The organism is Pseudomonas plecoglossicida NBRC 103162 = DSM 15088 (assembly GCF_000730665.1).
Lineage (GTDB): Bacteria > Pseudomonadota > Gammaproteobacteria > Pseudomonadales > Pseudomonadaceae > Aquipseudomonas > Aquipseudomonas plecoglossicida.
In genome coordinates, this window is sequence record NZ_BBIV01000046.1 from 1 (window position 1) to 48,973 (window position 48,973).

Here is a 48,973-nt window from a genome sequence, read left to right on the forward strand (position 1 = left end):
GCTCGCGATGCGCCGCGCGGGCGGCGCTCGATCTCAACCGCCCCGCAAAACCAAGGCGAACACCCAAAAGGCCCACAAATGCTGGTCGTCGAAAACCTCCACAAGTCGTTCACCACCGCCCAGGGCACCCTGCACGTGCTGCGCGGCATCGACCTGTCCCTCCCTCGCGGCAGCAGCCTGGCGCTGATGGGCGAGTCCGGCAGCGGCAAGAGCACCTTGCTGCATCTGCTGGCCGGCCTCGACCGCGCCGACAGCGGCCGCATCCTCATCGACGGCCACCCCCTGGACCACCACGACGAATCCGCCCTGGCCCGCTGGCGCCGCGAGGGCATCGGCCTGGTGTTCCAGCAGTACAACCTCATCAGCAGTCTGGACGTGGCCGCCAACCTGGCCTTCCAGGCACGCCTGGCAAACCGCCACGACCCCGCCTGGATCGCACACCTGGCCGCAAGGCTGGGGCTGACGCCGTTGCTTCAGCGCTACCCGGAGCAGTTGTCCGGCGGCCAGCAGCAACGCCTGGCAATCGGTCGCGCCTTGGCCAGCCGGCCCGCGCTGCTGCTGGCCGACGAACCCACCGGCAGCCTCGATGAACACAACGGCGACGAGGTACTGGCCCTGCTCCTGCAACTGGTGGACGAAGCCGTCAGCAGCTTGCTGATGGTTACCCACAGCCAACGCCTCGCCGCACGCCTTGCCCAGCGCTGCGTATTGCACCAGGGCCAGGTGCAAGCCGCATGAACACCCTTGTGCTGGCCTTGCAGGCACTCTGCAGCCATTGGTGGCGGCACCGTCTGCAGGGCATCAGCATCTTCACTGGCATCTGCCTTGCCACTGCCTTGTGGGCGGGCGTGCAGGCACTCAACAGCCAGGCACGCAGCGACTACGCCCAGGCCAGCGCGGTACTGGCCGGGCCGGCCTACCCGCAGTTGGTGGCGCGCAGCGGGCAACGGTTCGACCAGGCGCTGTATGTGCAATTGCGCAGGCAAGGCTGGCAAGTCACGCCGGTGCTGGAGGGGCGTTTGCAGCTGGCAGGCGAGCCTGCGCAGACAGTGAGGATGGTGGGCATCGAGCCGCTCAGCCTGTTGCCGGGCATGGCCGTGGCAGGCGCCGACCCGCAAGGGTTCGACCTGCAGGCATTCGTCGTTGCCCCCGGGCAGACCTGGATCGGGCCGGACACGTTGCGCCAACTGGGCCGCAAGGTCGGGGAGCAGGTCCGCACGGTGGAGGGCCAGTTGCTGCCACCCTTGACCCTGAGCGCTCACCTCGCACCGGGTGTGGTGGTGGTCGATATCGGCCAGGCCCAGGCCTTGCTCAAGGCCCCGGGGCAGTTGTCGCGGTTGATCAGCGGCAACGACCAGCCCTTGCCGGTGGCGCTTGCTGCCACGCTCAAGGTGCAGCCGGCCGGCGACGACACCGACCTGCAGCGCCTGACCGAAAGCTTCCACCTCAACCTCACCGCCCTGGGCCTGCTGGCCTTCGTGGTCGGCCTGTTTATCGCCCACGCGGCCATTGGCCTGGCGCTGGAGCAACGGCGCGGCCTGATGCGTACCTTGCGCGCCTGTGGCGTCAGCCTGTGCACGCTGCTCGCGGCCCTGGCCCTGGAGCTGGGCCTGTTCGCGCTGCTGGGTGGCCTGGTGGGCATGCTTGCCGGCTACCTGCTCGCGGCAGCCTTGCTGCCGGACTTCGCCTCCAGTCTGCGGGGCCTGTACGGCGCCGAGGTGGCGGGGCAGCTGCATCTGCCCTGGCAATGGTGGCTGACAGGCCTGGCGGTCAGCCTGCTGGGGGCGTTGCTCGCCGGGTTCGACAGCCTGCTGCGCGCGGCGCGCCTGCCGCTGCTGGGGCTGGCCCAGCCACAAGCCTGGCGCCTGGCCCAGGTGCCCTGGTTGCGGCGCCAGGCGCTGGCGGCCGCGACCTTGATCCTGGTGGCTCTGGCCTGCGGTTACCTGGGCAATGGCCTGCCCAGCGCGTTCGGCCTGCTCGCCGCGTTGCTGTTGGCCGCGGCGTTGTTGCTGCCTGGGCTGCTGGCCTTGCTGCTGGGCGGGCTGGCGCGATATGCACGACCACCGCTGGCGCAGTGGTTCGTCGCCGACAGCCGGCAACAGTTGCCGGCCCTGAGCCTTGCCTTGATGGCGCTGCTGCTGGCGTTGGCCGCCAGTGTCGGGGTCGGCGGGATGACCGAAGGCTTTCGCCGCACCTTCATCGGCTGGCTGGATCAGCGTCTGGCGGCCGACCTGTACGTCTCGCCTCGCGACAGCGTCCAGGCACAACAGCTCTACGACCACTTGCTGCACGCGCCTGCCGTCAGCGCCGTGCTGCCGAGCTGGCGGGTGGAGTGGCGCCTGCAGCACTGGCCGGTGCAGGTGCAAGGGGTGGTGGATCATCCGTTCTACCGCAGCCACTGGCCATTGCTGGCACAAACGGCGGATGCATGGGCGCAGCTGGCGGCTGGCCAGGGCGTCATGCTCAGTGAACAGCTGGCCCGGCGCCTGGGCCAGGCACTGGGCGACAGCGTGTCACTGCCTGGCGAATCGCCGCAGGCGATGACGGTGGTCGGCATCCATGCCGACTACGGCAACCCCAAAGGCCATATGCTGGTCAACGCCGACTGGCTGCGCGCCCATGCACCGGCTGCCAGCCTGACCGGCCTCAGCGCGCTGGTGCAGCCAGGCCAGGTGGACGCGCTGAAGCAGCAGTTGCAGCAGCGCTTCGACCTGAATGACGACCAGCTGGTCGAGCAGTCGCGCCTGAAACAATGGTCGACGGCGGTGTTCAACCGCACCTTCGCCGTGACCGCGGCCCTGAACAGCCTGACCCTCGGTGTGGCCGGCGTGGCCTTGTTCATCAGCCAGCTGACCCTCGGCCAGCGCCGGCTCGGCCAACTGGCGCCGCTGTGGGCGCTGGGTGTACCGCGCCGCCGGCTGGGCTGGCTGTGCTTGGGGCAGGCGCTGATGCTCTGCGGCTTCACCGTGCTCCTGGCGATCCCTCTGGGCCTGCTGCTGGCCTGGTGCCTGGTGGCGGTGGTGAACGTCCAGGCGTTTGGCTGGCGCTTGCCCTGGCAGGTGTTTCCGGCGCAGTTGCTGCAACTGGCGGCGCTGGGTGTGCTGACCAGCCTGCTGGCCAGCGCCTGGCCGCTGTGCAAGCTGGCGCGCAGTCAGCCGGGCGTATTGCTGCGGCGGTTCGCCGATGAAGGCTGAAGCCTGGCTGCTGCTGGCCGGCCTGTTGCTGGCCGGCTGCGATGCGCCTGCGCCGCCGGCCAAGGGCTTCGCCGGCCTTGGCAACGAGGCGGGGGCGTTCAGGCAGGTCACGCCCGGCATGGCGCTGGCGTTCCCTCGCGATCACGGCGCCCATGACGGCTATCGCATCGAGTGGTGGTACATCACCGCCAACTTGCAAGATGCCCGGGGCCGCGCCTGGGGCGCTCAGTGGACGCTGTTCCGCTCGGCGCTGCGCCCAGGCCCGGAGACCCACGACTGGAACAGCCCGAACCTGTGGATGGGCCATGCCGCGCTGACCGGGCCGGGTGGCCACCAGGTGAGCGAAACCCTGGCACGCGGTGGCGTGGGGCAGGCGGGGGTGGTCGCCGCACCGTTCCAGGCCTGGATCGATGACTGGTCGCTGCAAGGCGATGGCGATATCCAGCGCTTGCGCATGCGTGCCGGTGGCCAGGGTTTTCGCTACGACCTGCAGCTGACCACCGACAAAGCGCCAGTGCTGCATGGCCTGCAGGGTTACAGCGAAAAGTCCGGCAAGGGCCAGGCGTCGTACTACTACAGCCAGCCGTTCTACCAGGTGACCGGCGAGGTCGAGCGCGCCGGGCAATGCATCGCCGTGAAGGGCCAGGCCTGGCTGGACCGGGAGTGGAGCAGCCAGCCCCTGGCGGCCGGGCAGCGGGGCTGGGACTGGTTCTCGCTGCACCTTGAAGGCGGCGCCAAGCTGATGCTGTTCCAGGTCCGCGAGGAGCAGGGCGCGCCTTACCGGGCGGGCACCTGGGTCGACGCCCAGGGGCGGACGCGGGCGTTGCAGGGCGAGGAAATCGTGCTGACCCCGCTGGCGTGGTCGCGGCAGGACAATGGCAAGACGCTGCCAACCCGCTGGCGGGTGCAGGTGCCAGCGGTGCAGGTGGATGTGCAGGTCGAGGCACTGGAACCGAAGGCGTGGATGAGCACGCGCTTCGCCTATTGGGAAGGGCCGGTGCGGGTGACCGGCAATGGCACTGGAAGGGGCTATCTGGAAATGACCGGATATTGAGGGGAGGGCTTGGTGCGCAGGGTTTGAGGTTCGCGGTGCGGCGCAGATCGAGCGCCGCCCGCGCGGCGCATCGCGAGCTGCGCTCGCTCCTACGTTTGTTGCAACGTGCCGCGGTCTGTCAGACCATGGTTGTCCGCCTTTGACACCCACCAAAAAATCGGGGTGGGGCCGGCGCCAACGCAAAAATCCCGTGATGCAACCAAGGCAGGCAACCATGGCCTATCAGACATAGGTACGTTGCAACAAACGTAGGAGCGAGCGCAGCTCGCGATGTGCCGCGCGGGTGGCGTTCGATCTCACCCCCCCATAAAAACCAAGCCATGCGCCCCCGACGCCCTACCTCAATCTCCGCCCTGCATCCGCCGCGCCACCAGGTAGATCCCCAACCCCACCAACGCCGCAGCCGCACCGATGTACCCCGTACTGGTCCATCCCAGCCCGGCACTGATGGCCATCCCACCCAACCAGGGCCCCAGCGCATTGGCCAGGTTGAACGCGGCATGGTTGGACGCCGCCGCGAGGCTCGGTGCCTCGTGGGCGATGTCCATCAAGCGGATCTGCAACGGCGCGGCCAGGGCGATCATGGTGCCCACCAGGCCGATGCCCAGCAGCAGGCTCCACAGCGCCTGGGCGGCGAAGGTGAAGAACAGCAGCACCGCCATCGACCACACCAGCACCAGGCCCACCGCACGGAACTGCAGGCGGTCGAACAGCTTGCCCCCGGCAATGTTGCCGATGATGCCGCCAAGCCCGAACGCTGCCAGGCCAAAGGGGATCCACTGCGGCGCCACCTGGGTCACCTGCAGCATGGTCGGCGCCAGGTAGCTGAACACGCAGAACATGCCGGCAAAGCCGATCGCGGCGATGCCCAGCGCCATCCACACCTGCGACAGGCGGAAGGCCTGCAGCTCCTTGCGTGGGTCGCTGCGTGCCTCATCCCGGGGTTGCGGTACATAGCGCCCGACCAGCGCAAGGGTGCACAAGGCGATCGCACCGACCAGCACGAAGGCCGAACGCCAGCCGAAGAACTGGCCGAGGAAGGTTGCGATCGGGTTGCCCAGCAGCATCGCCAGGGTCAGGCCCATCATCACCCGCGCTACCGCGCCTGCCCGCTGGTTGCTCGGCACCATGCTCGACGCCACCACCGCCGCGATGCCGAAGTACGCACCATGGGGCAGGCCGCTGATGAAGCGAAAGGCGACAAGGCCGGCGAAGGACGGGGCGAAAGCGGTGGCAAGGTTGCCGATGGCGTACAGTGCCATCAGCAGCAACAGCAGGTGTTTGCGCAGTAGCCTGGCGCCGAGTATCGCCAGCGCCGGCGCGCCTACCACCACGCCCAGGGCGTAGGCACTGATGGCATGCCCCACTTGCGGTTCGCTCAATTGCAGGTTGCTGGCGATATCGGGCATCAGCCCCATGATCGCGAACTCGCCGGTGCCAATGGCAAAGCTGCCCAAGGCCATGGCCGCTTCCATCTTGCCCACTGCGCCTTTGCTGATGGCGAGCGGGGGTAATTCCTGAACAGACATCGGGATCCTTACTGAAACTGGCTGAAACGTTCAACGCGCGATGATAGACGACATCCTCGCGCGCTGTAACATTTTGCATCAGTTGTCCGGTGTCTTGGGGCGCAAGCCTTGGGCCTTGGGGGGCGGCGCTCGATTTCATGACCACCACAATCATCAAGGCGGGCGGCGCTCGATCTTGACTGCACCACAATTATCCGGCTGGTCCCATTCACTCCGCCATTTGCAACTCAGGCAGCCTCACCCTAAACGCCTTGGTCAGCCCCAGCAGGCAAAGGAACCCGCCCGCCATCCAGCACAAGCCGATGGTGAACGACATGCTCGACAGGCTGGTCCACAACCACAGTGTGCTCAGGAACCCCAGGCCGGGGATCGCCCCGTACAGCAGATAGTTGCGCACCCCGCGACGCTTCTCGTTGCCCAGGTAATGTTTCACCACCGCCAGGTTGACCACGGAAAACGCGAACAGCGCGCCAAAGCTGATCATGTTGGCGACGGTGTCCAGGGTGATGAGCAAGGCAATCAGCGACAAGGTGCTGACCAGCATGATTGCCGTGGCCGGCACGCGCTTGTTCGTCACCAGGCGGCCGAACACCCGCGGCAAGGCCCCATCGCGCCCCATGGCGAACAGCACCCGCGACACGCTGGCCTGGGACACCATCGCCGAGGCAAAACAGCCGGCCACGTAGGTGGCGGTGAAGGCGGTCACCATCAGCTCGCCGCCGACCCGCCGCATCACGTCCACCGAGGCCGAATCCGGGTCGGCGAAGGTCGACCAGTCGGGGAACACCATCTGCGCGAAGTACGACACCAGCATGAACAGCAGGCCACCGATCACCGACACCGCCATGATCGCCTGGGGAATACGCCGGGTCGGGTTGCTGGTTTCCTCGGCCATGGTCGACACCGCGTCGAAGCCCACGAACGACAGGGACAGCATGGCGGCACCGGTCATGATCAACGGCACGCTGAAGCCTTCGTGATGGAACGGCGCCAGCAACGACACCGGCGCCGCCTGGTCGGTCAGGTTGCGCACCGACAACGCCACGAACACGACGATGAACACCAACTGGGCGACCACCAGGATCCAGTTGACCCGGGTGATCGACTCGATACCGATCAGGTTGAGGAAGGTCACCAGCGCGATCGACCCCAGCACCCACACCCAGGCGTGCACCTCGGGGAAGTATTCGGACATGTAGATGCCGATCAGCAGGTAGCTGAGCAGTGGCAGGAAGATGTAGTCGAGCAGCAAGGTCCAGCCGGCGATGAAGCCCAGGTGGCTGCCGAAGGCCTTGCGGGTGTAGGTGTACACGGAGCCGGAGTAGGGGTGGGCCTGGACCATGCGGCCATAGCTGTAGGCGGTCAGCAGCATGGCGGCGAGGGTCAGCAGGTAGGCGGTGGGCAGGTGGCCCTTGGTCATCTGGGTGGCCAGCCCGTAGGTGGTGAACACGGCCAGGGGCACCATGTACGCAAGACCGAACAGCACCAGCGCGGTCATGCCCATGGATTTTCTGAAGCGGCCGGAAGCCGGGGATTGCGACGCAGGGTGATGGGCAGGGTCTGTATTTGTTGTTGTAAGCATTGCTAACTCCTGGAGTGGAATGCAGGACGCCGCAGTAGGCGAGGGGGCTCGCTACTGGTCTTGGGAGTTGAGTCAGGGACAGGTCAGGGTGGGGCTGGTCGAATGCTCCCACACTCCGGGAACCCTCGAAATCACCCTTTGGGGGGAGTCAGCAGAGGCGCAACGGCAAAGGCATGGAGCGGTTTTACCCGCTCCCGCCGAACATCACTCGAAGCGCGAAGCACCCGGCTTGGCGGCGTCGGCCGGCGCCGTGTGCGTGCGCCGGCGCATCAAGGCGTAATAGGCCAGCGCCGGGAACACCAGGCCCACCGCCCACGCCAGGTCGATGCCGTGCAGGCTGCTGGCCACCGGCCCGACGTACATCGACGTGCTCATGAAGGGGATCTCCAGCACGATCGTCGCCAGGAACACCCCCACGGCAACGCCGTTGACCCGCCCGTAGATACCGCTTGGGTCGAAGATGTCGGCGATCCGGTATTGGCCTTTGCGCAAGGCGTAGTAGTCCACCAGGTTGATCGCTGTCCAGGGGATCAGGAAGTAGCTCATGAAGAAGATGAAGTTGAGGAAGAACTGCAGGAAGTCATCCTGCGCCAGGGTGCACAGGCCGGTGGCCGCCGCGCAGATGACCAGCATGAAGCCGGCCCGCACCCGGGGCGTGACCTTGAGCGCCGCATAAGGCTCGATGACCGTCACCGTGGACATGAACGCGCCATACAGGTTGAACACATTGATGGCGATCTGGCCGTAGAGCACGAAGGCGAACGTCAGCAGCGTGCTGCCACCGAGAAAGCCCACCAGGTTCAGGCCGACATTGTCCGAGAAGCCCGGCAGGCCCTTGGCCAGCAGCGCCCCGAGCACCATCATCCAGCTGCCGCCGATCACCGTGCCCAGGTAGCTGTACCAGAACACCTGGCGGGTGGATGTGCGGGTCGGCAGGTAGCGCGAGTAGTCGGCCACGTAAGGTGCATAGGACAGCTGCCAGGTCACCGCGATGCCGAGCACGACGATGGACGCCAGCGACGGCACCTTCTGGAAGCGGTGGATCAACGCATAGCCGAACAACGCCACCAGGAAGCACGCCAGCCCCAGCAGCACGATGTTGGTGCCGTTGCCGAACGGGCTGGCGCTGGCGACCGCCTGGGCGGCCAGCAGGGTATTGCTGACGAAAAGCCCAGGTAGATGAGCATCACGAACAGCAGCGGCACGATGGCGCCGAACACGCCGAACTGCGCACGGCTCTGGATCATCTGCGGGATGCCCAGGCGCGGGCCTTGCGCCGAATGCGAGGCCATGAAGATCGCGCCGATCATCGAGCCCAGCAATATCGACAGCACGCTCCAGAACAGGTTGAGCCCCAGGCTCACGGGCAGTACGCCGGCCGCGACGGTGGTGATGTTGGCATTGGCCCCGAACCAGACGAAGAACAGTGAGCGCGGCAGGCCGTGACGTTCGTGCTCGGGGATGTAGTCGATGCTTCTGTTTTCAACTTTCATGCGGGCGCTCTCCGATCAGCGTTCGGCGACGAGGCGGTGTTCGAGGCGCGCGATGGCCTCGACGAACGCGTCGGGCTGAAAGGCGAGGTGGTCGGGCGTGGCGCTCGTCAGCGAGGTCGAAGGCTGGTCGTGCAAGCGCTTGAGCAACTGCTCGGTGCTGATGATGTCGAGCCCGTAGACCCAGTTGGCAAGAATCAACAGCGCACTGTAGTGGGCGGCCAGGGTGGTCGCCGTGCAGGCATCGGCCACCAGGGTGAGCCGGAAGTCGTGCTGGTAGGCGTCGAACAGGCTGGTCATGACGCAGACGTCGGTCAGCACCCCCATGACGATCAGGTGCTTGATGCCGCGGCGGTGCAGCATCTTTGTCGATCACCACGTCGCCAGCCTGCGGGGCCAGCGCATCGACAATCTCGACAGCACGGGTGCCGGCGCAGTAGGTGGCGGGCTGGCCATGGGCGTCTACGGGCTCGCCGTGCAGCAGGTCGCGGCCGCCTGCATCGCCGGCAAGCCGGCTCCTACAGGGGAATGTGATACACATGGCATGCGGTATACCATAAGACGCCAATACGCAACGTAACGTGCGTAACACCCGAGACGATGTACTATCCCGCCAGCGAACCCACCGACTCGACTTCAAGGAGACCGCAATGATCAAGACCGGCGATCGACTGCCCGACGTAACCCTCTATCAATACAGCGACGGCCAAGGCGGTTGCCCGCTGGGCCCGCAGGCGTGGACGACATCCTCTGCGTCGCGGTGAACGATGCCTTCGTCATGCACGCCTGGGGCAAGACCTTTGCCGTAGGTCCAAGCGCTGAGAACGATGATGAGGTGCAGGAACCAATTCACGGTGATTTCAGTGACGTCCTGAATTGATTCCTGTACTTCTGGTTCAGTGTGAGAAACCCACTTTATCTTTACGCACCGTTGTCAATCTTCGTTCGAAATAAGCCCCCAAATGTCGGGGCGTTCGCAATGGACTCGCTCAAACCATTCATCCAGTTTTTTATGACAGATCTGACGGGTGCCATGGAACTCAATTGGTGGTCCGATCTTGTCATAGAAAATACCGAGTTTCTCAAGGCGTTCAATTAATCGAGGCTCCATTTCGGCATACCACTGCTGGATATTATTCTGGCGCGCCAATGCCACCAGCACCCTGACCAGCGCGATCAACAGGGCATCTGAAGTGGGATACGAAGAGGCCAATTGCTTGCTCGCCGCCTCTTCCTCGTAATCAAGGATAGTTTTGCGACAACGTTTAGGGATGCAGAATCGGGATATCTCTGCTGTATTCCATAGGGGGGCCAGTTCTGGCAGGCTGATTTTATTGTTTGTACAAAGTACTTGCACGGGGAAGCTGCACCCTGATGATGAAGGGTCATACAGGATTAACCTTACGGTGCCGAAGAATAGCCCCGTCCCTTTATGTAAAAGCAATCCGTGCACCGAATGAACGTCATAGATGTCTTTTTCAATCTTGTCCGGATTGAAGCGGTTTTCGTGAGTGAGCCAGTCATGGTCCTCACAATAGACCATGTAGCGCAGTGCGAAACATTCATGCTTTAGAGCGGCGGTGTCTGCGATGACGGTTTCAAATCGGTTGAATATTTCAGAGGTGCCAGTCCGTTGGGTGTAGCTGCTCTGTGCGTCAGCGGCAGATGACTTCGGGCTTTCCATAATGAACTCCAGGGAGCATCTATCGTAAAAAGCATGTTTCATTTGCTGTTTGAGTGGGATGCCAGTTGAGAGAAGTGACGCTCCGCCAAGGCAATCTTGATGCGTTGGATAATGCCTTTGTTGCCACGGCGGAGCCGTCTACGCACCCATTGGCAATTGTAAGCATCGAAGTGCTCGTACCAGGGCGCTGCATAAATGGTGCCCCTGCCAAGAAGCAGCTTGGTTACCTGTGCCGCCGCAACGCCTGCACAGAGCTCGCAGGACAAGCCTGTGGAGGGAACGCGTTCGTTGACAATGTCGAAGCATTGCTTGTCCATCAGGTAGGATCGGTGCAGTCCGGCTGGCGCCAACCCCAACAGGAATCGGACCATCTGGGATGTCTTCGTATGGCCCTCCATCTGAAAATATTCTTCAAAGCTCATGCCGTCAGGTTTAAACACTAAAAAGGCGGTTCCCATGCCGGCAGGCGCTGCTGTGATGGCCGGAATTTTCAACTGATGGCATTTTTCAAAAATTTTCCGACGCATGTCGACAACAAAAAAATCCAGGCCATCAATATAGATATCAACGTCTTTGAGGAAGTCGTCTATCGAGTGGGGCTGTACGCCATGTTCGAAAATATTTAGATGTATGTCAGGGTTGATATCGCGCGCCATGGCGGCGAGTGTCTCGGTCTTTGCCTTGCCTAATGACGATAGCTTGGCCCCGGCTTGCCGATTGAAGTTTGGCAGCTCAAAATGATCGAAGTCGGCAATATTGAAGGCGCCGATGCCCAGTCGCGTAAGGGTCATGAGATGTGAACCACCCACTCCTCCCATGCCAGCAATAGCGATACGTGAGTTTCGAAAAATTGTTTGCTCTTCTTTGGTGACCCACCCAAGATTTCGCGCAAAAGCTGCATCATAAGAAAAGGCGGAGGTGCTCATCGTATTTCTCCTGGCGTGGATGGCGCATTCCACTGCAATTCGGTGTTTGCATTTCAGCATGGGTCACAATGCTTGCGTTTGAAACTGGCAAAATTACTAGGCGCTGTACGAGAGATAGTTTGCAAACAGCATCTAGGCGTGCGGAGACGTGGTGCTTCAGGCAGTTCATTGGTTGTGCGCTCTGGCGCTGTGTGGAAGCCCACGCCTGAGTCTCGTTTTTCCGCGTCCATACAGAACCGTCGCTACCCGTGAAACGCGCACGCCTAGTCCGCTTTAACGATGAGTGTGTGCCGGCCAGCGCCGATCATGGGATGCAAGCCGGCAAGGGCCCGGCTACGACGTTGGCGGTCTCTCCTTGACCTTTCGCGCTGGGCAGTTCGCTGGTGTGTTCGCTGCGCCGTTCCTTGATGGACCGTAATGTGCCGGTGTAGCTGAACAGCGATTTTCACGATCTTCTGGTCGAGCAGGGGCGCTGCTGGACGGGGCCTGGTGGGCGCCGACCCTTGCCGTGCCCGGCGAGGAAAAGCCCCACGGTACCTTCGCCGAGCCGGCGTGGCGCAGGGCGGGGAGGTTGGTCATCGGCCTGATCTTGCATCGCCGGCAAGCCGGCTCCCAAAGGTACCCCGCAGGCCTTGAAATCAGCGCAGTTCCCTGTAGGAGCCGGCTTGCCGGCGATGAGGCCAGTACATGCAGCATTACAATTGAACGTTACCCCAGAGAAGGGCTCACACCTCCAAAGGCCACGACCTGTGAGCGAACGCCTCCATGAAAGCGCTGAAGATCGCCACCTTCAACCTCAACGGTATCCGCAGCCGCGTGCCGGCGCTGCTGGCCTGGCTGGACCGCGAGCAACCCGATATCGCCTGCCTCCAGGAACTCAAGGCACCCGACACGCAGTTCCCCCGCGAGGAACTGGAAGCGGCGGGCTATGGTTGCATCTATCAGGGCCAGCCGTCGTGGAACGGCGTGGCGATCCTGGCCCGTGGCAGCGAACCCCTGGAGATCCGCCGTGGCCTGCCTGGCATGGAAGACGACAGCCAGAGCCGCTACCTGGAAGCCGCGGCCCACGGCGTGGTGGTGGCCTGCCTGTACCTGCCCAACGGCAACCCGCAGCCCGGGCCGAAGTTCGACTACAAGCTGCGCTGGTTCGAATGCCTGATCGACCACGCGCGTAGTCTTCATGGCAATGGCCACCCGACGGTGCTGGCGGGGGATTTCAATGTGGTACCCACCGACCTGGACATCTACGATCCCCGTTCGTGGCAGAAGGATGCACTGCTGCAACCTGAATCACGCGACTGCTACCAGCGGCTGTTGGCGCAGGGCTGGACCGATGCCATTCGCCACCTGCACCCGGACGAGCGGGTCTACACCTTCTGGGACTACTTCCGTAACCACTGGGCGCGCAATGCCGGTTTGCGCATCGACCACCTGCTGCTGAACCCGGAGCTTGCGCCCTACCTGAAGCGGGCGGGCGTCGATGCCTGGGTGCGCAACGAGCCCAAGGCCAGCGACCACGCGCCGGTGTGGATCGAGCTGAGCACGCGGCGCTCCTGAAGCAGTCACAGCACCTTGTCGAGGGTGATGGGAAAATCCCTGACGCGCATTCCGGTCGCGTGGTAGATCGCATTTGCGACGGCGGCCGTCACGCCGACCACGCCGATTTCACCCACGCCCTTGGAGCCCAGTTCGTTGACGATATCGTCGTGCTCTTCGACGAAGATCACGTCGATAGCCACGACATCGGCATTCACCGGAATGTGATACTCGGCCAGGTTGTGGTTGAGGATCCGCCCGAGCTGATGATCGGTCTGGGTCTCTTCGTACAGGGCCATGCCCAGGCCCCAGACGACACCGCCGAGTATCTGGCTGCGTGCGGTCTTGGGGTTGACCACGCTGCCTGCCGCCACCGCACTGACCACCCGCGTGACCTTGATCGCGCCGAGGTCTTCATCGACCTCGACTTCCACGAACACGGCCGAGTGGGTGGCGGTGGCGAACGGCTTGCGCTTGGCGCCGGGCTCGGCGTCGATCTGCGCCTGCAGGCATTTATCCGGGGTGGCCGAGAGGATATCCGACACGGCGATACGGTGCTCCCTGGCTTGCAGGTAGCCACCTTGGAAGGTGATTTCCTCGGCGGGTATCGAGGCGATGGCGGGGTGCGAGCGGCGTGCGCTTTGCAGCAGCTTGCCGCGCAGGATCAGGCAAGCCTGGCGCACCGCCGAGCCCACCGAGGAGGCGGTCACCAGCTCGTCGATGGCCAACTGATTGTCGCGCTCGGGCGTGTCCTGGGGCAGGCGGTGGAAGTCAGCGAAGGGAATCCGCCGTTTCCCGATCCGCCCCTGCACATGGACAACAGCCGCCAGCGCCGCCAGCGCCACGCACATGTCCGACGGGTGTGTGGCGACACAGGAGTTCCTGCCCAAGGAAGGCCAGGCCCGCGGCGTGCAGATCGACCTGCAGCCGGACATGCTCAGCCTGCACCTGGGAACAACGGGTAATGGAAGGTGACCCTAAGTTCGAAGCCTCGCAGTCGATCCCCGATGTGCCCTACCACCTGTTCGCGATCTCCATCGGCCTGCAGGGCATTTTCGTCGACCGCGAAGAAGACATCGCCCACGCCTGGGAACGCGCGCTGGCGGCCGATCGGCCGGTCCTGATCGAATTCAAGACCGACCCCGACGTACTGCCCCTGCCGCCGCACATCAAGCTCGAACAGGCGAGGAAATTCGCCGGCACCCTGCTCAAAGGCGACCCCGACCAGGCCGGGGTGATCGTGCAGACGGCCAAGCAGGTGCTTAGCTCCGTATTGCCCAAGAAGAGCTGATCGGCAATGGGGAAGCCGGAGCCGATCATGGCTACCCGATGGAGGTCAACCTGGTCGGCGATGCCGCCGAAAACCTGCGCGCGCTGCTGCCCTTGCTCGAACACAAGACCCGGCGCAGCTGGCGCGACAAGGTCGAAGGGTGGCGCGATAGGGGTCTGGACTTGGCACCTTCGAGGAAAGTTTCAACGGGCTGTGCGTCGATCGGCCGACTGGAACCTTGCGATCCAGCCGGGGTTCACAAGGGAATCCACTGCATGATCAGGACGCCCCCATGTTCGCTACCGAGATGACCAAGCTGCCAGTGCAGACCCTGCACTTTGCCGATGACGGCGCGACGCCGAACAGCCGCTTTCCGGTCTTGCTCTACCGGCTCCAGCCAGACCCCGGCGGCGACAGTGCCGAGGCCTTCGAGGCGGGCGGGGATCTTCGACTATCACCATTACCATCCCAACGCCCACGAGGTGCTGGGTGTCGCCCGTGGGCAGGCGCGGGTCACCCTGGGTGGTGCGGCAGGGCAGACGCTGACGGTGAAAGTGGGCGATGTGCTGGTGCTGCCCGCCGGCACGGGCCATCGCTGCGTCGAGGCCAGCAGCGACTTCCTGGTGGTGGGTGCCTATCCGCGAGGGCAGGAAGACTACGACATCCAGAGGCCCGAAAGGGCGGCGCACAAGCGCGCACTGGCGCGCATCTCGGCAACGACCGGCCCGGAACAGGACCCGGTGAGCGGCGTGCATGGGGCCTTGATGAGCGAATGGCAATGAAGCCTTGCCGCGGCGGCGGCAGGTCGGCTTGAACGCATACGCCGATGCCGCCACGGCGCTTTTGGCCGCACGGTTCCAGTTCGCCTTCACCATCAGCTTTCATATCGTGCTGGCCGCTTTCAGCATCGGCTTGGCGCAATGGCTGATGGCGCTCGAAGCGCTATGGCTGTGGCGACGCGATCACCGGGCCATGGCGATCTACCGCTACTGGCTCAAGGTGTTTGCACTGACGGTGGCGGTGGGCACGGCGTCTGGTCTGGTCATGGAGTATCAGTTCGGCCTGAACTGGTCACGGCTGTCGATCAGCGCGGGCGAAGTGATCGGGCCACTGATGTTCTACGAGGTGCTGGTAGCGTTCTTCCTGGAGGCCGGTTTTCTTGGCGTCATGTTGTTCGGGCTGAACAAGGTCGGGCCGAGGCTACACACGTGTTTGCAGGCAAGGTCCGCGCCCGCCGGTGACTCAAGTCGCCCGCGGCTCTCCCTTGAGCCAAGCGGCGGGTTCAAAGCGGTTGATGGTCGGCGTCGGAAGGGGCCTTAACGCCGGTGGTGGCGATGGCGACGCTGTCAATGGTTGCCGTGTGGGCGGATGGATCAAACTTCCAGGACCTGGTGCGTTCTCCAGAGAACATTCCCTGGAGAGCACCTCATGAACAACCAGCCAGACCAACGCCCGCAGCAGGGCCCGCATTCTGCCGATCAGGCAAGCACCGATCAGGACTTGGGTTTCGATCCGGACTCCCCGGACCTGGAAGACCCGCAAGTGGATCCCCAAGGGCCGGCAAAACCGCCCAGGGACGATGAAAAGAAAGATTGAGGAAGCCGGCCATGCGTAATGTCCTTCTGATCTGCCTGGTATCGAGCCTGGCCTTGTCGGCCGGTTGCTTCGATCGCGACAACAACCACCCCGGCAAGGACAGCGACCCGAGCAAACCGTCGCTGCAGATGCAGCAGCCGGACACGCCGCCCACTCGACCGCCTACCGAGCCGAAGCCGCAAAACCCCTGAACGGCCACCCGGGCCAGCGGCTCAGCAGGGCGTTTCGGACGCAGGCTGTGCCCGCCACCATCCTCGCGGTGCCCAGTAACGCTGGCCAGCAGCATGTGCGTCAGGCGGTAAGGTTCGAATGGGGCGCGCCGCGAGTGTTGAAACGGATCGCGCGTCGGTGCGACCAGCGGTTGCAGGGATCACCCTGGCGGGTCGAGCAGGCCTGCCCGTTGCAGCAAGGCGATGTTGGTCGGCTTGACCGCCACCTGATCCAGTTCATGAGCCCCGAACCAGCGGCATTCGACGATTTCGTCCGAGGCATGCGGTTCCAGCGCTGCAGGTACGGCCATCTGGTACAGGTAGTGTTCTTCAGTGTCGAAGACGTAGTGCTTGAGGAACTGCGCGTCGACCAGGGGGAGGGTGGTTTCTTCCTTCAGTTCCCGCCGCGCGGCTTCAGGGTGGTGTTCCCCAGGGTCGATCTTGCCACCGGGCAAGGACCAGATCGGTGCCTGCTTGCGGACCATCAGGATCTTGCCGCTCCGCAGGCAGATCACCGTGGCATGGCGTTCTCTTGGCTCGTTCATGATCGTTCTCCCATATGCACTGATGGCCTGCACGGCGAGGCGAAGTTCACTCGTGCGGGCGAACGGTGCCCTCCTGTTTTTGCCATCCGCTCGATTGCATAGCTGCAACGCTGGTCTATGGTGGGATGACCAGCACTAATACTAAAGTCGTAGGAGGGCGGCATGCGCATACGGGGTGATGTCTTCTGGGCTTGGGCAGATCCAACGCTTCACCATCGGACTCATGATGAGTCGCTGGACAACGGCATGATCCTGGACGTGCAGGTGCGACTGTCGCGCACGGGCCATACCCAGATGTTCATCGGCGTTTATGCGGGCGGTGGCATGGCGCTTCATGAAGAAGCCTTCGATTCGCGGCCTGGGGAATCGCTGACGCGGGCGTTGGCCTGGGGTGTCGGCCGAGCCCGGTGGCTGGCCAATGGGGTCGGCGGGAGCGGAGTCGTCAGCGGCGCGGCGCGGGCTTGAGCGCTGCGGCTTTGTCGCGCATCGCCAGGGCGATCCTTCGCCCTGGACTGCGCCGCATCAACGGTTGTCGTCGGTCATCCCGCTGTCTTCGTCCTGGATGGCTTGCGATGCATCGTCCCTGTCGCGTTGCTCCGTGTCGGATTTCGGGCCCGAACCATGGCCCCCTTTGGCACCCTGCTGGGCGCCGCCACCGGAACGCTGCGGGTTGTCTTGCCAGTCGTTGCCAGCACCTTGGCCTCCCTGCTGGGTAGAAGTCTTATCCTGCATGTCGGACTGACCTCCCTGGTTCTGTCCACCTTTCTGGCCTGCGTCCCAGTTGCGCTGTGGATCGTTGGAGACGTTCCCACCCGACGACTGGCCTCCCTGCTGGCCGGTTTGCGATGCTTTTTCCCGATCATTGGGGACATTGCCCGGGTTGGTTTGAGGGGCGCCGCCTTGCTGCCCGGTCTTGCCTTGGTCATTAGCCATGATCTTGCACCTCGTGTGTTCACACAGGGAAGGCTGTGTTTACTTCCGATACCCGGCCAGGTAAGAGTGCTCCAACGACTTTTGCCCTGGCAGACGAAGGGCGCGAATGATCTTGCTGCTCAATGTGTTGTGTCGTAAAAGCCTTGGCGACGGACCGGGGAGCGTTGCTTAGTCAACTGCCTGAACCACCGCCGCTTGAACCTGCTCCACTGCCAGAGCCGGTGCCCAGGCCATCTGCGGGTGTACCGGAGCCGGTCGCGCCACCTTGGCCAGTCATGTGCCCGTTGTCGTGAGGCTGGGTGCCCGGGGCGCGTTGACCGTTCAGGTCGGTGGCCGCCAGCACCAGCGGAGCGCCCACGCCCAGGCACAAGGCGAGCAGCAACGAATGCGTCTTCATCGATTTCATGGTGGATCTCCTGTCATGTTCGCCAGGTCTCGGCTGGACCCTGTTCAACCGTCGAACTGTTCCTCCGGCGGCACCTGGCCTTCCGGCCAGTCTGGCGCCTCCTGTTCAGGCTCGGGTTTGGGTATCGGTTCGCCAGGGTTGTGGGGGATCTCATCGACATAGGGGTCTGGATGATTGGGGTCGATCATGGCTTGCGTCCTCTGAAGGTGATTACCTGGGGTTAGGTCCTGCCGCGTCATCGGCTGTTCAATCGAATGTCGCCAGCGGTGCAGCGCTGGAGGCGTATTGACGGTGCCGCTTTTAACTGCCCGATGTTCATTGGCGTCGGCAGGAATGAACTCCCGCGAAAAGTCCTGCGTCCCTCGAATGAGGGCCGCATGTTCCCGGCATTCGTCTACCCATCAGCTTCGAGGGCGTCATCCATGGACAAGACCGATCAAAGTTCAACCGCCCCACCCGGCGAGGCCCAGGACCACCTGCATGCCATCAGCGACGAAGAACAACCCGGTGCCGACCACCCTGACGGTGCTGGGCCTGGCCTGGCTGGGGCTCAACCAGAATCGCCCGTTCAACCCGGGCCCCGCGTCCTACGGCCCGGGTCTGGGCGAGAAGCTGGGAGAGGCGGTAGATACCGGGAAGGGCGCCTTCGCTCAAGCAGGTGACGCGGTCCACGATGCCAGCCAGAAAGTGCGCATGAAAGCCCATGACATGCGCGCCCTGGCCAGTGAACTCGGCCAGGGCGCTCGGGATTCCATGGACCACTCTACCGACGCGCTGCGCACCGTGTAGGTGACCAGGCCACCTCGCTCAAGGGCCAGTTCAATCACCTGCTCGAAGAGCAACCGCTGGTATTGGCGGCGCTGGGCATTGCCTTGGGCGCCGCATTGGGGGCGGCGCTGCCGAGCACCCGCAAGGAAGACCAACTGATGGGCGCCACCAGCGATCGCCTGACCGATGCGCTCAAGGCCAAGGGCGAGGAGGTGAAGGACTCGCTGCAGCAATCGCTGGACCGCACGGAAGTTGAGCAAGCGACGCAGGCTCGGAGTAAAGAGGATGACGCCGACCTGTCGTCGGGGCTTGGCTTCACGCCTTGAGTCGACGCGGTACCCGCCTCCGCGGCCATGGGACGGGTACCGTTCAGGCGTCTGACAGTGCCAGCGGCAATTCCAGTTCCATGTGCCAGGTCGACGCCATCCCCGACTGCGCAGGAATGCTCCGACCGCTGCCATGCAGGACCTGGAGCACATGTTGCAACTCGGCGAACGCCCAGCTGGCTGCCGAGTCGGTCTCGGTCGATTCGTACCAGGGGCTCAGCTCCAGGGAAAGGCACAGCCAGCCGCGGGGCAGGATGCGGGTCATCACGCGAAGGTCCAGTTGCGCAGGTAGCGGCCCTTGGCGAACCTGCTCGAACAGACAGTCCAGCAGTTTTCGGTAATGGTGGGCATCGATCCATGCACGCGCCAACGCGCGCAGGCCGGCGCCCAGGTCGAGCGTACAGTCCAGCAGTGCCAACTGGTGACGGTGGGGCGCCAGGATCTCCTCGGTGAGCGTGCCCAGTTGGTGGGCCTGGGCCTGGGTCTGCAGTTCGTGGCGTTCGACCGAGGCGAGGGCGTTTATCCGGTCCAGACTGCGGCCCATGCGGTCTATCTCGACCACCAGCGCGTCAAGCGCAGGCAGGGTGCTGTCAGCCGTGGCCGGGCGCGCCATGTGAATAGCCTCCTGCATGCGTTCCAGACCAATGCGCAATTCGTTGTTGATGGCGACCAGGCTCGAACTCTTGAGCGTGCTCTGCAACCGCGCCTGTGCGCCTTCATGGCGCAGGCTCACCAGCATCCGGTCGCGTTCGGTCAGGTCGCGCATGCCGCCGAGCATCGCCACCTGGTTGCCGCTTTCATCACGAAAGGGGGTGCACCAGGCGAACATCGACGTCGGTACGCCGGCATGTTCGATGACGGTTTCCATCACGAAGGGCTCTTCGCGCAGGATCGCTTCGCGCAGGCGGTTCTGGGCGCGCTCGCGCATCCCCGCGGGCAGCCAGCGTGCTTCGCTCAGCGTATGGCCCTGAATCTGTTCGAAGGTGGCGCCGGCATGGGCCAGGTAGCGCTGGTTGCACATCAGCAAGCGGCCTTGCAGGTCGCGGACGAACATGGGGTAGGGGGCAGAATCCAGCAGCCCGCGCAACAGCCCGTACTCACGCATCAGCGCCGGGTCCAGGGCCTCTGCCGTGGTACGTCCCGGCTCCTGGCCGGCGAACAGGCCGTGGCCGCGGGCGACCTCCAGCAGCTGGAAATGGCTGTCGACCCCCAGCTTCTGGTAGAGCCGGACCTTGTAGGTGCTGACCGTCTTGTAGCTGAGGCTCAACTGCTCGGCGATTTCCTTGCTGCTCAGCCCCTGGCTGAGCAACTGCAGGACACTCAGTTCCCGCGCCGACAACTGGGCGAGCTCGTCTTTCCCCGCCGGTGCTACCGCAGGCGTCGCCGGGTGGGTCGCAGTGCTTGGAAAGTAGCTTCGCCCATGACTGACCGCATGCAGGGCATTGCGCAGTTCCTCGATGGCTTCGGCCTTGCTGACGTAGGCATCGGCGCCTGCCTGCAATGACCGGGCGGCGTAGATCCCTGGCTCCTGGGCGCTGAACACCAGCAGCCGGACCCCTGCGTGGCTTGCGCGCAGCCTGCGCAGCAGATCCAGCCCACCCAGACGCGGCACCAGCAGCTCGACGATGACCACTTGCGGGCGCAGCAGCCGGCACTGCAACAAGGCGTCCTGGCCGTTGTCCACCTCGGCGAGCAGTTGATGGCCCAAGCGTTCGAGCAGTGCCCGCAGGCCGTCGCGAACGATGGGCTGGTTGTCCACGACCAGCACGCTGCTCATGCAGGTTCCCTCGCATCCATTCCCCGCAGCGAAGCATAGACCAGCCGAAAAGTCGGGAAACATTCCTACAACCGCATTGAAACAGTTCCGACATCGGCCACGAAGCCGCGCGCGCAAGCTGCTGGTATCACTTTTCCAGCATCCGCGAGGTTGCCATGAGCCATCATCACTCCACCCGGCGCAGTTCGCCACGATTCGAACGGACCCGTCTGGCGCAGGCATTGGGTCTGCTGTTCGCCGGCCTTTTCAGCTTGCAGCCCATCGAAGGCTGGGCCGCAGACGCAGGCACCGTTCCCCTGGCGTTTCCCGGCCTGCTGTTGGGCGCGCCGGCGCCGTTGGTGGTCAACACTGCTGACGGCATCGGCATTCTGACGACCGGGGCGCATGACGAGGCCAGCGTATTGCTTGCTGCAGCCCGCGCCACCGGCGTGCTGGCCCAGGCGGGCGGGGTCATCGGCTTCGATCAGGCTAGCGTCGCATCCAGTGCCACGACTTTCGCCAACGGCAATGGCCAGAGTGGCCTGGTGGCACGGGACTTGGGCAGGCTCAGCGGGACGGATGTCACCGTCAGCCTGGTACCCAAGGCTACCAACGGCACTGCCGTGACCGCCAGCAACCTGACCGGCGTGCGTGCCGCCGAAGGCGGCCAGGTGACGTTGCACGACGCCACGGTAACGATGGGCGGCGGCGTCAACGGTCAGACCAACCAGGGCCTGGTGGCCATTGGCAATGGCAGTAACATCGAATTTTCGGGTGGCAGCATCACGACTCAATCCAAGGGCTCGGTGGCGGCGCTTGCTCAGGACGGCGGCAGCCTGCAGCTTGGCCAGGGCACACAGATCAGTGTGACTGGCGCAGGCAGCGCAACCACGGCCAGCCACGCGCTGAAGGCCACAGGCGCCGGTAGCCGGATCGTTGCCAGCGACATCGTGGTGAACAGCAGCGCGGTCTCGGCCAGTGGCGCGCGTGCCGAGGAGGGTGGGCACATTCAGTTGCAGCGGGTCGATTTCACCAGCACCGGTGCCGCCACTGCGACCACCAGTACGTCGGTGCTGCATGCGCTGAACGGCGCGAGCATCCTGGCCGACGCCGTGCAGGCCAAGGCCACCGGCAACTACGTGGGTGGCGTGCGTGCGGATGGCAGCGGCAGCCTGGTACGCCTGAGCGACAGCAGCCTGGACATTGCCGGTGCCGGCAGCGCTGCGGCAAACAATGCCGCTGCTCGCGCCAGCAATGGCGCGGGCCTGGTCATCGAAGGCAGCCGCGTGTCCAGCCAAGGCACCTATGACCATGGCATATCGGTGGAAGGCAGCGGAACACGGGCTGATGTCAGTGGCAGCCAGATAGACGTAGGCGGTGCCCGCGCCCACGGCGTGCAGGTCAACAGCGGTGCCGACGCAGTGGTCAGCCGCAGCCGCATCAGCCTGGCCCCGGCCGGTACCGCGACAGGCCCGTGGGGGTTCGGCGTGGTGGTGGAGGGCAACGGTTCGCACCTGCGGCTCGAAGACAGCGAGGTGCTTACCTCCCAGAAAACCAGTTATGGCGTGCGCGCCCTGGCTGGCGCGCAGGTCGAACTGGAAAGCGGGCTGATCGATACCCGTGGCGATTATTCGGCAGGCCTGAGTGCAGGCAGTGCCACGGTCGTCGCGCGCAACCTCACGGTGCGCACGTCGGGCAACGACAACGCGATGGGCGTGGTCGCCGATGCCGGATCCACTGTCTCGCTGTACGGCGGTACGGTCACCACCAGCGGCAACGGCTCGCCCGTGGCCGGCAACCTCACGTTCCCTCACGCCCTGGTTTCACGCAACGAAGGCGCTCAGCTCAACGCCTTCGGCACCTCGCTGCGCACCACCGGCCAACAGGCCTACGGCGCTGCGGTGGACGACGGCGGCAGCATGCTGTTGGAAAACCTCTCGGTCAGCACCGAGGGCCAATACTCGACCGGGCTCTACGCTGGCATCGGCTCGTTGAAACCGGGTGCAGTCAGCCTGACCGGGCGCAACCTCAGCGTCAGCACCTTGGGCGACGCGGCGACGGCTGCCCTGGTCAGCCGTAACGGCCAGGCCGCTGAAGCGACGCTCGATCTGAGCGATTCGAGCCTGTCGACCTCCGGCCGGCTTTCCCATGGCCTGCAGGCGGAGGGTGGGGCACGGTTGAACGCCAGCAACACCAGCGTCGTCACCCAGGGCGAAAGTTCCCTCGGCGCGTTGGCCAACAACCGCTCCAGCGTCCAACTCGACCATGCCAGCCTCGATGCCAGCGGCGACCTGGGCCATGCCGCCGTCACCAAGAACGGTGGTCAGCTGCAAGCCAGCAGCAGTACCCTCAGTGCCTCCGGCCAGCAGGCCGCGGCGCTGTATGCCCAAGGCACCGAAGCGCTCGAAAGCGTGGCGAACATCGATGCCAGCGTGCTGCGCAACCAGTCCGGCGCCACGCTCGGCGTCGCAGGTGTGGCCACGATCAACCTCAACGACAGCACCGTCGGTGGCAGTGGCCAATGGTTGAACGTCGACCAGGCGCTGGCCAGCGACGGGTCCAGCGTGCCGGACATGGGCACCGGGCAGTGGCAGGGGGTCGGCAAGACCCTGGAAAGCCCCGGCAGGGCCAACCTCGATGTCGCAGGTTCGATCCTGTACGGCTCGGCACGCACCGCGTCGGGCAGCAGCTCGCAGGTTACCCTGCGCGACAGCAGCCTGTGGAACATGACCGGCGACTCGAACCTCAGCCAGCTAAGCAACCTGGCCAGTGTCATCGACTTCAGCGCGCCCCTGGCCGGCGGTTTCAAGACCCTCACTGTCAATAGCTACCACGGCAGCAATGGCACGATCGGGCTGAACACCTACCTGTACACCGACGGTTCCGCGTCGGACAAGGTGGTGATCGATGGCGGCAGCGCTTCTGGCAGCAGCAATCTGCTGATCACCAACGCCGGCGGCCCCGGCGCGATCACCCAGGGCAACGGTATCCTGGTGGTGGATGCGGTCAATGGCGCGGTCACCGACCGGACGGCCTTCCGCCTGTTGCAGCGGGTGGTGGCCGGCCCCTACGAGTACAGCCTGTACCGTGGCAGCCGGGATGACAGCAACGGTGAGGCCTGGTACCTGCGCTCGACCGTCGAGGCGGTACCTGACAAGCCGCAGGTGCCCGACACGCCGAAATCGCCCGACACCCCGCAGGTGCCTGATACGCCGAAATCGCCCGACACCCCGCAGATACCGGACACCCCGCAGGTTCCCGATGTGCCTCAAGGCCCGCGAGCACCCCAGGTGCCGCACTACCGTCCGGAAACCTCGCTGTACCGTGCCTTGCCGTCGATGTTGATCAATTACAGCCACGCCATGGTCGATACCTTGCATGAACGGGTCGGCGAGGAGCGCCGCCTGGACAGCGAGCCCTTGCCCTCGGCCGTCGAGGACACCTATGGCCCGAGCCTGGGCTGGGGCCGCCTGATCTATCGCAAGGGCCAGGATGACCTGGGTGAGGGTGCGCGCACGGACTACCGCATCCACGCATTCCAGGTGGGCAGCGACCTGTACCGCAATGAAGACACGGACGGCAGCACCGACCAGGCGGGGCTGTCGCTGAACGTCGGCAGGATCAGTGCCAACGTCGAGCACAATGACGGCAGCCAGGCGGGTGATGACCTGCTGCGCGCCTACGGCATCGGCGGCTACTGGACCCATTTCGGGCCAGAAGGCTGGTACCTCGACGGTGTGCTGCAGTTCAACCGCTTCGACATCAAGGCCAATTCCAACGAGCTGGCCGGGCTGAAGACTCGCGGGCGTGGTGTCACCGCGTCCCTGGAAGGCGGTTATCCGTTCCAGGTCAACCGCGACCGCGACCTGCATATCGAACCGCAAGTCCAGGTGGTGCTCAGCAAGCTCGATGTCGATGACAGCCGCGACCCGGGCGCCGAGGTACGCTTCGAGGATGTCGACTCGCTCATCGGTCGCCTGGGCGTACGGATCGACAAGGCCTGGTTGCGCCAGGATGACAAGGGCAAGATCCAGCGCACCAGCGCCTGGGTACGGCCGAGCGTCTGGCATGAGTTCAAGGGCAAGTCCAAGACCGAGTTCTCGTCTGCCAACGGCTACATCCCCTTCGGCACCGACATGAGCGGCAACTGGGGCGAACTCAACCTGGGGCTCGACTACCAGGTCGACGAGCGCACCACCATCACCGGTTCGCTGGGCGTGCAGAAGGCTTTCGGCAAGGACAGCAGAAGCCATGAAGGCATGATCGGCATCAAGGTGAAGTTCTGAAAGGCCGGCGGCAAGCCGGGCGTGGTCAGGGGGAAAGCGATTGCGCGCCAAATGATCTATACCCAAATACGGCAATCGCTCCTGACCCGTAGCAGCACGTTGCCAGGCGCACGTTCAGCACCCTTTGACGCCAGGAGTTCGCGATGGCTGAGGCAAGCAGGAAGATGAGCCTGACCGGGCTCACGACGCTGGTTACGGTGAACATGATGGGTAGCGGGATCATCCTGTTGCCCACCAGCATGGCGCAGTTGGGGGCCGTTTCGCTGTTGTCCTGGATGTTCACCGCCATCGGTTCCATGGCCATCGCCTACTGCCTGGCGCAATGCGGGGTGTTCTGCAGCCGCTCCGGTGGCTTGTCGGCCTACACCGAGGAGGCCCACGCGAAGTCTGGCTTCTTCCTGTGTTCCTACCTCTACTTCCTGTCCCTGGCCATCGCCAACGTGGCCGTCGCCATTTCCGCGGTGGGCTACATGACTGCGTTCGTGCCCTGGCTGGGCAGCGGCGCGATACCGCTGTGCATCGGCACCATCACCTTGATCTGGCTGACCACGCTGGCCAACTTCGGCGGGCCGAAGATCACTGGCAAGATCGGTGCGTTCACGGTATGGGGGGTGATCATTCCTGTTGCCGGGCTGAGCCTCTTCGGTTGGTACTGGTTCAAGCCCGAGATCCTCATGGCAGCCTGGAACCCCAACCAGTTGCCGATCTCCGAGGCGATCAGCAAGGCCATCCCGCTGACCCTGTGGGCGTTCCTCGGCATGGAGTCGGCAGCCCAGGCCACCGACGCGGTGGAAAACCCCCGGCGCAACGTGCCGCTGGCCTGCCTGTTCGGCACGCTTGGGGCTGCGGTTGTGTACGTGCTGTCCACCACGGTCATCCAGGGCATCATTCCCAATGCCGACCTTGCCAAGTCCTCGGCGCCTTTCGCATTGGTCTACGCGACGATCTTCAACCCGACCGTGGGCAGCATCGTCATGGCCCTGGCGGTGGTGGCCTGCGTTGGCTCACTGCTGGGCTGGCAGTTCACCCTGGCGCAAACCGCCAAGATGACCGCAGACCAGGACCTGTTCCTGAAACTATTCGGCAAGGTCAATTCGATGAACGCACCGGTGATCGGCATGACCGTGTGCGCCTTGCTGCAAACCGTGATGGCCTTGTCGACCATTTCACCCGATGCCGCGGCCCAGTTCGCCAGGCTGGTCAGCCTGGCGGCGGTGACCAACCTCATTCCCTATATCACGGCATTGACCGGCTTGCTGGTGATCATGCACAAGGCGGGCGTCAGCCCGGGGGTCTACACCCGCAACATGGTGGTGCTGCTGATTGCCGTCGGGTACTCGTTGTACGCGCTGCATGCCTGCGGGCTGGAGGCGGTGATGGGCGGTACCCTGGTATTGGCAATTGGCTACCTGTGCTATGGGTTCCTCGGTCAACGCTTCACGGAAGCTTCGGTACCGCGGAAATGACCTCGACGTTGGCGGCGTGAACCTCGGTCAATGCTTGTTTTTGTGATGCTTGTGCTTGCCGTGGTCGTGGTCGTGAGAATCACCGGCCATGCTATTGCCAATCGCACCGCCTGCCGCGCCGCCCAGGCCGGCGCCTACTGCGCCGCCGGTCGAGCCACCGACACTGTGGCCTATGACTTGACCACCTGCGGCGCCCAAGCCGCCCCCGATGGCTGCCTCGGTCTTCTTCCCATCCTTGGCACCCATCGCGCCGCCGGCAGCACCACCGAGGCCAGCGCCGATAGTGGCACCGGTGGAGCCACCCACGGCGTTGCCGACCACACTGCCCAAGGTACCACCAAGGCCGCCACCCACGGCAGTGTTGGTATTCTCTCCGGCGACCGCAACGCCGACGGCGGCCTGGGCGATCAAAAGGTTGAATGCAATAACGGATACTATTTTGCGCATAATCTAGTCCTCGAACTGTGTACAGAAAAATTTTGATCCAGTTTACAAGAGAGAACAACACTGAAGCCCAAGTTCAAGGGGCCCAGGTCAAAAGGGGGAGCCGAAGCTGTACCGGTCGTCGGCCAAGCGCTGCCAGGTCCAGGCACGAAAGCCCATTCGGCTCGGTGGTCTAAGATTGATGAGCCTCATGCCAGAGTCAAAGCAGGCAAACGTCAATTCAGACCTGAGAGGTAACTGCGTGGTGGATGCTTTGGGGAACTGGAGCAAGATCGCGACAGACACCACCATCGCGCGGGTCACGCAGGCCGGTGCGATCCCCACCGATACCTTCGCGATCGTCGCCGAACTGATGCAGACCTGGAACCGCCCAGAAGGCTCGCGCTTCGCTGAAATCCTCGCGGATCACGTCTGCCCCGAATACAAGTGCCTGATGGATAGCTATGGCAAAGCGCAAGCTGTGGCCAAGGATGGCCCTGAAACGCATCTCGACAAGTACCGGTAATCTGTCCCCAGGACTCACTGAACGGGTTGACTGCGCCGTACTTGTGGGGGCCGGCTTGCCGGCGATAGGGCCCTGACAGGTCAACAGGTCTGTGCCCACCCCAGCCTCATCGCCGGCAAGCCGGCTCCCACGCCGACCGCACAGGGCCCGAAATAGCCATGAAAAAGCCCCGGCATTTCTGCCGGGGCTTTTTTACAGCTTGCTGGCAATTACGCCTGGACCACCGGGATCCTGGCGTTGGCAGCCACTTCACGGTACTCGGCGATCTGATCGAAGCTCAGGTAGCGGTAGACGTCGGCAGCCATGCTGTCGATGTCCTTGGCGTACTGCATGTACTCCTCGACCGTCGGCAGCTTGCCGATGATCGAAGCGACCGAGGCCAGTTCGGCCGATGCCAGGTACACGTTGGTAGCATCGCCCAAGCGGTTCGGGAAGTTGCGGGTCGAGGTGGAGACCACGGTCGAACCGGTCTGCACACGTGCCTGGTTACCCATGCACAGCGAACAGCCTGGCATTTCCATGCGCGCACCGGCCTTGTCGAAGATGCCGTAGTAGCCTTCCTCGGTCAGCTGGTGGGCGTCCATCTTGGTCGGCGGGGCCAGCCACAGACGGGTCGGAATGCCGCCCTCGACCTTGTCCAGCAGCTTGCCGGCGGCGCGGAAGTGACCGATGTTGGTCATGCACGAACCGATGAACACTTCGTCGATGCTCTGGCCCTGGACGGTCGACAGCAAACGGGCGTCATCCGGGTCGTTCGGCGCGCAGAGCACAGGCTCCTTGATCTCGGCCAGGTCGATCTCGATGATTTCGGCGTATTCGGCATCGGCGTCGGCCGACAGCAGCTCAGGCTTGGCCAGCCAGGCCTCCATGGCCTGGGCGCGGCGCTCCAGGGTACGCGCATCGCCGTAGCCTTCGCCGATCATCCAGCGCAGCAGGGTGATGTTCGAACGCAGGTACTCGGCGATGGCCTTCTCTGGCAGCTTGATGGTGCAACCGGCAGCGGAACGTTCGGCCGAAGCGTCGGACAGTTCGAACGCTTGCTCGACGCTCAGGTCATCCAGGCCTTCGATCTCCAGGATGCGGCCGGAGAAGGCGTTCTTCTTGCCTTTCTTCTCGACGGTCAGCAAGCCTTGCTGGATGGCGTAGTACGGGATGGCATGGACCAGGTCACGCAGGGTGATGCCAGGCTGCAGCTTGCCCTTGAAACGCACCAGCACCGACTCAGGCATGTCCAGCGGCATGACGCCGGTGGCGGCAGCGAAGGCCACCAGGCCGGAACCGGCCGGGAACGAAATGCCGATCGGGAAGCGGGTGTGCGAGTCGCCACCGGTGCCGACGGTGTCCGGCAGCAGCATGCGGTTCAGCCAGCTGTGGATGATGCCGTCGCCAACGTTCAAGGAGACACCACCGCGGGTGCGCATGAAGTCCGGCAGGGTGTGATGGGTTTTCACATCCACAGGCTTCGGATAGGCCGCAGTGTGGCAGAACGACTGCATCACCAGGTCGGCGGCGAAGCCCAGGCACGCCAGGTCTTTGAGCTCGTCGCGGGTCATCGGGCCAGTGGTGTCCTGGGAGCCGACGGTGGTCATCTTCGGTTCGCAGTAGGTGCCCGGACGGATACCGGCCACGCCACACGCCTTGCCGACCATTTTCTGCGCCAGGGTAAAGCCCTTGGTGGCTTGTACCGGTGCTTCAGGCTGCTGGAACAGGTCCGAAGGCGCCAGGCCCAGTTCGGCTCGCGCCTTGGCGGTCAGGCCACGGCCGATGATCAGCGCAATACGGCCACCGGCGCGCACTTCGTCCAGCAGCACCGGCGTCTTCAGCTCGAAGCGGGTGATGACGTCTTCGCTGCCGTGTTTGCAGACTTTGCCGGCATGCGGGTAGACGTCGATCACATCACCCATGTGCAGGTTCGAGACGTCGAACTCGATGGGCAGGGCACCTGCGTCTTCCATGGTGTTGTAGAAAATCGGCGCGATCTTGTTGCCGAAGCAGAAGCCACCGGCGCGCTTGTTCGGCACGTTCGGGATGTCGTCGCCGAAGAACCACAGCACCGAGTTGGTGGCGGATTTGCGCGAGGAACCGGTACCGACCACGTCACCGACGTAGGCGACCGGGAAGCCCTTGGCCTTGACCGCTTCGATCTGGGCCAGCGGGCCGACCGAACCTGGCTGCCGGGGCTCGATGCCGTCGCGGGCCATTTTCAGCATGGCCAGGGCGTGCAGCGGGATGTCAGGGCGCGACCAGGCGTCCGGGGCAGGGGACAGGTCGTCGGTGTTGGTTTCGCCAGGCACCTTGAATACGGTCAGGGTGTACTTGTCGGCGATGGCCGGGCGCGAGGTGAACCACTCGCCGGCAGCCCACGAGTCCAGCACGGCCTTGGCGTGGACGTTGCCCGCCTTGGCTTTTTCGGCCACATCGTGGAAGGCGTCGAACATCAGCAGGGTGTGCTTGAGCTGTTGCGCCGCGACGGCGCCCAGTTCGGCGTCATCCAGCAGCGCGACCAGCGTCTCGATGTTGTAGCCACCTTGCATGGTGCCCAGCAGCTCGGCAGCGTGCTTGCGGTCGATCAGCGGCGACTGGGTCTCGCCCTTGGCCACGGCGGACAGGAAGGCGGCCTTGACGTAGGCAGCTTCGTCCACGCCTGGCGGAACGCGGTTGGTGATCAGGTCTACGAGGAAGGCTTCTTCGCCGGCCGGCGGGTTTTTCAGCAGCTCGACCAGGCCTGCGGTTTGTTCGGCGCTCAGCGCGAGGGGCGGCAGGCCTTCCTCGGCGCGCTCTTGGACGTGACGTTCATAGGCTTGGAGCACGGCAATCTCCTGCGGGTAGTGCGCGGTCTTGGGCACGCGAGGTGAGGTAGCGGAGGTCCGTTACCTGGATAAAACAGGCGCAAGGTCTCGGCTTCCGAGGGTGACCACCCGTGGCTACACCGAACACACCTTGCTCCTGAAAACCTTGTTGAATGATCGATTGTCGACACATTCACGCAATGAGGCGAAATCTATAAGGAAATATTGCTAAGCGCAATAGGATTGTTGACACATTCCAAGGCATCGCCCCCGCCGGCAAGGCGCAGCTTTCCATTGGCAAAAGGGCGTCGGCCGACCGCAGACGGGTGCCGAAACAGGCGCTGGGTCCAAGGCTCTGTGGATGAGGTACTTCAGGGTAAGAGGAAATGTCTGACTGTTCGAATGGGCAGGTATTCGATCAATTGCGCGTTCCGGCCAGCCTGGATTGCAATCTCACAGGGGAGCGGCGCGGGATCTTAGAGGGTTTCTGGAAGACGGAAGGCTCGCAGAGGGCTATCAAACTAGAGGCGGTTCAGTGTAGTGGGGGCCGCGTGCTCAGATATACATCACCGTCAACTTTCCCGACTGGCCTGGATAATACAGGCGAACCCTGACAATGTACTTTCTCCCTTTGAAGAGCTTGTAGCTGATCGCAGCATTTCGATCCTCGCCACTATCATCGTCTCCAGCCAGGTATCTGGGGTCGCCTCCGATGTCTTCGAACAGGACAAGCAGCGAGTCGGAAGCGCCCTTGGTCTCGATACGGTAACGCCTGGATTCGGCAGGTACGATCATGTAATCGATCTGCTTGCCGGCGGCCAGGGCAACGGTCAATGGCTCGGCGCATTCGAGTTGTTTCAACGCGGCCGACAATGGCGGATACCAGTTGCGCGCCCATTCCTTGTCTGCGTTGGAGAGTACGCCAGGCGGAAACAGACCATGGACATCGTAGTGTTGCGGTTCGTCGATCAGGCCGGGTTGAAACTCGTATTCCATGATCGAGTCAGGGTCCCAGGCAGAGCCATTGACCTGCTGCGGCGTCAACTTTTCCAATATGTTGTGATACGTCGTAGCACGGTCCCAATGATTGGGTGGACCTGCCAACGCTTCATACACGGCCTGTTCATGCCATGTGATTCCGGCAAAGGGATTCTGATGCTCATGCTCCATGCCAATGACATGCCCGATCTCGTGAAGCGCAGTACTGCGCCCGTAAGGTGTGGTGAGGTCCCACCCATAAACTGTTGTCGGCTCGGTCAGGGGCACATGCAGGACATCGCGTCCGACTGCAGAGGCAGAGGCCCCGTCGGCAGTCGAGTAACCAATGCGGACTTCGGCTTCGCTCAGTTGCTTGACCTCCTTGAACTCAAGACCTATGCCGATGGCTTTCCATTTCTTGAACGCATCGCGAATAGCATCCGCTTGGGCTTTAGGAACCGCATATCGGGACCCTTTGCCAAAGAAACAATAGTGAAGCACCGTGCCGTTCGCCCATTTGCTGGACGTCCTCAGAATGGCAGAGGCCCGGCGCGGATCCACCGTCACGGAGGGGGAGAGTTGCCGTACCGGTCGAGGCAAGTTGTGGCAGAGTGGTTTGCACGTGCTCTGCAGGTTCTTCGGGCCGGATGAGGTGGTTTTTTTTGCGCGGGCCATGCAAGTTTCCTTGCCGAGAGTGACGACACTTTTGAGTAGATCTATAGACGGCCTGAAAGTGAAGTGTTCGACATTATTGCTATAGCCGTCATGACTGAATGGTTGGATCCACTGGCATTGAGCACTATCCTTCTTCCGCCACGCCGCGCTCTGTGGCGGTTGGCGCCTACTTTACCCTCAGGAGATTCACCGACATGAACGTCTCAGCGAATTCCTGCAGACCCGTATCGTCGACAAGCCAGGCGTCCACGTGCCCAAGCTGACCACCGACCAGACGCAAGCGTTCGGCCCCTACAGCGATCACTATGCGGTCATCACTGACTTCAATGGCGCCATGGATACCGCCGTGAAGCCCTTGGGCAACCTGCTGCAAAAAGGCGCGATCCGCTCGCTGAACGATGTCACCGCCCGCCGGGACGACATCAAGGCGGTGCAGACCGGCCTGAACGACATGGGCAGCCAGCTGCAGGAGCAGAAGGCCAAGGCCGACACCGCGCACGCCCAGCTCAAGCAGCCGGAAGACCTCAAGGTCGTCTACGACAAGGCCTTCGAACGCACTGTCAGCGTGCCGGCCGATACCTTCCTGGAAGTGCTGCCGCAGATCAACGGCACCCTCGACAGCAGCCTGAAGATCGCCGACTACGTGGACGCCAACAAGGCCAAGATCGAAATCAACGGACCGATCGTCAAAGTGTCGGATCCCAAGGTTCAGGCTGAGCTCAATGCTATGCTGGCGGACCTGAACACCCAGGCCAAGACTGTCCAGCAGGCGCAGACGCGACTGCAAACAGTCATGCTCGGGCGCTAACGCCGCACCAGCAGAAGCGGGTGGTCCGGTATCTCGGTCAGCCCGCTTCCCCGCAAACGCTGGTTTCCCAGTCTCAATCGCATGTTGAAGAATGACTCGTCCGCTGTTTATTTCGTTCGACGGGCCCAAGGGCACCGGCAAGACCACGCTTTTGGAAGCCGTTACGGCAGCGCTGAGGGCGGACAACAAGAAGGTGATCCGGCTTTGCGAGAAGAAAAGCGATCCCTTCAGGGGTGAAACCATGGCCCTGGTCAATCAACTCGTCAGGCATCCCAGCCCGGATCTGGAGCTGGAGGTTTGCCAGCGATTTGCCGATAGCCGCACCTGGATTTCCCAGCACGTGCTGACCAGGCAGCCAGCCGACAGCATCATCCTGATCGACCGCTGGTACCCCTCCGATGCCGCATTTCGCCGCATGCTCCCGTTTGCCGAGATCCTGCAGTTGAACATCGATCGAAACGTGCAAGTGCCGGACCTGCATGTCGGGGTTGTCACCGACCCGGCTATTTCGTGGGCGAGGGCGGCGGCACGACCGCGTGGGCTGAGCAGTACGGTAATGTTCAAGCTGGAAGAACAAGTCGCCAGTACCCAGGCGTTCGAGCGAGCGGCCGCTGATCATGGTTGGGTACTATGCAGAAATGAAGGATCGATTGAACAAGCTACGATGCAGATTGTTTCCGCGATCTACAGCGTCCTTCGCTGAACGCGCCATCCTTCAGTGCTCATGGGCGTGAGCGTGAACGGTGAGGGCACCCGGGACCTTGGTTCGCCAGCCATCAGAGCGTCTGCTCGTACGCACGTGCCAGCAGCGAGTCGGTCTGGTCGAAATCGAACACCGAGACGTCCACCGGGCACAGGGGTGGAACGATGTGCAGCGGCAGTTGCGCATCCTCGATGCGATGAATTGGCAGCGCCTGGCCGAGCTGTCGACTGAGTGTCGGTCGCGCTGCAGCGCTATCTGTTCAACATCCGCACTAGGCGCTGGTGCTCCCGGTGGATAACAGTGCAATCGGATCTGTCCGGCTGCCGGGGGCGAAAGCCCATCGTTTTCCATCCGGGCTCACGCACCGCACGCAGTGACCGAGCTCATCGCCATCAGATGGCTGAAGACAATGCCAGCCATGGGCCGGGCAACGGGCCGACCATTAGGTTCGAGTAAAGTATGTCGTTTTGATATCATGGCGAGGTCAAGGAAAACCAACGCCTAGGAAAGCAATGCAACGCAAACGTCGTTCTCAGTTGTCAAACCTAGTCCTGTTGGCTGGGATTCTCACCGCCAGCGGGTGCACCGGCTTGTTTTCGGGGGGCGCATCCATACCCGTGGGGCCCAGCGATCACAAGCTGATCGAGGATGCCCAGTACCAGGTATTTGCTCCCAATATCTTTCATCAGGATCAACCCGATCGACCGCCGATAGTCCTCGGTTATGCCTTTGATGGCACCCTCAACGATCAACAGCGCATTCCTGAGGGAGAACGCCAGACTATCGTTTCCTACATTGCCGAGAGAGTGCCGGGGATGCACTACTATCCCGGTGTGGGTATGCAGGGCAAGCGCATTGATGCTTTCGACGCGGCGCTGGGGCGCTCGATGGTCAGCACTGCCGAACGTGCAAGCAAGACGTTGTTTGCGCAGATCGATCAGGTGCTGCAAGTAGAGCCGAACAGCGAGATCAGGGTGTTCGTGACAGGGTTCAGTCGTGGGGCGGCAAGCGCCCGTCACTTCATGAACATCGTGGACGAGCAATGGCGTGAAAGGCAGCGCAAGCAAGGCGCAAGCCATGCCTCGTTGCGATTCTACGCCTTGCTGTATGACAGCGTATCCACGGGCCCCTACAGCGGCGTGCGACTGGGCTTGCCTGGCACCGTCAACTACTCGCTGCATTTTGTAGCCCGTGACGAGGCACGGCCGCTTTTCCCGGTCGACATCGACATGCCGACGGCGCGCGAGGCAATGGCGGACGCTTTTGTGCCCCGGATCAACACGCTGTACCTGCCAGGTGCCCATTCGGATGTGGGAGCGTCCTATGCCGTAGGTCTGGGTGACAATTACCGCATGTTGACCGATGAGACCTTGTTCGCCTTGGGTCTGATCAAGGAAAACTGTTTCGAGAACACCAGAGACTCCACCCTCGACGGCAAGCACGACTCCCGTGGAGTGCTCGACAAGCTGCTGGGTGCGCCGGTGGCTGGCAGGGTGGCCCGAATCGACCGGCCGAGCCGTGCCGCGATACCCGCACCGCTTGACGATGCGGAATATGCCGATATCCAGGAGAGTCTCGAACGGCTGGCTGCTGCCAATGCGAACCGTCTGACCATGCGCTTGACTGTTGATTCAACGACACTCGGCTTCACCGCTCGCCGCAAGGGCGAGTCATTGTCATTGCTGGGCGTATCGAATTTGCTCGACCCATCGGTGACTCAACTGGTGTCCGATGATGCGGGTCACGTCAAGTTCGAGTATGGCTATCGCATGCTGAAGACGCCGACGGCCAATGTACTGCCGTTGTCGCGCAAGGTTGTGGAGCGTATTCAAGTGAGCGGGTCTGCGGTGGATGTGACGTTGTCCCACATTCCGCAAGGCTTGAGGTTCAACATCTTCGTCGACGGCATTTGGGTAGATCACGTCGATCACAAGGTGCTTGGCAGTACTCCGGTAAATCCATTGGTACGCTGTGAAACGCCGGACGAACGCGTGGGCAAGATGTGACGATCTGATCGTCAATGTCAGCGCATCACGGCAAGACGCAAAGGGTGCGTCTTTACGTGATGCACCAAGCTGTCGGGGGGGGGACGAACCCGCCCTGGTCGGACACAAACCGCTCCACTGGATCGATATCGATACACTGCGTGCAAGCCTAGCAATCATGGGCTTTCACGCCGTCGTAGCCCCTGAACGGGCCGGGTTCGTGGAGTGACTACGTTCCAGTCAAAACAGCGTCAAATTGATAACCCCCCCCGATTTCAGCGGTGTTGCCTGCCTGGCACATTGCTTGCTCCGTCCCTTGGGTCTCGCTGGGTTGGCAAGTCTCCCTGTCCAGTTCAGGCGGGTGAACTTGCGAAGTTATAAAAACAATTAAACCTCCAAGGGAATACACGATGACTGACTCCACTAGGGGTCGCCGTCCACCGGATGGCGAAGAGCCCGAACTCAAGCGCAGTCTTTCCAACCGCCACATCCAATTGATCGCCATCGGTGGTGCCATCGGCACTGGCCTGTTCATGGGTTCAGGCAAGACCATCAGTCTGGCCGGGCCGTCCATCATCTTCGTCTACATGATCATCGGCTTCATGCTGTTCTTCGTCATGCGGGCGATGGGCGAGCTGTTGCTGTCGAATCTGAAGTACAAGTCCTTCATCGATTTCTCGGCCGACCTGTTGGGGCCCTGGGCAGGGTTCTTCACTGGCTGGACCTACTGGTTCTGCTGGATCGTAACCGGTATTGCCGATGTGATTGCCATCTCCGCCTATTCGCAGTTCTGGTTCCCTGACATACCGTTGTGGTTGCCGGCACTGGCCTGTGTCGCGCTGTTGTTGTCGCTCAACCTGCTCACGGTGAAACTGTTCGGCGAACTGGAGTTCTGGTTCGCCATGATCAAGATCGTCGCCATCTGTGCCTTGATCTGTACCGGCATGTACATGGTGGCCGCGGCGTATCAGTCGCCGGTCGGCCATGCCGCGTCGCTGGCCAACCTGTGGAACGACCAAGGGATGTTCCCCCATGGCGCCATGGGCTTCTTCGCCGGCTTCCAGATTGCGGTGTTCGCATTCGTCGGCATCGAGCTGGTGGGCACCACCGCGGCTGAAACCAAGAACCCGGAACGCAACCTGCCGCGGGCCATCAACTCCATTCCCGTGCGCATCATCGTCTTCTACGTACTGGCGCTGATCGCCATCATGGTCGTGACACCCTGGCGTGATGTGGTGGCCAACAAGAGCCCCTTCGTCGAACTGTTCATGCTGGCCGGCCTGCCAGCGGCAGCGGGGGTCATCAACTTCGTGGTGCTGACCTCGGCCGCGTCTTCGGCCAACAGCGGCGTTTTCTCGACCAGCCGGATGCTCTACGGCCTGGCGATGGAGGGTGATGCACCTGGCAAGTTCGGCACGCTGTCCAGCCGCGCCGTCCCCTCCAATGGCCTGATCTTCTCCTGTGTTTGCCTGGCAGCGGGCGCGCTGGTCATCTACCTGATGCCGAACATGCTCGACGCCTTCACCTTGATCACCACGGTGTCGGCCATCCTGTTCATGTTCGTCTGGTCGATGATCCTGCTGTCGTACCTGACCTACCGCAAGCAGCGCGCGCAACTGCACCGCGCTTCGACCTACAAGATGCCAGGCGGCACGCTGATGTGCTGGGTCTGCCTGGCGTTCTTCGCCTTCATTCTTGGCTTGCTGGCGCTGGAAGCCGATACGCGCCTGGCGCTGTACCTGGTGCCGGTGTGGTTTGCCGTGCTAGGCCTGTCCTACCGCTCCATCCGCCAGAAGAAACAGGGGAACGTGCAGTTGTCGCTCGAAGCGGATTGATCGCCACATTCACGTCTTGCACAGGGGGACGGCGCAATGTGCGCCGGCCCCCTGTGGTCGTTTGCGAAGCAGGGAGCCTTGATGAGAATCCACGTAAACTTCATCGACCGCGTCGGTATCACCCAGGAAATCCTGGCACTGCTGGGGTCGCGCAACCTCAACCTGGACGCGGTTGAAATGATTCCGCCGAACGTCTACATCGATGCCCCGACGCTGTCGCCGATCGTGCTCGACGAGCTCCACGATGCACTGTTGCGGGTGGTCGGCGTGCAGGCGGTCGAGCTGGTCGACTTCCTGCCCGGGCATCGCCGGCGCCTGCAGTTGGAGGCGCTGCTGGCGGCCATGGGCGACCCGGTGCTGGCGGTGGACCCTGGTGGCCATGTGCTGCTGGCCAACCCCACCCTGGTCAGCCTGCTCGGCCGTGAGCCTGCCGGTGAACCGCTGTCGCGCCTGTTCGCCGAGGTGGATCTGGCGCAGACCTTGATCGACAAAGGCTTTCGCCTGCCCATGTGCGAGGTCAGCCTGCAGGGCCAGACATTGTTGCTGGAAGCCACGCCCATCAGCGGCGGGGCGGATGCCCTGGTGGGTGGCCTGCTGACCCTCTACCCGCCAAGCCGCATGGGCGAGCGCCTTGCGTCGTTGCTGCATGACCATACCGACGGACTGCAGGCGCTGCTGGGGGATTCGACGGCACTCAAGGAGCTCAAGGTGCGCCTGCAGAAAGTGGCAAGCCTTGAGGCACCGCTGCTGATCCAGGGCGAGACCGGTACCGGCAAGGAACTGGTGGCCCGTGCCTGCCATGCGCTCAGTGCCAGGCGCGATGCGTCGTTCCTGGCGCTCAATTGCGCAGCGTTGCCAGAGAGCCTGGCCGAGAGCGAACTGTTTGGCTATGCCGCCGGCGCCTTCACCGGTGCCCAGCGCGGTGGCAAGCCGGGCCTGCTGGAGCTGGCCGATGGCGGTACGGTGTTTCTCGATGAAGTGGGCGAGATGTCACCTTACCTGCAGGCCAAGCTGTTGCGCTTTCTCAATGACGGCAGTTTTCGCCGGGTCGGTGGCGGCGGCGAGGTGCGGGTGAATGTGCGGGTGGTGTGCGCCACCCACCGCAACCTGGAAGACATGGTGGTCGACGCCAGCTTCCGCGAGGACCTCTACTACCGCCTCAACGTGCTCAACGTGAAGGTGCCGCCCCTGCGCGAGCGCGGCAAGGACATCCTGCTGCTGGCCGAGCACTTCCTGCGCCAGGCCTGTGCGCAGATACAACGCTCGCCTTGCCGGCTGGCGCTGGCCACCCATCCGCTGCTGCTGGGCAATCGCTGGGCGGGCAACGTGCGGCAGCTGCAGAACGTGATCTTCCGCGCGGCGGCCATCAGCGAAGGGGAGGTGATCGACTGCGACGACCTGGAGCTGGCCGGCACTGCCTTGAACAGCCAGCAGTCCGAGGCACAAGAGATCGTCAGCCTGGAGGCGGCGGTGCAGGGGTTCGAAAAGTCCCTGCTGGAAAAACTGTATGCGTCTTACCCCTCGACCCGTCAATTGGCCCTGCGACTGCAGACTTCGCACACGGCCATTGGCCAACGCTTGCGCAAATACGGCATTGCCAACCGGGCCACCTAGGCGGCCTGGTGTCAATACGTTCCACTGGAGTGATCGTGCTCCAGTCGGGCGTGCTCCGCGCGTCCATTGGCTTGCCCCGTCGGGGCTGGCAGCCGGGAAGCTGCAGTGGAGCGGATTCGCTCCGGCCCGGCGACATGGGATGGAGCGAAAAAACTCTAACGTATTGATATATTTGGGTTTTATTGACTTGGCATCGCCCTTGCTCTGTATCAGTCAGTCCTGCACCAGGACCCACCTGATAACAAGAGAGGAAGATCCATGAGCACACTGCGTTTTACGCCCGAACACGAATGGCTGCGTCTGGAAGCGACCGGGGAACTGACCGTGGGCATCACCAGTTATGCGCAGGAAGCCCTCGGTGACGTGGTCTTCGTGCAACTCCCCGAACTGGGTCAGTACGGGGAGGGCCAGGAAGTGGCCGTGCTGGAGTCAGTGAAGGCCGCCAGCAATATCACCATGCCGCTGCACGGCCAGGTAGTGGCGGTCAACCAGGCCTTGGCCGACGACCCGGAACTGATCAACAGCTCGCCGATGCAGGAGGGCTGGTTCTTTCGCATCCAGGTGGCAGACCCTGCCGACCTCGACATCTTGATGGATCAGGAAGGCTACGACCGCTTCCTGGCCGACAACGCCTGAGCCAGGGTGCTGCCATGACCACCGCATCCATCCCGCTGGGCACCGACAACGAATTCATCGCCCGCCATATCGGCCCACGCCAGGGCGATATCGACGCCATGCTGGCGCTCGTCGGCCATGATTCCCTCCAAGCCCTGATCGACAGCGTCATCCCTGACAGCATCAAGGGCAGCAGCGTGCTCGAGCAGTCCAAAGGGCAGGGCGAGGCAGAGGCCCTGGCTGCATTGAAGGCCATCGCTGCGAAAAACCAGCTGTTTACCAACCACATCGGCCAGGGCTATTACCCGTGCCACACCCCGACGCCGATCCTGCGCAACCTGCTGGAGAACCCCGCCTGGTACACGGCCTACACCCCTTATCAAGCGGAAATTTCCCAGGGCCGCCTTGAAGCGTTGCTGAACTTCCAGACCCTGGTCAGCGACCTCACCGGCATGCCAATCGCCAACGCCTCGTTGCTCGACGAAGCCACCGCCGCCGCCGAGGCCATGACCTTCTGCAAGCGCCTGGCGAAGAACAAGGCGCCGGCATTCTTCGCTTCCTGTCATTGCCACCCGCAAACCCTCGATGTATTACGCACCCGAGCCCAGCCGCTGGGCATCGAAGTGGTGGTCGGTGATGAAGCCGCATTGGAAAACCAGGCGCTGGACGGATACTTCGGCCTGCTGCTGCAGTACCCGGCCAGCACCGGCGCCATTACCGACCACAACGCTCTGGTGCAACGCGCCCATGCCGCTGGCGCCCTGGTGGCCGTAGCCGCCGACCTGCTGGCTCTGACCTTGCTGACCCCGCCGGGCGAGTTCGGTGCCGACATGGTGCTGGGCAGCGCCCAGCGCTTCGGTGTGCCGCTGGGCTTCGGCGGGCCGCACGCGGCGTTTTTTGCCACGCGCGATGCATTCAAGCGCGACATGCCCGGGCGCCTGGTCGGCATCTCCGTCGACCGCTTCGGCAAGCCTGCCCTGCGTCTGGCCATGCAGACCCGCGAGCAACACATCCGTCGCGAGAAGGCCACCAGCAACATCTGCACCGCGCAAGTGCTGCTGGCCAACATCGCCAGCATGTACGCGGTCTACCACGGCCCCGAGGGCCTGGTGCAGATCGCCCGGCGCGTGCATCGGCTGACCGCGATCCTGGTGCTAGGGCTGAAACAGCTAGGGCACAAGGTCGAGCAGGTGCACTTCTTCGACACCGTCAGCGTGGTCACGGCCAGGCCTGTGGCCGATGTGCTGGCTGCCGCCAGCGCGGCGCGCCTGAACCTGCGCCCGATCAACGAACTGCGGGTGGGGATGTCGCTGGATGAAACCTGTGAACAGGCCAGTGTAGAGGCCCTGTGGCAGGTCTTTGCCGAAGCGGGCCAAGCGCTTCCGGACTTCGCCGCCCTGGCCGCAGGCAGTGGCGATTGCTTGCCCGTACCGCTGCTGCGCGCAAGCCCGTTCCTGCAGCATCCGGTGTTCAACCGCTACCACTGCGAAACCGAACTCATGCGCTACCTGCGCCGCCTGGCCGACAAGGACCTGGCCCTGGACCGCAGCATGATCGCGCTGGGCTCGTGCACCATGAAGCTCAACGCCGCCAGTGAAATGATCCCGATCACCTGGCCCGAGTTCGGCGCCCTGCATCCGTTCGCCCCGGCCGAGCAGACCTTGGGCTACCGCCAGTTGACCGATGAACTGGAGGCCATGCTCTGTGCAGCCACCGGCTATGACGCCATGTCCCTGCAGCCCAATGCCGGTTCCCAGGGCGAGTACGCCGGCCTGCTGGCCATTCGCGCCTATCACGCCAGCCGCGGCGAGGCGGAGCGCGATGTGTGCCTGATTCCTTCGTCGGCCCACGGTACCAACCCGGCCACGGCGCAGATGGCCGGCATGCGGGTGGTGGTGGTCGACTGCGACGCGCGTGGCAACGTCGATGTCGCCGACCTGCAGCGCAAGGCGACGCAGCACAAGGACCAACTGGCGGCGCTGATGATCACCTACCCCTCGACCCATGGGGTGTTCGAGGATGCCATCACCCGCATCTGCGACATCATTCACGAGCACGGCGGCCAGGTGTACCTGGATGGCGCCAACATGAATGCCATGGTCGGCCTGTGCGCCCCTGGCAAGTTCGGCGGCGACGTGTCGCACCTGAACCTGCACAAGACCTTCTGCATCCCCCACGGTGGCGGCGGCCCAGGCGTCGGCCCGATCGGCGTCAAGGCGCACCTGGCGCCGTTCCTGCCAGGCCATGGCCACCTGCCGAACCCGCAGGGCGCGGTCAGTGCGGCGCCTTATGGCAGTGCCAGCATCCTGCCGATTACCTGGATGTACATCCGCATGATGGGCGGGGAAGGGCTCAAGCGCGCCTCCCAGCTGGCGATCCTCAATGCCAACTACATCGCCCGGCGCCTGGAGGAACACTACCCGGTGCTGTACACCGGCGAGAACGGCCTGGTGGCCCACGAGTGCATCCTCGACCTGCGTCCACTCAAGGACACCAGCGGCATCAGCGTCGAGGACGTGGCCAAGCGCCTGATCGACTTCGGCTTCCACGCCCCGACCATGTCCTTCCCGGTGGCTGGCACGCTGATGGTCGAGCCGACCGAGAGTGAATCCAGGGAAGAACTGGACCGTTTCTGCGCCGCGATGATCTGCATCCGCGAGGAAATACGCGCGATGGAAAACGCCACCCTCGACCCGCTCGACAACCCGCTGAAGAACGCCCCGCATACCGCCCGCGAACTGGTCGGTGAATGGCCGCATCGCTATGCCAGGGAGCTGGCGGCATACCCGCTGGCCGAGCTGCGCGACGGCAAGTACTGGCCGCCGGTGGGGCGCGTGGACAACGTCTACGGTGACCGCAACCTGGCCTGTGCCTGCCCGCCGCTGTCGAGCTATCAAGACGCCTGATCCTGTTGAACCAACAAGAAGGAATCACACCCATGTTCCACAAGAGCCTGACCCTGTCCGATTTCGACCCGGCACTTGCCGCCGCCATCAGCCGCGAAGTGCAGCGCCAGGAAGACCACATCGAGCTCATCGCCTCGGAAAACTACACCAGCCCCCAGGTGATGCAGGCCCAGGGCACCGAGCTGACCAACAAGTACGCCGAAGGCTACCCAGGCAAGCGCTACTACGGCGGTTGCGAGCACGTCGATGTAGTCGAGCAACTGGCCATCGACCGCGCCAGGCAGCTGTTCGGTGCCGGCTACGCCAACGTCCAGCCGCACTCGGGCTCCCAGGCCAATGCGGCGGTCTACCTGGCCTTGCTGCAGGCCGGGGACACGCTGCTGGGCATGAGCCTGGCCCATGGCGGCCACCTGACCCACGGCGCCAAGGTGTCGTCCTCGGGCAAGTTGTACAACGCCGTGCAATACGGCATCGATACCAACGGCCTGATCGACTACGACGAAGTCGAGCGCCTGGCTGTCGAGCATAAGCCGAAGATGATCGTGGCTGGCTTCTCGGCCTATTCGAAAACCCTCGATTTTGCGCGTTTTCGCCAGATCGCCGACAAGGTCGGGGCTTACCTGTTCGTCGACATGGCCCACGTCGCCGGCCTGGTGGCAGCAGGGCTGTACCCCAATCCGCTGCCTTACGCCGACGTGGTCACCACCACCACCCACAAGACCCTGCGCGGCCCACGTGGCGGCCTGATCCTGGCCAAGGCCAACCCGGATCTTGAGAAGAAGCTCAATGCGGCGGTGTTCCCAGGCGGGCAGGGCGGACCACTGATGCACGTGATCGCGGCCAAGGCGGTGTGCTTCAAGGAAGCCCTGGAGCCTGGCTTCAAGGATTACCAGCGCCAGGTCATCGACAACGCCCGGGCCATGGCCGAGATCTTCATGCAGCGCGGTTTCGACGTGGTGTCCGGTGGCACCGACAACCACCTGTTCCTGGTCAGCCTGATCCGCCAGGGCATCACCGGCAAGGACGCCGACGCCGCACTGGGCCGTGCGCACATCACCGTGAACAAGAACGCCGTGCCCAACGACCCGCAGTCGCCGTTCGTGACCTCGGGCCTGCGCATCGGCACCCCGGCGGTGACCACCCGTGGTTTCCAGGAACCGCAATGCCGCGCCCTGGCGACCTGGATCTGCGACATCCTCGAGCACCTCGGCGATGCCGACGTCGAGGCTCACGTGGCCCGGCACGTGGCGGAGCTGTGCAAGCAGTTCCCCGTCTATCCAGACTGACCCCCTGCAGAGCTCGGCGACCGTCAGCACAGCGCTGGCGGTCTACACCATCGAATGCCAGGAGTCAGCCATGTCCACAGAGCAACTGCAACATCTCGCCAAGCGCCCGCAGCCGCTGCAGGCCGGGGTGAAACTGCGCGGCGCCGAGAAGGTGGCGCGCATTCCGGTGAAGATCCTGCCTACGGAGGAGGTGCCGCGCAAACCCGACTGGATCCGCGTGGAAATTCCCACCTCGCCGGAGGTGGCGCGGGTCAAGGCCTTGCTGCGCAAGCACAAGCTGCACAGCGTGTGCGAAGAAGCCTCCTGCCCGAATCTGGGCGAGTGCTTCTCTGGCGGCACCGCGACCTTCATGATCATGGGCGACATCTGCACCCGACGTTGCCCGTTCTGCGATGTCGGCCATGGCCGGTCCAAGCCGCTGGATGCCGATGAACCGAAGAACCTGGCCATCGCCATCGCCGACCTGCGCCTGAAGTACGTGGTCATTACCTCGGTGGACCGCGACGACCTGCGCGACGGCGGCGCCCAGCACTTCGTCGACTGCCTGCGCGAGATCCGCCAGCTGTCGCCGGGCATCCAGCTGGAAACCCTGGTGCCGGATTACCGGGGTCGCATGGCCGTGGCCTTGGCCATCACCGAGCAGGAGCCGCCCGATGTGTTCAACCACAACCTGGAGACCGTGCCACGCCTATACAAGGCAGCACGGCCGGGGTCGGACTTCGAATGGTCGCTGGACCTGCTGGAGCGGTTCAAGCAGCGTGTACCGACGGTGCCGACCAAGTCGGGGTTGATGCTGGGGCTGGGGGAAACCGATGAGGAAGTGATCGAGGTGATGAAGCGCATGCGCGAGCACCAGGTCGACATGCTGACCTTGGGGCAGTATCTGCAGCCTTCGCGCAGTCATCTGCCGGTGCAGCGGTTCGTGCACCCGGATACCTTTGCCTGGTTTGCCGAGCAGGGGTTGGCGATGGGGTTTGCGAACGTGGCTTCGGGGCCTTTGGTCAGGTCTTCGTATCATGCGCAGCAGCAAGTGGTGAACTCGATTCGGGCCTTGAACATGAGTGAATGAGGTTGCGCTGATCATGTTGAGCAGTGGCGTTGGGTCGATCACTCGAGAAGCCCCAGGGGCCGCTGGCGAGGTGCGGCCTGGCCATGTAGTACGGTAGCCAGAGCACGCCCAGTCCGGCAAGGCCGGCGGCGAGGTAGGCGTTGCCGTCGTCGACCGTCAGCGCCGAGCGCCCCTGGACTTCGATACGGTCTTCGCTTTGTTGCAGCACCAGCGGCAGTGCCTTGCCCGTGCGGAACCAGAGATAGCCGATGGTCCGGTGCGGGCCTTCTTCCAGGTCCCGTCGCCAACCTCAATGCGATCTTGGTCGAGGCGGGCAGCAGCTTCGCCGATGTGGTCGATACGACCACAAATATTTTCAGTAAGTCGAGTGTGGGCGTCTGCGCGGGTCATGAATGAAGTTCGAGTGGCTCCAAACGCACCCAATAGCGTGTCATGCGCCGTGCGCGGATCGGCAAGGCGTCTTCCAGGCTGAGCAGGGCGAGGTCGGTGTCATCGAGATTGAATGCTCCGGACAGCCGCAGCTCGGCGACTTGCGCGTTACACCCGAGATAACCGGGGCGGTAGCGCGCCAGCTCGTGGACCACATCGCCCAGACGCCAATCGATGCTCACCAGCATGCCTTGAACCCAGGCCAGTGCATCGGCGGGCAGGGCGCGCAGCGGCCCCACGCTGTCAGCGCTGAAGCGCATGCCGTAACCGCTATCGATGCGCACCCTCTCAGATGACCGACGGGTGCGTACTTCCACGGCATGGGCGGCCACCACCACCTGCGTCGAGGCGGCGTCCTGGCGCACGCTGAAACGGGTGCCGAGGGCGAGGATATCGCCGGCAACGGTGCGTACGCTGAGCGGGCGCAGATCCTTGGCGGTGTCCACCAGGATTTCGCCCTGGTGCAGATGGATCAGGCGCCGGCCGGCGTCGAAGGTCACATCCACGCGGCTGTCGGTATTGAGGTCCAGGCGTGTGCCATCGGCCAGCGTGAATTGTCGACGCTTACCTATCCGTGTCGAGTAATCGCAACGCCACGGCGAAACCCGATAGCCCCGCCGACCACATTCACCCGCCAACCCCTCTCTGCCACTCAGCGAAGGAAGACCCGCATCACATCGACTGCGTTCTCGATTCGTGCCTCATGCGCTGATAGTCGACGGCAGCTTTTCGCGGCTGGCGGGTACGACTTTCGTCTAAATAATGGCAATTTGACACTAAAAGCATCGAAGTAAACGTAGCAATGTGCCACGATTCCAGCTCAACGCCTCGTGCGAAGGCTCCAGGCGGTCTGACATCCACGTCGACTTATCAAGGAAGGTTATGCCTCAGGTCATCATCCCGCGCTCATTCCGTAAAATGCTTCGAGAACTCAGCAAAGCTGACAAAGTGGGTAAAACTGCGGCCCAACGCGCTGAAGCCGCTTGCACCCAAGCAAACCTGAGCGACCAAATTCGCCTGGAGCGCACGAAACATGGTGAGTCGCGCCTGGACTGCGAGAAGTACGAACTCGGCGACGGTTACCGTTTGGTGCTGCAGCGCAACAAGGTCGGTACCGAAGATTTTCTGATCATGCTGTTTGTCGGTTCCCATGCCGATTCCGATACCTGGCTGGAGTTGCACCGAGGTTACAAATGGGTGCGTAAGGATTCTGACGGCAAGATCGACTTCATCCAGGTCTCCAGTGCGGAAGAGCCAATCCGAGCACCGATCATCGACGTTTCGTTAGACACACCCGAGCACGTCCTGGATGAGCCGCTGCTTTCGACGTTCTCTGCCGAAGACTTCAAAGGTTCGACACTTCGCGCAGAGACCATTCAGATTTTGCTGGGGGTCACTAAAGGTGATTGGGGTGAAGCAGCAAACAGCATCTTGGACAAGTTCGAAAAGGAGCAGGATATCGAGTCGGCTGTGCTGGCGGCGGATCTGCTGGGTATGGCCGACCATGGCGACCTGGAAGGTGCTCGCCAACGTCTACGTCTGGACGCCAAGCAGGCCCATGAGGCCACTGCTACTGAACTCTGGGAAGCTGTCAATGCGCCGATCAACGCAGAAACCTTCTACACCTGGAAAGAAGAAGAGGGCATGCCTGACCCGTCCAACCGGGAAGAGTGGATGCTGTACCTGCATCCTGAGCAGCGCAAGATCGCACACGCTGACCTTGCAGGCCCTTCGCGTTTGCGAGGTGTTTCCGGGAGCGGAAAAACGTGTGTCTTGGTTCATCGTGCTCAGTTCTTGGCCAAAAAATACGGCGAATACGTCCTGGTGGTGACGCTGACTGACAGCATGCGCAAGCTGCTGAATTCGCTCGTAACGTCCCTGTGCGGCCCGGAACGCTCGCTGATCCATGTTACGACTATCCAGGCGTTAGCGCGTGATCTTGTCCATGATCTGAAGCCCGATCCAACCCGCAGGCCAGTTGAGTCTTACACCGATGCTGCGATGGCTGCGGTTATCAAGGCCGTGCCTGAGTTCAATACCGGTGCGTCTGCGCTTGGCCGATTGTCCCCGCATGACCTCAAGCATTTCTTGCGAGAAGAGCTGAGTTACATCCGCACCCGATTGCTGCCATCTGACTACTCGAACTACGTGAAGTCATCATTCCGACGCATCGGTCGGGGTAAAGCGTTGGCGGAGCCTGCCCGCAAACAGGTCATGCAGGGCCTCCAAGCCTATGAACAGATCATCGCACAGGGCCGTGTACCTGATTTTGAGGGCATCGTGCAGGACGCCATCACCCTTCTGAGTGCTCAGGGTGAAAAGAGCACCAAACGCTGGCGTGCTGTCCTGGCCGATGAGGTTCAGGATCTGAGCCAGAACGAGATTCATATGCTGTCGTTGATCCGGACGGAAGCTGGTGATTTGCTGAAAACAGCCCCAGATGGTCTTTTCCTGGTAGGTGATGGTGCGCAGACTATCTACAAGCGGGGTTTTTCGCTGAAGACGCTCGGTATCACGCTCAACCGGGCGAGTGTTTTCAAGAAGAACTACCGCAACACCAAAGAGATCCTGCAGGCCGCGTATGCGTTGATCATCAACTACGAGTTCTCGGACATTGATGAAGACTCACAACAGAAACCGTTGGCACCTGACTTTGCCGTTCGGCGGGGTGAGCGCCCAGGGCTCGTCCGCTGCAAAAGCAAGGAGGACGAACTGGCCTACGTCATTTCCGCCATCACCAAAATCAGGGAGGTCCATGGCGATGACGCGCTCGATGATGTTTGCGTGATCTCACGGTCGCGAGCCTTCCGAAGTGACGTCACTCAAGCCATGGAACGCTCGGGCATACCTCATGTTGACATCAAGGCTTCGATCGATGCCCCAGGAGTACGCGTATCTACCGTAGAAAGCGCCAAAGGTTTTGAATTTGGCACTGTATTCCTTGCTAGCGTGGCTGAGTCGCTCTCCAGTACTCGCCCGCAAGAAGCGACTGATGCTGCTGATGTCGCCAAGCTGTATGTTGCGATGACCCGCGCCCGTGACTTGCTGCATATCAGCTACGTTTCAAACGCCGAGTTGTCGCCTGTCGAAGCGCTCAATACCATCCAGCCTTGGTGTGAGTTGCTGAAGTTTGAAGGTGGCAAAGTACGTTCGCTAGCTGAATACGCTTAAGGGCGCAGGTGGGAGCAGGTCTACTTGGCCTGCTTCTACTTGACCGTTAGCCGTGCCGAGGGCAATCCGCGAACAGGCGTAGAAATGAAGATTCAAACTAACCTATCAGCGTCGCTTCCTGCCTAGTTCCATCTTGATCCGGCGGCTCAACGTTAATGCGTGCCGCCGGATCCTGCGGTTTTCCACATTTTCAGCATGCAAGGCCTAGGCAAGCCGACAGCAACTCGAAGGTCTGGTTGAGGTTGCTGAGTTAATCCTTGCCGCTACGGTCGGCATGACTAGTTGCAGAAAACTTCTGAGCCACTATTTGGCTACCGCGCGACGACGGCCTGAGCTAGGATTGGCCCGCTACAGCGTCACTCATACAGAACGTGCCTGAGATCCTGGCTCGCCGGTCATGGTTAGCCAGAAGGGATTCGAACGTTGATACTTAAGCAGATGCGCGCGTGTGGTTTTCAGTCGTTCGGCGCGGAGCCGGTCACTATCGATTTCCGAAAGCTTACGTTCCTGATTGGCCCTAACGGTTCCGGTAAAACTGCAACGTTGCAGGCGCTGTGCCGGCTATTCTCGATTGACCCCAACCAACGACGCTTGCGCAAGTCCGG

At 62.9% G+C, this 48,973-nt stretch carries 39 protein-coding genes and 10 pseudogenes; 29 read left to right on the forward strand and 20 right to left on the reverse strand.

The features are described from left to right. Positions 1-78 precede the first annotated feature (78 nt). The 3 genes from PPL01S_RS20510 to PPL01S_RS20520 are packed head-to-tail and all read left to right on the forward strand — an operon-like array spanning position 79 to position 4,248. Positions 79-738, forward strand: a complete 660-nt coding sequence (locus PPL01S_RS20510) for an ABC transporter ATP-binding protein (RefSeq protein WP_016391260.1) — start codon at positions 79-81, stop codon at positions 736-738. Continuing rightward, positions 735-3,194: an ABC transporter permease gene (locus PPL01S_RS20515; RefSeq protein ID WP_028626195.1), complete on the forward strand. Its 2,460-nt coding sequence runs from the start codon at positions 735-737 to the stop codon at positions 3,192-3,194. The genes PPL01S_RS20510 and PPL01S_RS20515 overlap by 4 nt, the downstream gene beginning before the upstream one ends. After that, positions 3,184-4,248, forward strand: coding sequence for a lipocalin-like domain-containing protein (locus PPL01S_RS20520; protein ID WP_028626194.1), 1,065 nt, complete (start codon positions 3,184-3,186; stop codon positions 4,246-4,248). Before PPL01S_RS20515 ends, PPL01S_RS20520 begins: the two co-directional genes overlap by 11 nt. A gap of 341 nt (positions 4,249-4,589) precedes the next feature. On the opposite strand, the gene PPL01S_RS20525 is transcribed toward PPL01S_RS20520, so the two are convergent. The 4 genes and pseudogenes from PPL01S_RS20525 to PPL01S_RS24375 all read right to left on the reverse strand — a co-directional run bounded on the left by PPL01S_RS20525 (position 4,590) and on the right by PPL01S_RS24375 (position 9,212). After that, positions 4,590-5,777, reverse strand: coding sequence for an MFS transporter (locus PPL01S_RS20525; protein WP_016391263.1), 1,188 nt, complete (start codon positions 5,775-5,777; stop codon positions 4,590-4,592). A gap of 208 nt (positions 5,778-5,985) precedes the next feature. Continuing rightward, entirely contained in the window at positions 5,986-7,359 is a 1,374-nt protein-coding gene (locus tag PPL01S_RS20530; RefSeq protein WP_028626193.1) for an APC family permease, read from the reverse strand. A 204-nt stretch (positions 7,360-7,563) separates the two neighbouring features. Further along, positions 7,564-8,852: pseudogene (locus PPL01S_RS20535) on the reverse strand (purine-cytosine permease family protein). 15 nt (positions 8,853-8,867) lie between these two features. Beyond that, positions 8,868-9,212, reverse strand: a complete 345-nt coding sequence (locus tag PPL01S_RS24375) for a cysteine hydrolase family protein (protein WP_016391266.1) — start codon at positions 9,210-9,212, stop codon at positions 8,868-8,870. Positions 9,213-9,585: 373 nt separating this feature from the next. On the opposite strand from PPL01S_RS24375, the gene PPL01S_RS26080 reads away from it, so the two are divergent. Further along, positions 9,586-9,729, forward strand: a complete 144-nt coding sequence (locus tag PPL01S_RS26080; RefSeq protein ID WP_415639465.1) for a hypothetical protein — start codon at positions 9,586-9,588, stop codon at positions 9,727-9,729. A 54-nt stretch (positions 9,730-9,783) separates the two neighbouring features. Here the strand turns inward: PPL01S_RS26080 and PPL01S_RS20545 are convergent, their stop codons facing one another. Next, the gene (locus PPL01S_RS20545) at positions 9,784-10,533 is read right to left on the reverse strand and encodes a PEP-CTERM/exosortase system-associated acyltransferase (protein WP_028626192.1); all 750 of its coding nucleotides are present in this window, start codon (positions 10,531-10,533) and stop codon (positions 9,784-9,786) included. Between the two features lie 38 nt (positions 10,534-10,571). Then, on the reverse strand, positions 10,572-11,459 hold the full coding sequence (locus PPL01S_RS20550) for a ThiF family adenylyltransferase (protein WP_028626191.1): 888 nt from the start codon (positions 11,457-11,459) through the stop codon (positions 10,572-10,574). A gap of 365 nt (positions 11,460-11,824) precedes the next feature. On the opposite strand from PPL01S_RS20550, the pseudogene PPL01S_RS26085 reads away from it, so the two are divergent. Beyond that, a pseudogene (locus PPL01S_RS26085) lies at positions 11,825-12,057 on the forward strand (hypothetical protein); the annotation flags it as partial. Between the two features lie 167 nt (positions 12,058-12,224). Beyond that, complete coding sequence (gene xth / locus PPL01S_RS20555) at positions 12,225-13,016, forward strand: exodeoxyribonuclease III (RefSeq protein ID WP_016391268.1); 792 nt, start codon at positions 12,225-12,227, stop codon at positions 13,014-13,016. A gap of 5 nt (positions 13,017-13,021) precedes the next feature. Here xth and PPL01S_RS20560 read toward each other — a convergent pair. Beyond that, positions 13,022-13,702, reverse strand: a pseudogene (locus tag PPL01S_RS20560) (xanthine dehydrogenase family protein molybdopterin-binding subunit); the annotation flags it as partial. Continuing rightward, positions 13,697-13,870 (reverse strand): annotated as a pseudogene (locus PPL01S_RS25785) (FAD binding domain-containing protein); the annotation flags it as partial. The pseudogenes PPL01S_RS20560 and PPL01S_RS25785, both read right to left, overlap by 6 nt. Between PPL01S_RS25785 and PPL01S_RS25790 the strand changes: the two are divergent. From PPL01S_RS25790 to PPL01S_RS20580, 6 genes and pseudogenes are all read left to right on the forward strand, one after another. After that, positions 13,845-13,970: a hypothetical protein gene (locus PPL01S_RS25790; RefSeq protein WP_255212398.1), complete on the forward strand. Its 126-nt coding sequence runs from the start codon at positions 13,845-13,847 to the stop codon at positions 13,968-13,970. The pseudogene PPL01S_RS25785 and the gene PPL01S_RS25790 sit on opposite strands and share 26 nt — an antisense overlap. Beyond that, positions 13,942-14,286: pseudogene (locus PPL01S_RS20565) on the forward strand (thiamine pyrophosphate-requiring protein); the annotation flags it as partial. The gene PPL01S_RS25790 and the pseudogene PPL01S_RS20565, both read left to right, overlap by 29 nt. Before the next feature lie 271 nt (positions 14,287-14,557). Further along, a pseudogene (locus tag PPL01S_RS20570) lies at positions 14,558-15,047 on the forward strand (cupin domain-containing protein). A gap of 28 nt (positions 15,048-15,075) precedes the next feature. Further along, positions 15,076-15,471 (forward strand): annotated as a pseudogene (locus PPL01S_RS20575) (cytochrome ubiquinol oxidase subunit I); the annotation flags it as partial. Positions 15,472-15,693: 222 nt separating this feature from the next. Beyond that, positions 15,694-15,861: a DUF6021 family protein gene (locus PPL01S_RS25445; RefSeq protein ID WP_016391272.1), complete on the forward strand. Its 168-nt coding sequence runs from the start codon at positions 15,694-15,696 to the stop codon at positions 15,859-15,861. 11 nt (positions 15,862-15,872) lie between these two features. Continuing rightward, the gene (locus tag PPL01S_RS20580; RefSeq protein ID WP_016391273.1) at positions 15,873-16,052 is read left to right on the forward strand and encodes a hypothetical protein; all 180 of its coding nucleotides are present in this window, start codon (positions 15,873-15,875) and stop codon (positions 16,050-16,052) included. 179 nt (positions 16,053-16,231) lie between these two features. Here the strand turns inward: PPL01S_RS20580 and PPL01S_RS20585 are convergent, their stop codons facing one another. Beyond that, positions 16,232-16,615: an NUDIX domain-containing protein gene (locus tag PPL01S_RS20585; protein ID WP_028626188.1), complete on the reverse strand. Its 384-nt coding sequence runs from the start codon at positions 16,613-16,615 to the stop codon at positions 16,232-16,234. A gap of 162 nt (positions 16,616-16,777) precedes the next feature. Here PPL01S_RS20585 and PPL01S_RS20590 point away from each other — a divergent pair, with 162 nt between their 5' ends. Then, the gene (locus PPL01S_RS20590; protein ID WP_016391275.1) at positions 16,778-17,080 is read left to right on the forward strand and encodes a hypothetical protein; all 303 of its coding nucleotides are present in this window, start codon (positions 16,778-16,780) and stop codon (positions 17,078-17,080) included. Between the two features lie 57 nt (positions 17,081-17,137). Here the strand turns inward: PPL01S_RS20590 and PPL01S_RS20595 are convergent, their stop codons facing one another. The 3 genes from PPL01S_RS20595 to PPL01S_RS25240 all read right to left on the reverse strand — a co-directional run bounded on the left by PPL01S_RS20595 (position 17,138) and on the right by PPL01S_RS25240 (position 18,142). After that, on the reverse strand, positions 17,138-17,548 hold the full coding sequence (locus tag PPL01S_RS20595; protein ID WP_028626187.1) for a hypothetical protein: 411 nt from the start codon (positions 17,546-17,548) through the stop codon (positions 17,138-17,140). 172 nt (positions 17,549-17,720) lie between these two features. Beyond that, entirely contained in the window at positions 17,721-17,954 is a 234-nt protein-coding gene (locus PPL01S_RS20600; protein WP_016391277.1) for a hypothetical protein, read from the reverse strand. A 44-nt stretch (positions 17,955-17,998) separates the two neighbouring features. After that, positions 17,999-18,142, reverse strand: a complete 144-nt coding sequence (locus tag PPL01S_RS25240) for a hypothetical protein (RefSeq protein WP_156042685.1) — start codon at positions 18,140-18,142, stop codon at positions 17,999-18,001. A 292-nt stretch (positions 18,143-18,434) separates the two neighbouring features. Between PPL01S_RS25240 and PPL01S_RS25795 the strand changes: the two genes are divergently transcribed. Next, positions 18,435-18,743 (forward strand): hypothetical protein, encoded by a 309-nt coding sequence (locus PPL01S_RS25795; RefSeq protein WP_248694090.1) that lies wholly within the window; start codon positions 18,435-18,437, stop codon positions 18,741-18,743. 62 nt (positions 18,744-18,805) lie between these two features. Beyond that, positions 18,806-19,048, forward strand: a complete 243-nt coding sequence (locus tag PPL01S_RS25800) for a hypothetical protein (protein ID WP_255212396.1) — start codon at positions 18,806-18,808, stop codon at positions 19,046-19,048. Between the two features lie 43 nt (positions 19,049-19,091). Here PPL01S_RS25800 and PPL01S_RS20610 read toward each other — a convergent pair whose 3' ends face one another. Next, positions 19,092-20,825: a response regulator gene (locus tag PPL01S_RS20610; RefSeq protein ID WP_028626186.1), complete on the reverse strand. Its 1,734-nt coding sequence runs from the start codon at positions 20,823-20,825 to the stop codon at positions 19,092-19,094. A gap of 155 nt (positions 20,826-20,980) precedes the next feature. Here PPL01S_RS20610 and PPL01S_RS20615 point away from each other — a divergent pair, with 155 nt between their 5' ends. After that, positions 20,981-25,090 carry an autotransporter outer membrane beta-barrel domain-containing protein gene (locus tag PPL01S_RS20615; protein WP_028626185.1) on the forward strand — a complete coding sequence of 1,370 codons (4,110 nt, stop codon included), beginning with the start codon at positions 20,981-20,983 and terminating at the stop codon, positions 25,088-25,090. 143 nt (positions 25,091-25,233) lie between these two features. Next, entirely contained in the window at positions 25,234-26,556 is a 1,323-nt protein-coding gene (gene potE, locus PPL01S_RS20620; RefSeq protein WP_016391281.1) for a putrescine-ornithine antiporter, read from the forward strand. 27 nt (positions 26,557-26,583) lie between these two features. On the opposite strand, the gene PPL01S_RS25805 is transcribed toward potE, so the two are convergent. Then, positions 26,584-27,003: a hypothetical protein gene (locus PPL01S_RS25805; protein ID WP_028626184.1), complete on the reverse strand. Its 420-nt coding sequence runs from the start codon at positions 27,001-27,003 to the stop codon at positions 26,584-26,586. 178 nt (positions 27,004-27,181) lie between these two features. Here PPL01S_RS25805 and PPL01S_RS20630 point away from each other — a divergent pair, with 178 nt between their 5' ends. Then, positions 27,182-27,505, forward strand: a complete 324-nt coding sequence (locus PPL01S_RS20630) for a cysteine hydrolase family protein (RefSeq protein ID WP_248694088.1) — start codon at positions 27,182-27,184, stop codon at positions 27,503-27,505. 209 nt (positions 27,506-27,714) lie between these two features. Here the strand turns inward: PPL01S_RS20630 and acnB are convergent, their stop codons facing one another. After that, positions 27,715-30,315: a bifunctional aconitate hydratase 2/2-methylisocitrate dehydratase gene (acnB, locus tag PPL01S_RS20635; protein WP_042156590.1), complete on the reverse strand. Its 2,601-nt coding sequence runs from the start codon at positions 30,313-30,315 to the stop codon at positions 27,715-27,717. Positions 30,316-30,849: 534 nt separating this feature from the next. After that, a complete protein-coding gene (locus PPL01S_RS20640) occupies positions 30,850-31,947 on the reverse strand; it encodes a zinc metalloprotease (RefSeq protein ID WP_028625340.1) in 1,098 nt (365 codons plus the stop codon). A gap of 178 nt (positions 31,948-32,125) precedes the next feature. Between PPL01S_RS20640 and PPL01S_RS20645 the strand changes: the two are divergent. Together PPL01S_RS20645 and PPL01S_RS20650 are read left to right on the forward strand one after the other, a co-directional pair. Further along, positions 32,126-32,755 (forward strand): annotated as a pseudogene (locus PPL01S_RS20645) (DUF3053 family protein); the annotation flags it as partial. Positions 32,756-32,846: 91 nt separating this feature from the next. Beyond that, positions 32,847-33,458, forward strand: a complete 612-nt coding sequence (locus tag PPL01S_RS20650) for a dTMP kinase (RefSeq protein WP_016391685.1) — start codon at positions 32,847-32,849, stop codon at positions 33,456-33,458. Positions 33,459-33,470: 12 nt separating this feature from the next. Here the strand turns inward: PPL01S_RS20650 and PPL01S_RS25810 are convergent. Together PPL01S_RS25810 and PPL01S_RS26090 are read right to left on the reverse strand one after the other, a co-directional pair. Next, positions 33,471-33,630: pseudogene (locus tag PPL01S_RS25810) on the reverse strand (patatin-like phospholipase family protein); the annotation flags it as partial. Positions 33,631-33,729: 99 nt separating this feature from the next. After that, positions 33,730-33,828, reverse strand: coding sequence for a hypothetical protein (locus PPL01S_RS26090; protein WP_425976362.1), 99 nt, complete (start codon positions 33,826-33,828; stop codon positions 33,730-33,732). Positions 33,829-33,970: 142 nt separating this feature from the next. Here PPL01S_RS26090 and PPL01S_RS20655 point away from each other — a divergent pair, with 142 nt between their 5' ends. From PPL01S_RS20655 to lipA, 7 genes are all read left to right on the forward strand, one after another. Further along, positions 33,971-35,464, forward strand: coding sequence for a T6SS phospholipase effector Tle1-like catalytic domain-containing protein (locus PPL01S_RS20655; protein WP_156042663.1), 1,494 nt, complete (start codon positions 33,971-33,973; stop codon positions 35,462-35,464). 389 nt (positions 35,465-35,853) lie between these two features. Continuing rightward, positions 35,854-37,278: a D-serine/D-alanine/glycine transporter gene (gene cycA / locus PPL01S_RS20660; RefSeq protein WP_028625338.1), complete on the forward strand. Its 1,425-nt coding sequence runs from the start codon at positions 35,854-35,856 to the stop codon at positions 37,276-37,278. Between the two features lie 81 nt (positions 37,279-37,359). Next, positions 37,360-38,892 (forward strand): transcriptional regulator GcsR, encoded by a 1,533-nt coding sequence (gcsR, locus tag PPL01S_RS20665; protein WP_028625337.1) that lies wholly within the window; start codon positions 37,360-37,362, stop codon positions 38,890-38,892. Between the two features lie 258 nt (positions 38,893-39,150). Next, positions 39,151-39,528, forward strand: a complete 378-nt coding sequence (gene gcvH / locus PPL01S_RS20670; RefSeq protein WP_028625336.1) for a glycine cleavage system protein GcvH — start codon at positions 39,151-39,153, stop codon at positions 39,526-39,528. Between the two features lie 14 nt (positions 39,529-39,542). Continuing rightward, positions 39,543-42,413: an aminomethyl-transferring glycine dehydrogenase gene (gcvP, locus tag PPL01S_RS20675; RefSeq protein WP_028625335.1), complete on the forward strand. Its 2,871-nt coding sequence runs from the start codon at positions 39,543-39,545 to the stop codon at positions 42,411-42,413. Positions 42,414-42,445: 32 nt separating this feature from the next. Then, a complete protein-coding gene (gene glyA, locus PPL01S_RS20680; protein ID WP_028625334.1) occupies positions 42,446-43,699 on the forward strand; it encodes a serine hydroxymethyltransferase in 1,254 nt (417 codons plus the stop codon). 70 nt (positions 43,700-43,769) lie between these two features. After that, a complete protein-coding gene (gene lipA, locus PPL01S_RS20685) occupies positions 43,770-44,768 on the forward strand; it encodes a lipoyl synthase (RefSeq protein ID WP_028625333.1) in 999 nt (332 codons plus the stop codon). Positions 44,769-44,826: 58 nt separating this feature from the next. On the opposite strand, the pseudogene PPL01S_RS25815 reads toward lipA, so the two are convergent. Both PPL01S_RS25815 and PPL01S_RS20690 read right to left on the reverse strand, forming a co-directional pair. After that, positions 44,827-45,045: pseudogene (locus PPL01S_RS25815) on the reverse strand (type 2 periplasmic-binding domain-containing protein); the annotation flags it as partial. Positions 45,046-45,154: 109 nt separating this feature from the next. Continuing rightward, on the reverse strand, positions 45,155-45,835 hold the full coding sequence (locus PPL01S_RS20690) for a FecR domain-containing protein (protein WP_248694071.1): 681 nt from the start codon (positions 45,833-45,835) through the stop codon (positions 45,155-45,157). A 244-nt stretch (positions 45,836-46,079) separates the two neighbouring features. Here PPL01S_RS20690 and PPL01S_RS20695 point away from each other — a divergent pair, with 244 nt between their 5' ends. Both PPL01S_RS20695 and PPL01S_RS24815 read left to right on the forward strand, forming a co-directional pair. Further along, a complete protein-coding gene (locus tag PPL01S_RS20695) occupies positions 46,080-48,368 on the forward strand; it encodes a 3'-5' exonuclease (protein WP_050483653.1) in 2,289 nt (762 codons plus the stop codon). A gap of 423 nt (positions 48,369-48,791) precedes the next feature. After that, positions 48,792-48,973 (forward strand): AAA family ATPase (locus PPL01S_RS24815; RefSeq protein ID WP_156056269.1); only part of this gene is annotated, 182 nt, incomplete at its 3' end.

Excerpts from the sequence above, each read along its gene's own strand:
- PPL01S_RS20510 (WP_016391260.1), top strand. The coding sequence starts at position 79 with ATGCTGGTCGTCGAAAACCTCCACAAGTCGTTCACCACCGCCCAGGGC.
- PPL01S_RS20515 (WP_028626195.1), top strand. The coding sequence starts at position 735 with ATGAACACCCTTGTGCTGGCCTTGCAGGCACTCTGCAGCCATTGGTGG.
- PPL01S_RS20520 (WP_028626194.1), top strand. The coding sequence starts at position 3,184 with ATGAAGGCTGAAGCCTGGCTGCTGCTGGCCGGCCTGTTGCTGGCCGGC.
- PPL01S_RS20525 (WP_016391263.1), bottom strand. The coding sequence starts at position 5,777 with ATGTCTGTTCAGGAATTACCCCCGCTCGCCATCAGCAAAGGCGCAGTG.
- PPL01S_RS20530 (WP_028626193.1), bottom strand. The coding sequence starts at position 7,359 with ATGCTTACAACAACAAATACAGACCCTGCCCATCACCCTGCGTCGCAA.
- PPL01S_RS24375 (WP_016391266.1), bottom strand. The coding sequence starts at position 9,212 with ATGCTGCACCGCCGCGGCATCAAGCACCTGATCGTCATGGGGGTGCTG.
- PPL01S_RS20545 (WP_028626192.1), bottom strand. The coding sequence starts at position 10,533 with ATGGAAAGCCCGAAGTCATCTGCCGCTGACGCACAGAGCAGCTACACC.
- PPL01S_RS20550 (WP_028626191.1), bottom strand. The coding sequence starts at position 11,459 with ATGAGCACCTCCGCCTTTTCTTATGATGCAGCTTTTGCGCGAAATCTT.
- xth (WP_016391268.1), top strand. The coding sequence starts at position 12,225 with ATGAAAGCGCTGAAGATCGCCACCTTCAACCTCAACGGTATCCGCAGC.
- PPL01S_RS25790 (WP_255212398.1), top strand. The coding sequence starts at position 13,845 with ATGTCCGACGGGTGTGTGGCGACACAGGAGTTCCTGCCCAAGGAAGGC.
- PPL01S_RS25445 (WP_016391272.1), top strand. The coding sequence starts at position 15,694 with ATGAACAACCAGCCAGACCAACGCCCGCAGCAGGGCCCGCATTCTGCC.
- PPL01S_RS20580 (WP_016391273.1), top strand. The coding sequence starts at position 15,873 with ATGCGTAATGTCCTTCTGATCTGCCTGGTATCGAGCCTGGCCTTGTCG.
- PPL01S_RS20585 (WP_028626188.1), bottom strand. The coding sequence starts at position 16,615 with ATGAACGAGCCAAGAGAACGCCATGCCACGGTGATCTGCCTGCGGAGC.
- PPL01S_RS20590 (WP_016391275.1), top strand. The coding sequence starts at position 16,778 with ATGCGCATACGGGGTGATGTCTTCTGGGCTTGGGCAGATCCAACGCTT.
- PPL01S_RS20595 (WP_028626187.1), bottom strand. The coding sequence starts at position 17,548 with ATGGCTAATGACCAAGGCAAGACCGGGCAGCAAGGCGGCGCCCCTCAA.
- PPL01S_RS20600 (WP_016391277.1), bottom strand. The coding sequence starts at position 17,954 with ATGAAATCGATGAAGACGCATTCGTTGCTGCTCGCCTTGTGCCTGGGC.
- PPL01S_RS25240 (WP_156042685.1), bottom strand. The coding sequence starts at position 18,142 with ATGATCGACCCCAATCATCCAGACCCCTATGTCGATGAGATCCCCCAC.
- PPL01S_RS25795 (WP_248694090.1), top strand. The coding sequence starts at position 18,435 with ATGCCATCAGCGACGAAGAACAACCCGGTGCCGACCACCCTGACGGTG.
- PPL01S_RS20610 (WP_028626186.1), bottom strand. The coding sequence starts at position 20,825 with ATGAGCAGCGTGCTGGTCGTGGACAACCAGCCCATCGTTCGCGACGGC.
- PPL01S_RS20615 (WP_028626185.1), top strand. The coding sequence starts at position 20,981 with ATGAGCCATCATCACTCCACCCGGCGCAGTTCGCCACGATTCGAACGG.
- potE (WP_016391281.1), top strand. The coding sequence starts at position 25,234 with ATGGCTGAGGCAAGCAGGAAGATGAGCCTGACCGGGCTCACGACGCTG.
- PPL01S_RS25805 (WP_028626184.1), bottom strand. The coding sequence starts at position 27,003 with ATGCGCAAAATAGTATCCGTTATTGCATTCAACCTTTTGATCGCCCAG.
- PPL01S_RS20630 (WP_248694088.1), top strand. The coding sequence starts at position 27,182 with ATGAGCCTCATGCCAGAGTCAAAGCAGGCAAACGTCAATTCAGACCTG.
- PPL01S_RS20640 (WP_028625340.1), bottom strand. The coding sequence starts at position 31,947 with ATGGCCCGCGCAAAAAAAACCACCTCATCCGGCCCGAAGAACCTGCAG.
- PPL01S_RS20650 (WP_016391685.1), top strand. The coding sequence starts at position 32,847 with ATGACTCGTCCGCTGTTTATTTCGTTCGACGGGCCCAAGGGCACCGGC.
- PPL01S_RS20655 (WP_156042663.1), top strand. The coding sequence starts at position 33,971 with ATGCAACGCAAACGTCGTTCTCAGTTGTCAAACCTAGTCCTGTTGGCT.
- cycA (WP_028625338.1), top strand. The coding sequence starts at position 35,854 with ATGACTGACTCCACTAGGGGTCGCCGTCCACCGGATGGCGAAGAGCCC.
- gcsR (WP_028625337.1), top strand. The coding sequence starts at position 37,360 with ATGAGAATCCACGTAAACTTCATCGACCGCGTCGGTATCACCCAGGAA.
- gcvH (WP_028625336.1), top strand. The coding sequence starts at position 39,151 with ATGAGCACACTGCGTTTTACGCCCGAACACGAATGGCTGCGTCTGGAA.
- gcvP (WP_028625335.1), top strand. The coding sequence starts at position 39,543 with ATGACCACCGCATCCATCCCGCTGGGCACCGACAACGAATTCATCGCC.
- glyA (WP_028625334.1), top strand. The coding sequence starts at position 42,446 with ATGTTCCACAAGAGCCTGACCCTGTCCGATTTCGACCCGGCACTTGCC.
- lipA (WP_028625333.1), top strand. The coding sequence starts at position 43,770 with ATGTCCACAGAGCAACTGCAACATCTCGCCAAGCGCCCGCAGCCGCTG.
- PPL01S_RS20695 (WP_050483653.1), top strand. The coding sequence starts at position 46,080 with ATGCCTCAGGTCATCATCCCGCGCTCATTCCGTAAAATGCTTCGAGAA.